The organism is Gillisella vitis (assembly GCF_001541345.2).
GTDB classification, from domain to species: Bacteria; Pseudomonadota; Alphaproteobacteria; order Rhizobiales; family Rhizobiaceae; genus Allorhizobium; species Allorhizobium vitis.
The window spans coordinates 807282-864952 of the sequence record NZ_LMVL02000001.1 but is presented as its reverse complement, the minus strand read 5'-3'; the positions used below and the strand labels follow the sequence as shown (position 1 = coordinate 864952).

Genomic DNA, 57671 nt, shown 5'->3' with positions numbered 1-57671 from the left:
CTGGAATTGCTGCGGCAGGGCGCCTGCACCGAGGCCGAGGCCTGGCGCAGATTGCGCATGGTGGCAATGGACTGGGGCATGACAATCGAGGATGCCGCCGAGGCCATCTGCCGCAATGACCGGCATATCGGCGAGTTTCCCATCCCGAAATCCAACTGAAACCGAATTGCAGTCCATAAGGAGTTTTTGCGTGTCGAGTATTGAAGGTTTCGCCCCTTACGGCGAGTATCAGACCTGGTATCGGATCACCGGCGATATCACCTCCGGCAAGCCGCCGCTGATCGTGGCCCATGGCGGTCCCGGCTGCACCCATGACTATGTCGATAGTTTCAAGGATATTGCAGCAACGGGCCGCGCCGTCATTCATTACGATCAGGTCGGCAATGGCAAATCCACCCACCTGCCCGACAAGGGCGGCGATTTCTGGACGGTGGCGTTCTTCAAGGCGGAACTGCACAACCTGATCGATTATCTGGGCATTCGCGGCGCCTATTGCCTGCTTGGCCAATCCTGGGGTGGCATGCTCGGCGCTGAATTTGCCGTGGACCAGCCCGAAGGGCTGAAAGCCCTGGTGATCGCCAATTCGCCTGCCTCGCTGCGCACCTGGGTCTCAGAAGCAAACCGGTTGCGCGAAGCGCTGCCCGCTGATGTCCAGGCGACATTGCTGGCCCACGAACAGGCGGAAACCACTGATAGCGAAGAGTATATGAAGGCGACGGATGTCTTCAACCAGCGTCACGTTTGCCGTGTCGTGCCGATGCCGCCTGAAGTGCAACGCACCTTTGATGCGATTGCTGCCGATCCCACAGTTTACCACACGATGAACGGTCCCAATGAATTCCACGTCATCGGCACCATGAAGGACTGGACAATCGAGGGCAAGCTCTCGACCATCGCTGTCCCGACCCTGCTGATTTCCGGCCGGTTCGACGAGGCGACCGAAGCCTGCGTGCAGCCCTTTGCCGATGAGATCCCCGATGTGCGCTGGCGGATTTTCGAACAGTCCAGCCACATGCCGCATGTTGAAGAGCGCGACGCCTGCATGGCCGAGGTCAGCGCCTTCCTCGACCAGAAAGCTCCCTGATAACGGCCCCGACAAGAGCCGCCACAATCAACCGATCCAATAAGAACCAGAGGGAATGAACTCCATGACCAGATCGACCAAAACCTTGTCCTGCAAGGCAGGCGCATTTCTCGCAACCTGCCTTCTCGCCCAGACAGCACTTTCCGGTATCTCCTATGCAGAGGACCGGGCGGCGCTGATGGCCCAGCATCGCGGCGGCACCATGGTACTGGCCGCCGTTTCCGCAGCCGGTACCATTGACCCTGCTATCAACTATACCGGTCAATATTGGCAGGTCTTGCAGATGACCAATGACGGCTTGGTCAAGTTCAAGCAAGCCGCCGGTACCGAGGGCTTCAAGATCGTGCCTGACGTGGCCGAAGCCATTCCCGAGCCGCAGGACGATGGCAAGACCTATGTGTTCAAGATCCGCAAGGGCATCATGTTCTCGACCGGCCAGGAATTGAAGCCGTCGGATGTGGCAGCCTCCTTCCAGCGTATCTTCAAGGTCAATGGTCCAACCACCGGCAGCTTTTACAACGGCATTGTCGGAGCCGATAAATGCATTGCCGATGCAGCAAACTGCACGCTTGAAGGCGGCGTGATTGCCGATGACGCGGCGGGTACCGTGACCATTCACCTGACCCAGGCGGATTCGGAATTTTTCGACAAAATGGCCGTGCCGCATGCCAGCATCCTGCCCGCAGACACGCCCGCCAAGGACGCAGGTACGACGGCCCTACCTGCCACCGGCCCCTATATGATTGCCAGCTACAACCCTAATGAAAAAATGGTGCTTAAACGCAATCCGCATTTTAAGGAATGGAGCGTCGATGCGCAGCCCGATGGCTATGCCGATGAAATCGTCTACCAGTTCGGCATGACCGAGGAAGCCACGATCAACGCCATCCAGAACGGTCAGGTCGACTGGATGTTCGACACGCCGCCCGCCGACCGCCTTCCGGAACTGGGCTCGAAATATGCCAAGCAGATGCATATCGATCCGCTGGCTGCCTTCTGGTACCTGCCGATGAACACCAATCTGGCGCCGTTCAACAATATCAAGGTGCGCCAGGCGGTAAACTATGCGCTCGACCGCGATGCGTTGGTGGGCCTATTCGGCGGCGATGCGCTGGCCTCCCCGACCTGCCAGATTCTGCCGCCTGACTTCCCCGGCTATGCTCCCAATTGCCTTTACACCAAGAACCCCGGCGAAAGCTGGAGCGAGCCTGATATGGACAAGGCCAAGGCACTGATCAAGGAAAGCGGCACCGCAGGGCAGAAGGTAACGATCATTGCCGAGGATAATGCGGTCGGTCGCGGCATTGGCACCTATGTGCAGAGCCTGCTGAACGAGTTGGGTTACGACGCCTCGCTGAAGGCAATCTCACCGAATATCGAGTTCACCTATATCCAGAACACCAACAACAACGTCCAGATCAGCGTCACGCAGTGGTACATGGACTATCCGGCAGCGTCGGATTTCATCAACGTGCTGCTGTCCTGCGACAGCATCCATCCGGGCAGCGATTCCTCCATCAACATCGCCGGTTACTGCAACAAGGAACTGGACAAGCAGATGCAGGACACGATGGCACTGTCCATCAAGGACCCGAAAGCGGCTGACGCCAATTGGGCCAAGATCGACAAAGCCTTCATGGAACAGGCACCGCTCGCTCCATTGTTCACGCCAAAGAGCGTCAACTTCACCTCGGCACGGCTCGGCAACTACCTGTTCAACAAGCAGAACCGTTGGGTGATCTCGCAATCCTGGGTCAAGTAAAGGGCAGGCATACTGACGGGCGAAGCGTAAAAAAGCCCTCCCCTTTTGGGGAGGGTTGGGGAGAAGTCTTTTACTTAAAAAGCCTTCTCCCTCCATTTCCTCCATGACCGAGCTTGAAGAGAAGCGCAGATGAACGATGTGTCGGAAGGCATGGCCAGCCATGCCCAATCCAATCGAGAGCCTAACCCGCAGGCCCCCAAAAAAACCGGTGGCGCCAGCCCTTGGCACCGTGCCTGGCGGTTGCTTCGAAGGGATAAATCGGCCATTGCCGCCGCGCTGGTGCTGCTGGTCATCATCGCCTCCAGCCTCGCCGCGCCGCTCTATGCCTCGATGATATCGGGCACCGACCCGTTCCGTTCCAATCTGAGCGGCAGGGTGACGATTGACGGTCAGCGGGTGAAGGTCATGCAGGCGTCTACCGAAGGCCTTGGCCTCGGCGTCACCCCGATCGGGCCAACTCTGAAAGGCCCGTATTTCCTTGGCGCCGATAGCCAGGGCCGCGATATTGCTGCCCGCCTGCTCTATGGTGGACGCAATTCGCTGCTGATATCCGCATCATCAACCTTGATCTGTCTGGTGCTGGCCGCAATCGTCGGGATTTCGGCTGGCTTCTTTGGCGGCGTCACCGATATGGTGCTGTCACGCATTCTCGACATACTCTGGGCCTTCCCGGTCTATCTTCTGGCCATTTCACTGTCCATCGTACTGATTTCGCAAGGCATTACCATCGGCCCCATCGAGATCAATTCCAGCAGCCTGCTGCTGCCCATCGGCATTATCGGCATTATCTACGTGCCTTACGTGGCGCGTCCGGTGCGCGGGCGGGTGCTTTCGCTTAAAAACAGCGAATTCGTGCTGGCCGCCATCGGCCTTGGCATTCCCAAATGGCGTATCCTGTTGAAGGACATCTTGCCGAATGTCTCGACCACGCTGATCGTTTTCATTCCGCTGATGATGGCGCTGAACATCATCACCGAATCCTCGCTGTCCTTCCTCTCCATCGGCGTACAGGCCCCGGATGCCAGCTGGGGCACGATCATCCAGGATGGCCAGGGACTGCTTTACACCCGCCCGCTGGTGGCCCTGGCGCCGGGCATTGCCATTGTGCTCTGCGTGCTGGCGCTCAACGTGCTGGGTGACAGCGTGCGCGATGCGCTCGACCCGCGCACCAAAGTGATTTGAGGAGCCGCCCGATGATTTACGCCCTCATTCAACGTTTCGCCCAGATGATCTTCGTGCTGTTCGGCATTTCGGCGCTGGTGTTTCTGATCTTTTTCGCCACGCCCGGCGCCGATCCTGCCGCCCGCATTGCCGGACGCAATGCCTCGCCGGAAACCGTGCAGGCGATCCGCAAGGAGTTCGGCTTCGACCGGCCGCTGCCGGTGCAATACGGCATCATGATGAAACGGCTGTTCATCACCCAGGATCTCGCCTCCTTCGTCAACCGCGGCATGAAAGTCGTGCCGCAAGTAACGGCGGCCGCCCCCGTGACCCTGTCGCTGGTATTCGGCGCCGCCGTGCTCTGGGTGATCGGCGGTATCGCGGTCGGGGTGATTGCCGCCATGGCCCGCGATACGGCGGTCGACCGCGGGTTGATGGTGCTGGCGCTGATCGGTGTTTCCATGCCGGTCTACTGGCTGGGCGAGGTGATGAACCTCATCTCCCAGAACCGATTCCACGACACGATCTTTTTCTCCTGGGTGCCATCGCTTGGCTACAAGCCGTTATTCACCGATCCCGCCGGATGGTTCAAGACGCTGATTATCCCGTGGTGTACATTGGCCGCACTTTATATCGGCATCTATGGCCGGGTGCTGCGGGCAACGCTGGTCGAATCCTATCAGGAGGATTTCATCCGCACCGCCCGCGCCAAGGGCCTCAGCCCCTCGCGCGTCATGCTGCACCATGCGCTGCGCACCTCGCTTATTCCGTTCGTCACCATGTTCGGGCTGGATTTCGGCGCATTGGTCGGTGGCTCGGCGCTGCTGACGGAAGTGGTGTTCGGGCTGAACGGCGTCGGACGCCTGACCTATCAGGCCCTGCTCAATCTCGATCTGCCGATGATCCTTGGCACTGTGATCTACGCCTCCTTCTTCGTCGTCATCGCCAATGCCCTGGTTGATGTCGTCTATGTGCTGATCGATCCGCGCGTGCGGGGAAGCTGAAAATGAACCAGAACGACCCTATTAAAGACCGGCCCCTGCTGCTAGATGTCAACGGCCTCAGCGTCTCTTTCGCCACCGATCGCGGCTATGTGCGGGCGGTGCGCGATGTGTCCTTCGGCGTGCGCGAAGGCGAAATCCTGTCTGTCGTCGGCGAATCCGGCTCCGGCAAATCAGTGACGCTGTTGTCGCTGCTCGGCCTGCATGACCGCAAGACCACCCGGGTGGACGGCACCGTCACCTTTCGCGGCCAGCGCATTCTGGAAATGTCGGCGAGCCAGATGCGGCGCATTCGCGGCAAGCAGATCGGCCTGATTTCCCAGGACCCGATGACGGCGCTGAACCCGGTGAAAACCGTGGGCTGGCAGATCGCCGAACAGATCCGCGCCCATGAGCCGATCTCGGCACGGGCGGCACGGCTGAGGGCCATTGAGCTGTTGGGCGAAGTCGGCTTGTCCATTCCGGGCGAAGCGGTCGACCGCTATCCGCACCAACTGTCCGGCGGCATGCGCCAGCGCGTCGTCATTGCCATGGCGCTCTCCTGTAGCCCGGCACTGCTGGTGGCCGACGAGCCAACGACGGCGCTGGACGTGACGGTGCAGGCGCAGGTGCTCGACCTGTTGATCCGCTTGCGCAAGGATTTCGGCTCGGCCATCATTCTCATCACCCATGACATGGGCGTGGTCGCTGAAGTCGCAGACCGGGTGGCGGTGATGTATGCGGGCCGCATCGTTGAGCGCGGCACCACCGACCAGATCTTCTCGACACCGATGCATCCCTATAGCTGGGGCCTGATGGCCTCGATCCCGCCTTTGACCGGGCCACGCCTGACGCGGCTGAAATCCATTCCCGGCATGCCACCCACTCCAGACAGCCTGACGGAGGGCTGCGGCTTTGCACCGCGATGTATGTTTGCACGGGAGGAATGCGCAGCACATCCACCATTGCGACGCATGGGAGAGCAATCGGCGCTCTGCGTGCTGGACGGGCCGGAACGTGAGGCCCTTCGCCAAGACATCCTGCCGCTGGAGACCCTGGCATGAGCGAGACATCTCCCACCACGCCCCTGCTCTCGACACAGGATCTCACCAAGAGTTTCACTGTCGGCAAGACCATGCGTCCCGGCTCAGGCAAACTGCTGCGCGCCGTCGAAGGCATCAGCCTCGACGTCTATCCCACCGAAACCCTTGGGCTGGTCGGCGAATCCGGCTCCGGCAAATCGACGCTCGGACGTTGCCTGACCCGCCTTTACGACGTCAGCGGCGGATCGCTGACATTTGACGGACAGGACATTACCAAAGTGGACGGCAAGGCGCTGAAATCGGTGCGGCGCAAGATGCAGATGATCTTTCAGGACCCCTCCGCCTCGCTCAATCCGCGCCGCAAGGTGCGCGATGTGCTGAGCGAAGTGCTGAAGGTTCACAAGATCCGCGAGGGTGCCGCTATCGAGGATCGGCTGGCCGAGTTGATGGATCTTGTCGGGCTGAGGCGCGAATATCTGGACCGCTATCCGCACGAGTTTTCCGGCGGCCAGCGCCAACGGATCGGCATTGCCCGGGCCTTGGCGGTCGAGCCGAAGATGATTGTCGCCGACGAGCCGGTCTCGGCGCTCGATGTGTCGGTCCAGGCGCAGATCGTCAATCTGTTCAGCGATTTACGCGAAAAGCTCGACCTCACCTATGTGTTCATTGCCCATGATCTGGCCGTGGTGCGGCAGGTCTCAACGCGGGTGGCGGTGATGTATCTCGGCTCCATCGTCGAGATCGGCGACACGGATGCGCTCTATGCCAATCCCAGCCATCCCTATACCCAGGCGCTGCTATCAGCCATTCCGCAGCCACATAAGCGCGACAAGCGCGAACGCATTCTGCTGTCGGGCGAAATCCCAAGCCCCCTCAATCCACCCGGCGGCTGCAAGTTTTCCACCCGCTGTCCGTATGCAAAGGATATCTGCCGCGACCTGCGGCCACCGCTGACGCCTGTCTCGGCAGAGCGCAAGGTCGCCTGTCATTTTCCGCTGGATTGAAGAAAAGGGAGCCTGCCATGTGCATCGCCTGCACCCACACCATCCACCGCACCCAGCATCACTTTGGCTGGGACAAGGATTTCAAACCGGCGCTGGTCGCAAAGCCCGGCGAAACGATCCTGTTTGAATGCATGGATGCCTCCGGCGGCCAGCTCGGCGCCGATGCGACGCCTGCGAGCCTTGCGGCCCTGGATTTTGCCGGGATTAACCCGGTGTCCGGCCCGGTTTATATCGAGGGCGCTATGCCCGGCGATGTGGTCAAGGTCTCCATCCGCAAGTTTCATCCCTCCGGTCTTGGCTGGACCGCCAATATTCCGGGCTTTGGCCTGCTGGCTGACCAGTTCAAGGACCCGGCCCTGCATGTCTGGCACTATGATGCGGTGTCGATGACACCTGCCCTGTATGGTCCAGGTGGCAAGGTGCCGCTGAAACCCTTCGCCGGAACCATCGGGCTTGCACCAGCCGACCCCGGTCCGCATTCGGTCGTGCCACCGCGCCGGGTCGGCGGCAATCTCGATATCCGCGATCTCTCAGCGGGGGTGACGCTTTATCTGCCGGTTGAGGTCGAGGGCGGATTGTTTTCGGTCGGTGACACCCATGCCGCGCAAGGCGATGGGGAAGTGTGCGGCACCGCCATCGAAAGCCGGATGGATGTGGAATTGAAACTGGATCTGGTGAAGGGCATGGCCCTGCAAAGCCCGCGCTTTACCGTCACCGAGCCCGTCACCCGGCACCTGGACGGCGCAGGCTATGAGGTGACAACCGGCATCGGCCCTGACCTGATGACCGGCGCCCGCGAAGCCGTGATGCGGATGGTCGATCTTCTCGCCGACGAGCATGGCATGGCCCCGGTCGATGCCTATATGCTTTGCTCGGTCTGCGGCGATCTCAGGATCAGCGAAGTGGTCGATATGCCGAACTGGGTGGTGAGCTTTTATTTCCCCCGGATCGTTTTTGCCTGATGGCATGACGAAGGCCGCATAAGCAGCCTTCATCAATGTCTTCGCGTATCAGCTATTGGTCAGCAACTTTCCACCCTGTTCCATGCTTTCACGGCTTCCCGCATATTCGAAGGGGAAGACCGAGAAGGCCCGGTTGGACTGATAGAGATCACTGATCACCTCGATCAGGCCCGATACCTCTTCCGGCTCCGGCAGGAACTCGGTCGGGTACATCCAGTGCATGATCCGCTTCAGGCAATAGCCAAGCCAGCCCGATCCGTCCGGTAGGGACGCAGGCATGCCACCGGCATTGGCCACGGCAAACTGGATGCAGCAGGCGGCGGCATTCAGGCTGCAATAACGGTCCGTCAATGCATAGAAATTGGCGCTGTTGGAAAATCCGCGACCAAGTCTCGCCTGATCGTCACGCCGGGCCTGATCCAGCTTGACGACCTCATCCATCACGCTCACTGCCAGCGCATATTCGCTCTCCGACACCAACGGCTTCAACTCACGCAGTGCATCGGGAAGGCCAGCCAGACTGATATCATCGCCATTGCCGGAAAGACCAAGCTTGCTCCAGCGCGGCGGCCCCACAGGACGGCGGATATCGTAGATATCATCCAGCAACGCCCGGCGCGCTGTGTCGAACGGCTGTTCACGAGCGGCCAGCGCCTTGCCAAGCGCCAGTTCCATCTGGCTGCCAACGACGCGCATATTTACATAGCTATTGCCATCGACAAAGCCGGTCATGCCGATATCGCGCAGCAGCTTCTGGAAGACGCCGTGACCGAAGCCATCGCGCAGGTAGAAGCGGGCGCCGATCACTGTTGCCAAGCTTTGCAGCGATTGTTCCAGCCGCTTCGGCACCAGATATTTGGAAATCGACGAATAGAGGAAGAGCTGACGGGGCAGGCAATGCACCAACCGGGTGGCGGAAGCGACCATGATTTCCGAAATCATCAGATCGGCATAGGCATCGGCAATCTGACGACGGCTGACTGGCAATTCGATCACTTTCTGGTTGCCATAGAGGCTTCGGTTGGCAGCAAAGCCATAGGCCAGCCGCAAGCCGGTATCAACAGCACCAAGACACATGGCGGCCACGCCAAGCCGCAGGGATTGCTGGCTTTTCAGCGACACTTCGAGCCCAGCACCTTCGCGGCCAAGCACCTGTCCGACAGGCACCTTGGCATCTTCATAGCGCACCCCACCCAGCGGCAGGCCGCGCACGCCGTAAAGACGCTCATTGGGCAGAACCCGGTAGTTCTTGCGCTCGAGATGACTGCGGTCAACGATCAGCATCGTGTGAGAGACCGGCGAAATCGCCTCGTCGGTGCGGGCATGAACGATCATCGCACCGGCCCGGTCGGCAAAACCAATCGGCCATTTCTCGCCATTGACGCGGTAGAACTCACCATCCTTGATCGCCGTGGTCTCGTTGGTCAGAAGGTCGCTGCCATGGCGGCCTTCGCTCAACCCCCAGGAAATCGAGCCACCGGAGGCGACAAAGCGTCCATATTCGCGGATCTGCTCTTCCGTGCCGCAGGTGACAATTGCCAGATAGCCGATGAAGGGCAGGATGGCGATGGTTGCCAGCGTCATATCGCGGCGGGCAATGGCCCGGTACATTTGCAGGGATTCCGGATAGGAAAACATCATGCCGCCAGCACCTTCCGGCACCAGCCATTGGCTGATGCTTTCGCCCACCAGCGCGTCATAGGGCCGAGCGGGAAACCGCTCCGCTTCGTCATCAGCCATGATCTGCGCGAAGGAGGCCGGTGCTGCCGTATCCCACGGATCGCCCATGGCCAGATCCAGCTGCCGCAATGTCGCCAGGACCTCGGCAGACCCTTTTTTCTTCACCTCGGGAAATAGCATCTGAAACTCCTGATCAAAATGTCTTGCATGGCCCTGTCGAGACCACCTGAAAAACGAGAAAAATTATCGACCGCTGCTAAACCGCAGCCTGCCGTCTTTCATCACCATAAACGTCTTCACTAGCCCCCATCGCCTCTGCGAGACTATGCCAAGCCGCTTGATAGAACCGATCTTCTCCGCTGAATGGATAGCGATCACCGGCCAGCAGGCGTTGCAGCATGAAGGGCAGAAGATCGTCCCCACCCTCAGCCAGTGCCGATAACGTGCAGCAGGAAACGGCATAGAGCCTTGCAAATTGCGCCCCGGCATTGACCGCCTCCGGCCTCTCCCCCTGGCGCAGCGCCAGCAGTTCGGCCATGCCCTGTTCCAGGCTGGCAAAACGTGCTTCTGCCTCATGCAGCGCGTCCACCACCGCACGATCCTGCGCGGATACAGCCTTGGCAAAGCGATCTGCAAGGCCAGGCAACAGATCCGTCAATGGCTCGCCAGCCCTGTTCAGCATTGGCACTTTGGCAAGCACCATGGCCGGGCAAGGCGAGGACGGTGACAATTCCGCCTGCAATTGCGAAAACAGCGCATCCGCAAGACCCGGCTCCAGTTTGGCGCGGCGCTTCGTCAGACTGGGCAATTGATTGGCCAGCATGCCGAGATTAACCTGCGGATTGATATCCATATATTGCGCCACTTCACCGTCGCGCCGCAATTTCTGAAGGATCGCCGAGACCGGCTCCTCCGCCAGGACGGACCGAGCACCCAGGGCTGCCATCAGGCTGGTGAAAATCCGGTTGCTGAATTCCTGGGCGATCTGCTTGGCAACCGCCGCCGCCACCGGAAAATGCTGCGGACGGAAAGACGCGAAGCGGGCCGCAGCCTTTACGACACTGTCCATGATCCGGTAATCGGCATAGGCACCGGCCAGCAGGAAATGCTGGTGCGGATGGCCGCCATTGGCCTGTTTGGAGATCTCGCCATAGGTCAGCCGCAAGGCGCTTTCGCAGGGGCCGAGCATGGCGCCAATCGACAGAAGCTTGATGACGGATTCGGCGCGAAACACCAGCTCGATGCCTTCGCCTTCGCCACCCACCCGGTTTGCGACATTGACACAGGCCACATCGATATCGACATCAGCGACATCGATGCCCTTCATGCCGCTCAGTTCTGCACGCGGATGCGGCAGAGTAGATTCCCATTGCGGCTGCCGGTCGATCAGAAACAGCGAGAAAGCCGCCGGTCCGCCTGCCCCCGTCTTGGCCATAACCATCAAGGCCCGCGCCTTCTCGGCCTGACCGACCAACCATTTGCGGCCATTGATCACATACCAGTCACCCTGACGTTCCGCCTTGGTCTGGTTGTTAATCAGATCGCTGCGAATGCCGGGCTCGTTGACGGCAAGGGCAATGCTGTGGCCTGCAAGCAGCCAGTCCGACAGGATCTTGCGCTGCGCCTCGGTGCCAGCCAGATCGAGCACGGTGATGGCCCCGATGGAATACATCAGCCGGGGCATGAGCGATGGATTTCGGCCCGCCAGAAGGCGCGCCATTTCAAGCACCGCTTCCAGATCCACCAATTCCCCGCCCGTCTTCCAATGGGCGGGAATAATCTGCCGGATAAAGCCGGATTCGGTCAGCGCCTTGGCCTGGAGGTCGAGACTATCGCCGTCAAGATCAGCCTTCACGGCAGTGGCGAAGGAAAAGGGGTGGTCGTCTTCAAGCGGATCGCCCAAAAGCGTCCGCAACCGGTTAAGATAGGAGGCGGATGTGGTCATAGCGGCGCAATCTCATAGGACATCGGATGGGGGAAGCGGACACCGGCCATGGCCAGCCAGTGCAACCGCGTCTCAAAGGCCGCGCCCTGCAACAGATGGGTGGCGACATCCACCACACGGCGTCCCTCCGGCTGTTCCAGATAGGTGCCAGCCGTCCATTCGTTGAAGTCACCAATCGCTGGACCACTCCAGATCTGATAGTCGATCTGACGCCCCTCTTCCCCGGCATTGGCCCAATGGGATGCCTTGCCAAGATAGGCCCGAAACACCAGCGCCATCTTGCGCTTCGGATCAGCCTCTGCCTCCGTGACCTGTTTGGGGTCGCGTCCAATGAAATAATCCGCCGTCATCCGCCAGACATCGGCAAGGCTCTGCTTGAAAAGCTTTTGCTCCAACTCCTGCACCACCGGTTCCGGCAGGGCGTCGAGACTGTCATAGCGGCGATAGAGATCGTAGAGCATCTTGGCGCGGCTGGCGAACAGCGTGCCGCGCTTCAACACCTGCAACTCCACCCCCAGCTCGAACATGTCGGCAGCCGGTGCCATTGTCGTATCGGCAAAGCCGCATTTGGCCAGAAGGGCGCGCACCGAAGGCGATGAGCCGGATTCCTGGCAGGCCTGATTGACCGACCCGGTCACCACATAGGCGGCACCCGTTGCAAAGGCAGCGGCAATGGCCTTGGGCGAGCCAAGCCCACCGCCGACACCGATGCGGATCGGCTTGGCATACCCATTCTTCTCAGCCACTTTCTGCGCCTGCCGCAGCAGGATCGGCAGCAGCACAACCAACGGCCTGCGGTCGGTATGCCCACCGGAATCGGCTTCAGCGGTAATGTCGTCGGCAATCGGCACCTGGGCCGCCAATGCGGCCTGTTCATCGCTGATCGCACCCTGGGCCAGCAGCTTTTTCAAGATGTTGTCCGGCGCTGGCTCCATAAAGACCGAGGCCACTTCCGAGCGCGAGACCTTGGCGATCAACCGATGGCCGATATCGATGCCGCCATCATCCCTGCGGCGCAGGCCAAGCGCCCGGTAACGCACCAGCGCAGGTGTCAGCCCCATGAAGGCGGAGGCTTCGACAATGGTGACACCATAGCGCAGAAGAATATCGATCAGGCCGTTTTCCATGGCCGGTTCGCTGGGGCTATGGATGAGATTGACCGAAAACGGCGCGCCCTGAAGCGCCGAGGTAATCTTGGCCAGCGCCTGATCGACCTGCTCCAGTCGAACACCGCCAGCACCGTAGCTTGCCAGAAAGCCCTGCTGCGCCAGCGCAATGACCAGGTCCGGCGAGGCGATGCCATTGGCCATCGCGCCTGCCATATAGGGGAAGCTGAGATCGTAGCGGGCCAGAAAATCCGGGTCCCCCAGCGCACTTGGCGCCAGGGCTGGGTAGCGGCAGACCACTTTGAAACCGGCTTCCAGCGGCTCCAGTTCCGATGTCACCCCAAGCCGGGTGCCATCGCTGACCACCGAGCCCGGCTGATCCAATTTCTGCAATTGCCGACGGATTGACGGGGTGTCCCAGACAATAGCGGGCGTTGCGGAGGCGTCTTCAAATCGTGCATTGATCGTCATGATATCCTCCTTGGCTTAAGCCGGTTTGATGGAAATGCTCATCGACAGCGCTTCATAGATACGCAGCCGGTCATTGAACAAATCGGTATCGGCAATCACCACCAGACCTTCGCCTTCCTGGCGGATTTCCTTGATATGCACTTCGAGACCCATGCGCTTGTCAGTGCGCAGCAGCTGGCCGCGATAGCGCCAGTTGACCGGCACGCCGACCGCGATGCCGAAGCGTGGATTGGCAATCCCCGCGTCCAGACCGGTGCGGATGGCAAAGAGCTGCATGGCTTGCAGAATGGCCTCCAATCCAAGCGAGCCCGGCATGACCGGATCGCGGTGGAAATGGTTGGTGAAATACCATTCGCCCGCATCAATCGTCCGCTCGCCCTTGACGTAGCCGAGGCCAAATTTGCCACCCTCGCGCACCAGGCTGGCCTGATGCAGCAGCCGGAACCGATGGCCGGGCGGCAGCCGCCAATGGGGCTTGTCCGCTGTGCCGGCAAACAGATGGGCGGAGGCCGGGCTCAGAAGGTCGATGTCCTCAGCTTTTGCACTGTTTTCCTCCAACCAGAACTTGCTGAGCTTGCCCTGGTCAAGGCCAAGCTGGTTTTCCAGCGCCCGCTTGGTGAAGTAGCCGAAAGAAGACTGGCCCTGATAGAACGGCTGACCATCAACCTTCAGGTTGAAGTCGAAGTTTTGCAGGATCGAATCCGTCACCATGGCATTGCTGAGCAGTTTCTGACTGTGGCGGATCGTCGTGCCGCGCACATCCGGGTCGGAAAGATAGACCGCCGTGCCATCCAGATTGCGGATCGAATATTCCTTATCGGGATATTTCAGGGTTGGCCCCAGCGCATAGCCATTGAGAATGGCCGCCTGAAGCGCCGATTCCAGCACCACGAAATTCGGGATATGCGGATGGCTGTTTTCCTGGAAATACCAGCTGTCGGCAGCCGCATCATATTCGGTATCCATCACGGCACCGGGGACCAGCTGGCCGCGCGTGCCTGTGGTTTCCAGGCAGCGATCAACAAACTGGAAGCAGCCGTTGGGAATATGCGGGGCGCGCAATTCCTCGCCGTAAATGTTGAATTCCGGGCCAAGACCGATGCGCAATTCGCCCTTGGCGGCGTGGTGCATGCTCATTTCATTGAGCACGACCTTGTCACCGCTCTTGGTTTTGCGTCCGCTGAACCAGGTCGGATCGCCAAAGCGCGGCTCGACCGAGACGCCAGGCTTTTCAATCACCTGCAAGCCCAGATTGGACACGCGCACCAGCGGCTTGCCATGCTCGTCATAGATCAGCACATCGGCAATCACATAGGGGCGCGGCAGCAAGGCGCTTTCCTGAATGAACAGCTTGTAATGGACCTTTTTCACGTCAGGAGTGATCTGGCCACGGACCGTGATCTGCATTTCCCGGTGAGTGACCGGCTCAAACACCCCATCGGCAAAGCATTGATGCATGCCATTGGCAATCAGATAGACCTTGAGAAGCTGGGTTGCGCCTTCGGCGATCAGCGACCCCGGCAGGACCGGATCATCGACGAAATGCGAGGTATAATACCAGCCATCGGCGTCAAAGCTCTTTTCGGCCTCCATGACATAGTGTTCGCCCTGCCAGGAGCCGATATCTGTGACGCGGTCAATCATCAACAACATTTCGGGCGGCAGGCGAATGGAGCTGCCGCTTTCCGGATGCTGTGAACCGGGGCCGAAAATCTCGCCGATCCGGCCCTCGGACAGCGCTACCAGATCGGATTTTTCCAGCGTGTCGCGCACCCGTGGCAGAAGGGGCTTCACCAGAGTGAGCGGGGCTGCGGGCGGCTGCTTGATGACCACGCCGCCACCGGCATTCAGTTCGTCCTCGGTGAAGAAACCGGCGCAACCACTGTGCAATTGCAGCGCCAGCTCACCATCGACATAGCCGTCATAGCGGAAGAAGAACAGCAGGCCATCGCCCTGCCAGACGAACCGATCAATGGTGATGTCGAAGCGCAGCGTGCTGCCTGCCTGCGGCAGACGACCGTAAAAGCTCAACCGCCCATCCAGAAGCCGGTATTTGCGGACACCCTTGTTCTTGAAATCAATGCCCAGCAACGCGACCAGCAGCAAATCCGACTGGCCGGATTCCACCGCGATGCCTGGAGGCATCTGGCCGTCGATCAGATACCAGGCGTCGGCTGGAACATCATATTCTGTTGTCAGCGAGCAAGGCCTGTATTCCCCGAACTTGGCATCGACCTTGGTGACGCGCGACACGAAGAAATAGGGCGGCGCTGGCAGACGAACCCGGACCGGATAATCATCGATGGGCGCAAATTGCGCGCCCAAGGCATCGGCAACCTTGCCGCTGGCAAAGGTCAACAGATCCTGTTCGTCCAGAAACCAGCCCTTCTCCTGCTTTTCACGGGCGCTGGTGGGCAGCACGGAGGCCACGGCAACAGGTGCAGGTGCTGGTGCTGCTACAGGCGCTACGGCTGCGGGCTGAGGCCGCTCGATCTCCAGCACGGCTGGTTCGGCATCGATGGTTGCCGGTTGGGGCAGACTACGCTGACCCGGCCTTACCCCATGTGATGCATTTCCCTGTGACCCATTTCCGGCATGCTCGCGCCAAAGCTGCACGAGGTCGGACTGGGTTTGCAGGAACGTTTGATGGCCGAGGCGCTGGCGCTGCAAAAAGGCTTCGACAGCCTGGGCGATCCGCTGAGACTTATCCTGGCTGATGGTAATATTCTTGGCCATGACTGGTTGATCCGCTTCGACATGTTTCGGGGAAAGAGATGGAAGACCGGGACTTGGTCTTGCTGGCTGATAGTCCGGCTGGATTTCGTCCTGGGTGTCGTCGTCCAGTAATTCGTGGACAAAGCTGGTGCCTTCGAGGATGAAGGCTGCCGTCGGTCCCCAAGCAACAGACCTTGCGACAGTGCTGGGCGTGAATGGCAGCGCCACAGCGGGTTTCGGTTCCAGCGGCCTGATCGTTTCACTAGCAGTTGCGCGCAGAGCGGCACCGCCCGGTTGCAGGCTGATGACGGTTTTAGAGCGTTCGGCCTTCGCCACGGGTACCAGGCTGGACAGATCGACGTTGACGCCGTGAGAAACCAGCCGGGCAAGAGCCGCAAGCAGGCTGCGCCCATCGTCAGCGCCACGCTGGTTAAGATTGATCGACAGATAATCCCGGCCTGTGAGGCACGAATTCACCCAGCGACTGCATGTGGCGGAAGGACCACATTCGATGAAGATCCGGTAGCCGTCATCATAGGCCGTATCGACCAGCCGCACGAAATCCACCTCGGAACACATGACATCGGTAATGGTCCGCGACAGGCCTTCACGGCTGAAATCCGTCATCCGCCCATAGGTCGAGGTGGTATAAAGATGCAGATTGTCCGGTGGTGCGGTGGTTGGATGATCGTGCAGGGCGGAAATCTGATGCGCCACCCTTTGCAGCAAAGGCACATGCAGGACATGCGAGACCGGGCTGCGATAGGCGGAATAGCCATCCAATTGCTTGACCACCGCCGTCACGGCTGCGGGCAGACCGGCAATCACCACTTCCTTGGGGCCATTCACATGGGTGATGAACACATCGGAACGAGTGGCGATCGCGTCGCGGACCGTCTCCACCGGAGCAAGCAGCACATAGCTCGACCAGACCTGATTGTCGCGGACCTCAGGCCCAATATCGAATGTGTCGCGCACCGCCTGACGGGGGCCGCCAATCGAGGTCTCGAACAGTGGCAGGTCGTTGCGCAAGCCATGCTGGTCTATCGGCCAGATGCCATTGGCAAACAACATGCTGACTTCGCCCATGGAATAGCCGATCGCACCATGGGCCTGCACACCGAACTGGTCCCGCAGCAAGGCGGTATACATCAGGGCGAAACCGACGCCGGTTTTCATCATCGCCGCGATGTCCTGCTGCATCCCGGCTTCGGTCTGCATCAACCGCACAGTCGCGTCCTGCCCGGGCTTGTTGCGCGGATAGAGCTGGTCATGGCAGAGGGTTGCCGCCGGATCATCAACGAATTGCTCGAAAGCGCGCAGGCTGTCCGGGTAACGGCGCAACAATGTGCGTCCCAAATGCGGATAGCTGTTGAAGCCGCCGGGATACATGAAGGCGATCTTGCCCTCTGCGCCCTGGGGCCGGTCGGTAAAATAGCTGCCCGCTGGTGTCTGGAACTCCACCCCTTGGCCTTCACCCAGGAATTTCTGCGCCTGACGGGCCTCCGTCAGCAATTGCACCGGATCTCGACCAGACAGGACCAACACCCGTGCACTGGGCCTTTCACGAAGATTGGCCAAGGCTTCGGTTTGCAATGCCTGCCAGGCTGTTCCCTGTTCAAGCGCCGCGATGACAGTCCCCAGAACACCCACAAGGGCTTCTCGGCTCTCGGCTGCGACCGGTAGGAAGGGCGGATAATCCGCCTCCGGCTGGCGCAGGGTTTCCACCACCGCTTCGCTGAGACGGAAGGCAGCATAACTGCCGAACGGTCCAGCAGCCCCCACGCCCGCCGCAAGCGGACGGCTCCGCTCCTGGCGCACCCACGGCACGCTTTCGGCCAGAAGCCCAAGCCCGGCCTGTTCGATGGCGACCGCCAAAGGCTGGTTCACCTCCGCATTCAGCCAGGCCGGTGGCGTGGCCGGAAGATAGCGGCCCGACAGGCATAGCGCTCCCCGGATCAAGGCGGCCATCGGTTGGGCAACCTTGCAATGACCGCTCAAATGTTCAACGCCGCAGACAACGGCGCCGGGAGCATGGGCGGCAACCGCCGCCAGTTCCGAACCATTGCCGCCGACCTGTCCGGCCATATCCATCAGATCAAGGCTGTATCCATCGGCAATGGTCGCTAGCGCAACTGCAATGGCACTGTCCTCACCTTTGCCCATATGACGGATAGAGATGTGATCAAGAACCGCATAGGGCGCAGCACTCGCCCCCAGACCGGCGGGCGCCAGCAGGATCGCGCCTGCACCATCACCCAAAGATTTAGAAGCTTGGGATTTTGCGGCTTGCGCGTTCGCGCCAGGGATACCCGCCTGTTCCAGCGCATAGGCTTCGAGCCCGGCATTGAGATCAACAGCGACGATCAGCGCCGCTTCCGCCTTGTCATCGGCAATCATCAACCCGGCCTGTTCCATGGCATAGGCAACGCCCAGCATTCCAGCCGAAAGCGTGAAGACCGGTCCTGTGAAATTCCACTGCGAGGCAATGCGGCTAGCACAGATATTGCCGATATAACTGGTGATTTCCGTGGAGCGCAGTGGCCCCAGAACAGCGCGTTTGCACGCCTCGATCAGGCCTTGGCGCTCCTCCTCACTGAGGTGAAGACCTTGGCCCGCCAGCGCTTGGTCGATCCAATCCGGCACCAGCGTGCGGCCCCGCCGCAAGTGAGCGCTCAAATCCAGTTCCAGCACCACCAGTACAGCCACAGGGCGGGCGGAGCGCTTTTCGCCGATATGGCCGTAGCCAGCATCGGACAGCGCCTCATTGGCTACCTTCAGCACCAGTCCTTGCTGAGCGTTGAAGGCTTCGGTTTCCGCAGGCGGGATACGATTGCGCAGGAAGTCGATATCATAGGCGTTGATCGCAGCTTGAGGCGGCGTATCGGCATTAACCGTAGCGCCGCGCCAGCGGCGGCTGGACGGTTCCGCCCAGACAGGTTCGCCGCCAAAGGACGCCGCTTCAAAGGCCTGGAGACTGGCGGCATTGCCGTAATGGGCGGCCATGCCTCGGATTTCCAGCGGCGGTGGTTGGAGCGTCTTTGCCGCGCGACTATCTCCTTGCGTCCGTTCCCCTGAAATCGTGCGGTCATCGGAGACTATCATATGCGCATTGGTACCGCCAAAGCCGAAGGCGGAAATGGCCGCGTGACGTTTTCCGGCAGGCGTCGGCCAGCTCTGATTTTCGACAACCAGCCGCTGCTCCATGCCCGGCGCGTCCATGCTCTTTTGCAATTTTCCAATGCCGGGCGTGGCCGGAATGGTGCCTTCCTGCATGGCAAGAATAACCTTGGCCAAACTGCTCATGCCCGCCACAGTCAGAAGGTGGCCGACATTGGCCTTGACCGAACCGATCAGCGGGAAATGCTGTTTATCCGCACCGAAAAAGCGTTGCAGCGATGTCAGTTCTGTACGGTCGCCAAGCGGCGTGCCGGTGGCATGGCATTCGACGTAATCGATCTCTTCAGGCTGCACGCCGGTGCGGGCATAGGCGCGCTGATAGGCCAACCGCTGACCATCGGCATTGGGAACCAGCATATGCTGGCCAGTGCCGTCATTGGAGAGGCCGACGCTTTCAATGACCGCCAGGATCACGTCATTGTCGCGCAACGCATCTTCAAGCCGCCGCAGCACAACAACGCTGGCACCCTGACCCGTTACGATGCCATCCGACGTACTGTCGAAGGGTTGGCTGACGCCATTGTTGGGAAAAGCACCGAGATCGCCGAAGGAGACATGGATCAGCCAGGGATCCGGCAGGCAAACACCGCCCGCCAGCATGGCATCCGCATGTCCGCTTCGCAGATAACTAGACGCAAGTTCGATAGCGTAGAGGGAAGAAGAACAGGCGGCGTCAAGGCTGAAGCTTGGGCCACCGAGGCTCAAGCCTCGTGTTACGGCATAGATGCCGTCGGCGCTGAGCACACCATGTTCGGCGGGCGGTGCCGTCAAGGACGTGTCCAACAACATCCCGGGCGAAAGCCCGAGACCGTCTTCCAGCCCTGCGGCTATTTCCCGCTCCCAAACCGGGACAACGGCATTGTTCGAGGCAAAGGTCGGGAAGGTATAATTACCAAGCACCATACCAACCCGGCCAAGATCCACCCGCTCACCAAGCCTGCTGGTCTGCAAAGCCTCTTCGGCGACGCGTCGGGCCAATTGCCAGGGCAGATCGAGGCCGTTGCCAGCCTCCTCCGCAAGCTCCTTGGTCACCTCGTCAAGATCGACGAAGCCACCGCGGAGCCAGCGAACCTGATCGACATCCTCCTGACTATCCCTGAGATAGAAAGGGTCGATCCGGAAGTCCTTGACCCCGCCCGTCGAGCGGGAGTCGTTTTTTGCAAGGAGATTGCGCCAGTAACTATCCAGGTCGTTGGCACCCGGAAAGCAGAGCGACAGGGCGGTGATCGCGATGCGGCTCATTTAACGGCCTCGACGGATTTTGATCCCTGCGCGCCAGACTGTCCCTCGTCACGCTTGACCGTGGTGGCCACCAATTGCATCTGCAAGCGGCCATCAAGGTCATAGCCGGTCAGTTCCCAATCCAGTTCCTGGGCGCGGCTGGCCTTGAGGCGAGCGGCAATCAGCCAATCTGATCCTGGTTCAGGGCGGCTCGTCAGCGTCGCCGATCCAAGCCGCATCGGCAGGCTTGGGCTATCGGCTTCCAGCCGCGTCGCGGCCAGCGCTGCTTGCAGGACGGCATCGACAAAGACGGCATCCAGCAATGTGCTGTCAGCAAATCCGTTCAACGCCGCACTGTGGATGGCCGCTGGCTGGGCGATGCGGAACAGGTAGCTCGCAGCCTCCAGTTTCCGATAGGTCTTGAGCATTTGCAGGCTCTCGCCATGGAACAGCGTGCCGTCCGTATAAAAGCCATTGGCAGGCGTCGAGGGTTCCAGCGAAGGCAGAGCTTTGCCCGGCTGTGGCGGCGTGAAGGCGGCCTTGCGCAGCAGGATATTATCCGCCTTGTAGCGTGGGCGACCAGACCCATCGGCCAGCATCACATCCAGACGGATGGTTTCTTCCGTCTCGGCGCGCAGAGCACTGAGCGACAGTTCGAAATCACCGCGCCAATCCTTGTTGATGACAAGGCCGTTCAACACGTTGAACTGATCGAAGCCCGAGAAGGTCCAGCCTGGAAGCAGGCTTTCCAATCCATCCGCAACCAGACCAAGCACGAAGGCGGCGGGTACGACAGGACGTCCCTTGATCTGATGATCGGCCAAGAGCAAGGACTTCGTCCAGTCGTGGCCGCTGAGCGCCAGACGCCTTGGTGCCTGTGGCAACTCGGCAAAGGGGACGAAGCGGGCATTGATCGGCTTCAACCCACCCACCAGCACTGCACCGGTTGCCGGCAGAGGCATGGCGGTTTCCCGGGCAAAGAACTGGCCACCGATATCGCGTGGGATGATCGGAACGCCGCGTTTCATGAAGATATCGCGGATTTCCGGCGTCACCATGCCGCCAAGCCACGGACCCCAATTGATCGCCCTGACATCCACACCCTTCACCGACTGGCTGGCGGCGAAACGGTTGAGCATTTCATTGGCCATGGCGTAATCGGCCTGACCCGGATTGCCAAACAGACCGGCAACCGAGGAAAACAGCAGGACGCGGTGGAAGGGCTTGCCCGTCAGCGCCTTGATCAGACCGGCCAGACCGAAAATTTTCGGTGTGAAGACACGGTCCATTTCGCTGATTTTCTTCTGGGCAATTGCCGCATCGGCAAGCGCGCCAGCCCCATGCACAAGGCTGATTTTCGCGGCCTTCTGAATTTCGGGGTGATCGCCAAGGCTGGAGATCGCCGGAGAGGAAATATCAAGCGACAGATAGCTGGCATGGCTGCCAAGCTTTTCTAGTGCGGCCAGCAATTGGCGGATTTCACGGCCCGCCAGAACGCCACGCACTGTCTGATCGATCAGCTTCGGTGTCACCGGCGCTTTGCCTTCGCGCAGCGCTGCAAGAGCGCCACCCTTCAATTGCGCGTCGGTTTCGAGACCCGCAGCCCAGGCCGGTTCGGCTTCAAGGGCGGAGCGACCGAGCAGGAGGAAGCGACGAGGAGCAGCAGAGGCAAGGGCCAGCACGCAATCGGCTGTCACACCCCGTGCACCACCGGTGACGATGAACAGTTCATCGGGATCGGCAACGGTCACGGCATCACTGGAGGAAATCGCCTCAATGGAAGGCTTCCAGCGCCCCTGCCCATCAAGACCGATTTCGGTAATGCTGTGGCGGGCATCGAACACTTCCTGCACCAGCAGATCGGCAGCAGCAGCATCTTCGATCTGCGGCGCAATATCGACGGCGCGGGCAAAGATATGCGGTGCTTCGGCGGCATAGGTCTTGACCAGGCCGGACAAGGCGCCGGATGCCACCGTTGCAAGGCTGCCATCCCGGTAACCGAGGGCTCCATCCATCCGCGACAGCGTCATGAAGACCGTGCGACCCTGGGCCGCCCGTGCCGTCAGTGGCGTGATCGACAGCTTGGCGAGCAGCAAGACCCGTTTCAGCCAGAGGACCGATGCGTCACTTTCAGCGCCGGGAAGCGCGTTGTCGATTGTCTTGGGGTGAACATAGATCACCCCATCCCAAGGCCCCTGAGCGTCGAATTGCTGTTTCAGCTCGGCTTCGTCCTTGCCAGCCGCCAATTGCGGACCAGCCTTCGATGAAACCTTGCCTTCAAACCGCAGCCAGACAGCGTCGATACCCTTGCTTTTCAATCCCTTCTGGAGGGCAAGGATCAAGGCATCATCGGTACCGGTCAGTAGAAATTTTGCCCCCTTCTGAAAAGCCTGTTGCGTCACCAGATCGAGCGGAGCTGGCAAAAGGGTGACGACACCGCGCCCGATCAGATCGTCACCATCCTTAAAAGAAGCGAGAGCTGCCTCTTTCTGCTGGGGTTCCCCAGCGTTTGAAGCCTCACCTTCGGCCAGGGTCAGAATTTGCGCCAGGGTGCGCAATTCACCCATACGATCCGGGGAAAGCTCCGCCATTTGCGGCAAGCGCTCCTTCAAGGCGCCGAGAATTTCCACGCGCTTGATTGAGTCAATGCCGAGATCAGCCTCAAGGTCCATATCGAGGTCGATGACATCGGTTGGGTAGCCGGTCTTTTCACTGACGACGGCGAGAAGTGCTTCACGGACAGCGCCAGCGGGCAACCCGGCAGGTTCAGGAACAAGTGCTTGTGTCGGAGCGAGCGCCGGGACTGCTACGGATGCCGGGACTGGTGCAGCCGCAGGGGCAGCAGGCACATCAGCTACAGCACCCTCGGTGGCCAGTGCCAGAATTTGAGCCAGCGTGCGCAATTCACCCATGCGGTCAGGCGAAAGTTCGGCCATTTGCGGCAGACGCTCTTTCAGGGAGCCGAGGATTTCCACGCGCTTGATCGAGTCGATACCAAGATCGGCCTCGAGGTCCATGTCCAGATCGATCACATCCGAGGGATAGCCGGTCTTTTCACTGACGACAGACAGCAGGGCTTCGCGCACGGCTCCGGCCGCAACAGCAGGAGAGGTCGCCGCCGATACGGGAGTAGCGATAGATATGGCGGCGGGCTGTGCGACCGGAGCAGGAGCGACGGAACCGGCGAGTTCCAGGATTTGGGCCAGCGTGCGCAGCTCACCCATGCGATCAGGAGAAAGTTCGGCCATTTGCGGCAGACGCTCTTTCAGCGAGCCGAGGATTTCCACGCGCTTGATCGAGTCGATACCAAGATCGGCCTCAAGATCCATCTCAAGATCAATGACATCGGCGGGATAACCGGTCTTTTCACTGACGACCGCCAGCAAGGTTTCCCGGATGGCTCCGGCCGCGACAGCCGGGGCGAATGCCGCTGGTGTCGGGGCGACGATGGACGCAGCGGCGTGCTGCGCGGCCGGAGTGGCAGAGGCTTGAAGCGCCGGGGACGCAGAGCCTGCCAGTTCGAGAATTTGGGCCAGTGTACGCAGCTCACCCATGCGATCAGGGGAAAGCTCCGCCATTTGCGGCAGGCGCTCTTTCAGCGAGCCGAGGATTTCCACGCGCTTGATCGAGTCGATGCCGAGATCAGCTTCGAGATCCATGTCGAGGTCGATAACTTCTGCGGGATAGCCGGTCTTTTCGCTGACGACAGCCAGCAAGGTTTCGCGGACAACCGCTGCTGGCGCAGCGGATGCGGCAGCAGGAGCCGAGACCTGCGCAACCGGCGCGGCAACAGGCTTTGCAGGGACAGGAGCCGGCGGAGCGGCGGAAACTGGCTTTGCGGCTGGGGCCTGAACCGGGGCGACGACAGGTTCAAATGCCTTGGCTGTGACCGCAGGTCTGGCGGCGGCAACAGGTGCAGCATGGGCAACGGCGGTTTCGATCATCCGCTTGACTGGTTCATGCCTTGCAGGCTCATGCTCGACCGTCCTGACGCGGGCGGCGGGCAGTTCGCCCTGACCAAGAAACAGGCTTGGTAGGCTGCGCATGAATTCACGGTGGGTAAGGTTGGTTTCCTCGTGGATCTCGCAGAGCATATCGACATGTGCGGCGCTCAACTCCCCGGCATTATGCACCAGGGCTTGCAAGGCGCTTTGCTCAAACTTGAGATATTCGCGATGCAGTTCGCCATTGGACCGCGCCAATTCAGCGACGATATCACCGCCACCGAGAGCCATTGCTGGCTCGGACGACGTTTCATTCTTCAGGATGGACATGGGTTTCTCCGCAAATGAAGATCTGGAGGCAGGTGCCGTCAGGGCAACGGCTTGCTTTTGTGCCAAAGGCTCGGCTGGCTTTTCCACGGATGCCGCTTTCAAAGAGGGTGCCGGGGATGGCGCCGGGACGCCGAACGCGACATTTGCAGCGACTGGCTTTGCTGGTTCCGACCGGACAGGTGCAGGGGCCGCAGCCAGCGGCTTTGCGGCGACAGGCTGTGGCGGCGTGGGAACCGATTTAGGAGCAACCACAACTGGATTGGCCAGCGCCTTGGCAAAGGCCTCTTTGCGGGACGGTGACACGTAATTCATGCCGTTGAGATTGATCTCGCCCTTTTTGGCCGGAGCCTCGATAAGGCCTGCGGTCCCGACCGGGCTTTCAAGTGCAATACCGGCAACTGCCAGATCCACCACCGCTTCGATCAGACCGGCATCCGCCTTGTCAGGCTGACCATGGTCAAGGGCAATTGCCAGATGGGGCCGGTCGCCGAGAATATCAGCGGTCATTTTCGACAGCGTCGAGCGCGGGCCGAACTCGATGAACACCCTGATGCCATCGGCATACATCTGCTCAATAATCTTGATGAATTCGACCGGCTCGCGCAATTGACCCTTGAGCTGGGCCGCGACATCGGCAGCCGATGCAGCATAGGGCTTGCCATTGCGATTGGCATAAACCGGGATCTGCGGCACGGCAAAGGCAGTCTGGTCGATCCGCTCGGCAAATGCCGTGACGGCACCTTCGACCTGCGGCGTGTGAAACGCCCCGGCAACATTCAACCGGACAAAGCCGATGGAGGCGGCCTTGAGGTCGGCCTCGAATTTCTCGATGGCCTCGACTGCACCGCCAACCACGGTCTGCTTCGGTGTGTTCAGATTGCAGAAATGAACGCTGCCCTTGGTGGCGGCGATCAGGCTTTCCAACTGCTCACGACCGGCCTTCACCGCCGTCATCGTGCCAGCGCCATCGCCGGTCACGGCAGCCATGGCATCGCCACGCGCCTTGGCCAGGCTTGAGAAATCAGCATCGCTCAACGCCCCGGAGGCCCAGAGCGCCGTCAATTCGCCGAAGCTATGGCCAGCCACCGCTTCCAGCTTGAGGCCGAGATTTTGCAGCCAGCGATAATGACCTGCCGACAGTGCGCCAATTGCCGTCTGGGCATATTGCGTGCGGCGCAAGGCCTGTTCCTGTGCCTTGCGATCCGCATCGTCAAAGGCCGGGATCGGGTACATCACCTGGCTAAGGGGCTGAGCGCCATCCTTTGCAAACAAGGTATCGGCAGCACCGACGAAATCACCGAGCGCCGGAATGGCCACGGCCGCCATGCGGCCCATGTTGGGATGCTGCGATCCCTGCCCGGCAAACAGGCCGGCCAGCTTGGCATTTGCAAATGCGCTGGGACGGAAAGTGATGCCCTTTGGATGACGCCATTCGGCTGTAGCCGGGCGGCTGTCAAGCAGCGAAATCGCTTCACTCAACAAAGCGCGGCGGCTGGTCTCGTCTGCTGCCACCAGGCCCAGACGCGGATGGTTTTCCGGGATCGAAACGTCGAAAGGCCAGGCCGTTTCGCCTGTGGCGGTGAGAAGCTCTTCACAACGTTTGCGCAAAGCAGCGACAGTGGGGGCTGCAACGACGATGGGGCGCGGCAGGACGCTACGCAGCTTCGGTGCCTTTGCGGTCTGTGGTGCTTCCTCAAGGACCAGATGGAAATTCGTGCCACCAAAGCCGAAGGCGCTGACGCCAACCCGGCGCTTGGCGGTCTTGGGATCGCGGAACCACGGACGAGCTGTGGAATTCAAATAGAGTGCTGTCTCGTCCAGACCCAGCTTCGGATCGGGCCGGTTAACATTGATGGTCGGGGGCAGGACGCCGTGCTGCAAGGCAAGCGCCGCCTTGATGGCGGAAGCGGCACCCGCCGCTGCTTTGGTATGGCCAATCTGCGATTTGACCGAGCCGAGCGCGATGGGCGAAGAAGACCCATCATTGTCCCAGCTCTTTAGGAAGGTCTTGAGACCATCCACTTCGGTTGCATCGCCCACCGCCGTGCCGGTGCCATGGGCCTCCCACAGGTCAACATCATGGGGAGAGATGCCCGCCTGCTGATAGGCGCGTTGCAACGCCTTGACCTGTCCAGCGGCGCGCGGTGCGTAAATGCTCTTGAACTTGCCATCGCTGGCCGAACCGAGACCCTTGATGACGGCATAAACCTGGTCGCCATCGCGTTCGGCATCTTCCAGCCGCTTCAGCAGCATCATGCCGATGCCTTCGCCGATCAACGTGCCGTCGGAATTCTCATCAAACGGCGAAATCACCCCCTTCTTGCTGAAGGCGGGTGTCTTGGAAAAGCACATATACATCAGGATGGTGTTTTCCGCATCGCAGCCGCCGGTCAGCATCATGTCGGCGCGACCGCTGTGCAGCTCATCGATGGCCATGCGCATGGCCGCCAGCGAACTGGCGCAGGCCGCATCCACCGTGCAATTGATACCGCCAAGGTCGAAGCGGTTGGCGATACGCCCGGCCACGACATTGCCCAGCATGCCGGGGAAGGAGTTTTCCTCCCAAGGGGCGTAGGCAAGCTTCAGCGTCTCGACGATATCATCAACCTGGGCCTTGGGAAGACCCCGGCTCTCCAAAACCTTTTGCCACAGCGGATATTGCAGGCGCGAGGTCAGCGGTGTCACCAGCGAATTGGCACCGGTAATGCCGAGCACGACGCCGGTCTTTTCACGGTTCAGCTTGGCATGTTCGTAACCTGCATCCAGAAATGTCTGCTTGGCGACGCTGAGGCTGAGGATCTGCAGAATATCAGTGACATCAAGCTGAGACGGCGGCAGACCGAACTCGACAGGATTGAAGGCCGTTTCAGGAATGAAGCCGCCGCGGCGCGCATAGGTCTTATCAGGCGTCGATGGATTTGGATCGTAATAATCGGAGATCTTCCAATGAGTCTCCGGCACATCCTTCAGGCAATCCTTGCCTTTGACAATATTGCTCCAGTATTCATCAGCATTTTTGGCTTCAGGAAACAAAGCTCCCACGCCAACAATTGCGATAGGAGAAAAGACATCGTATACGCGCTGCGAGAACCCGTCCATTATTCGGCCCCTTCCAAAAGGTTTTCGTCAATATATTTCAAATCAAACGGTGCGATATATTTTCAATATGTGTTGAAATGTGATCCAGGGCCTGTTGCTCCAGCAACATTTCATAATGGCCCAGCGGCAGGTTCGAGACAGTGAGATTGGGTGCCAACTGCCCCCACCCCATGTCTTCATGCAGATGAAATATCTCGTATAATGGGTAATCCGACCGAACCAGATGCACGGGAAACCCGTAGGATTGCGGCTTGTGCGCAAGGATGACCGCGATATTGCGGTTCATTCCTCGCGAAAACTCCCGGTAGACTTTGGAAAACCCGACAAAGCTGGTGGTTTCCGGCAGGCCGCCATTGGCAATTAACTGTAGACGCATCAGCTCGATCAGATCGTCTTCCGACAGGCGATGGGCATCGCTACCTGCCACGTCCCAGGCGACCCGCTTCAGCGCCCGCATATAGTCCGTGAACCAACGAACCCTGACCACTTGTGAACGGCTGAGCTTTATCAACCGCTCTGTTTGCGTCCCATCCATCACGCCATTGAACAAGCGTGGTGCGATGCTGTCGAGCAGGACGGCGCCGCAAGCGCCGTCCGTCCGCCGGCTTGCCATCTCGCAAGCCAGCACGCCTCCAAAAGACCAGCCCAGCAGACAGAGCCGCTCAGTGTTCCAGACCTCTCCCAAATCCGCGATTGCTTCATCGGCAATCTCCCCCAGAATGCCTTCGGGAAGATCGGTCTTGCCCAACGCCGAGGTGTAGCGCTTGTTGAGAGAAAGCTCGACCAGATGCCAGGAATAGCCTGTCATTCGCTCCGCAAGCTGTATGTAACTGCGGATGGGCATTCCGCCGGGATGAACGCAAACCACGGTCATCCCGGCATTCTCTCGGTGGGCAAGTTCACTTGCAGATTTCGGCATCTCCATTCGCCATACCTCGCTGGCCATACCTCGCTGGCCATACCTCGCTAGATTGTGGCTTCTGGAATTCAGAGTTCGCCTTTTTCGAAGAGATCCTTGGCCTCGACAAGATAATTGGCCAGCTTCTCGATCGTCGGGTGGTACCACATGGCCGTCGGCGGCAATTCGAAGCCGAGCCACTGTTCCATTTCCCCTGCAAGAACCAGTGTCTCGGTGGAATCCAGACCGAAATCGGTGAAGATCTTATTCACATCGATTTCCGATGCTGGAACCGAAAGCTTGTAGGCGAATTTTTCGACCAGCCAGGTCTTGGCTTCGGCGTAGCTGAATTTGGTTTGAACGTCAGACATTATTCGTCACCCTTTGTTGCGTTGAAATGCATTTTAAAAATCGGCCACGTCACCGCGTGACCATGAAAAACAAGGCGCAGATCGCGAAAAGATTGGCGAGGGTTCCCCAGAGATACCAACGCCTGGCCAAGGCGCGGAACGGCTTGGCAATCGCATCGAAATCCGATGCCTCGTTGAGAAGCCTTCGCTGGCGGATCTGATTGGGAATGAGCCCCAACATCCAGGACAGGCCTGACAAAAGAAAACAGCCCACTCCATACAGCAACCACGGCGTGTCGATGAAATTCATACCGTAGCTGCGAGCCATATACCCGCCCGTCACAGATAAAAGTACAGCTCCACCGAATGTAAATACATAATCGGTCAAAAAAACCAATTTTATCGCATATCTTAGTATATCAAGATTATTGCTTCGATCTGCAATCAGTTTCCACACGGCTGTTACAACAATATTACCAAGGAACATTGCTGCAGCAAAAACATGAACGAACAGGAGCACTTCCGACATGGTCCATCCTGCGATACCATCTCCAGACGCAAATTAGCACCTGGAACCCGAAATAATTGCAACATCCGGCCGTATGCCGGCTTTCGACTGTCGCAACGTGACTATTGCTTTGGCCCTTCGGCGAGCGACCTTAACGGCACAATTCTCCATTCCTGAAAACAGGCTCAGGGTGATCGATGCAGCTATGGCTTTATTGCGAAGGGAAGAAATATCTTATAATACCAATAGCTTATGACATGGAAATGATTTGCCGCCTACCATTCGACGATACATGACTTCTAGCAAGGCGCACCCGATGATGATGCGCCTTATGCTGCAAATCCTTGTCTCGATTAAAAAAGGCGAAGGCCTCACGTCGATAGGTTACGCCGTCTTCCCGATTGGAGCTGAGGCATGCCGCTTCACAAGGCGCGCCGCTTGTGTACCGGAATAGACGCCGCTTTCGTGGAAACCGACGAAATCCGGCCCAAGATCCCTGACAGAGAAGTAAGAACCTGAAAAATACAGCGGACCATCGTCATTGATCGAAGGCAAGCGCGCCTGCATTTTGCTGCTCTCGATGGTAATGACCGGATGCTCGTAATCGAAGGTCTTGATCACCTTGGCAGGATCGATAGGCAGCGGACTATCCAACGACACGAAATAGTCCTGCTCCGCCTTAAACCCTTGAATTGAATTCATATGATAGACGAGATAGGGCCGCCTTTTGCCATCCACCGTCATACAGCCGTAATTCCAACTCTTCCATCTGTGCGGCGGCACAGGCATCACGGATGAATCGGTATGGAGAACTGTGTTGCAACGATTGTACTGAAACGTCCCAAGAATTTCGCGTTGCTTGACACTCGGATTGTCGAGCAATTTCAAAGCCTGATCGGCATGGGTCGCGACAATGGCATAGTCGAATTTTTCCCAGCGTCCACCAGTCTGAACCTCCACGCCATCCGCAAGAGCACGCACGGACGTTACCGCCGCATTCAACCTTGGTGGACGCTTTAGGCCGCCAATCAGGATATCAAGATAGCCCTTGGCACCGCCCTTGACCGCAAGCCACTTCACACCCTTCCCACCAAGGCCGTCCTTGCCATGATTGAGGAACATGCCAATGACCATGACTGCAGGAGAGTTCAATGTCACTTCAACGGGAACAGACCAGTATGAGCAGGAAATCTGGATCATGTAACCGTTGATAAAGTCGTCAGTATAACCATAGGTTCGGAGATATTCCTCCAATGGAATCTGACACTTGCCTTCCATGATATGGCGAGGCGCTTCCCTTAGCAGGCGATCCGCCTGCTCCCAGACGGAAATGAATTCCGGCCCATAATTCGCCCGAACATAAGCCTCGTCCTTTTCAAATTCCTCTGTGCCGTAATAGGTACCGGCATCGACATCGAAGAAGTTGAAACCACCGGAATGCTCGGTCAGCGGCACGTTCAGCTCAGCAAAAAACTTGGTAAGCTTCGGATAATTGGGCGGATTAAACACCATAAAGCCCGTATCCACACCGACATCACCCAATGGATCGGAAACGACCACTGTGCTTGCATGTCCACCAGGCCGGTCGTCCTGCTCGAAAACATGAACGTCAAAGTCTTTATCAAGCGAATAGGCTGCACTCAGTCCGGAAATACCGGAACCAATGATAGCGACAGATGCCACACTTACCTCCAATAAGAATTAAATAATTTGCTTATTTTAAATATTCGAATGGAACGAGCGATTCTCAAAATTTCATAAACCAGTTTATATTTTACGTTACTAATTTTTTTTGACTTGTTTTCTCAAAAAACTATCTTTGTTATTCAGTCGAAGGATAGCAATATTTAACCGACTGTCAACGATCAATGCAATCAGAGGTAATTGTTTTTTTTCGCAGCAGCGTCCATCATTGTTCGCGACTGCAAAACACACATGCATATCAAAGGTTTCAGCCCTAAGGCATCACTCGCTTTCACGATGTAGCCGCAACAGCCCGCTTGAGCATCCTGCAAAAGATGCGAGGAACAACTCTGCGACGAAGCCCCTCGCTCAGCCCTTCACATTCATCAAATCGGGGCACGCCCTACTCCGTCGAAAGGGCCCCAGACTATTTGAATTTTTAGCCATGCGTATTTGGGAGATTACGTCTGCCGGCAAACTGAAATCAGCAGGCATGGATCTCTTTTGAGAAAATCGCTTTATAATGAGCCCCCCTTGGTGCGGCAAAAATTCGCGTGCACGCTGCAATGTGGAGCCACATCAAACACATAATATATCTAATCCAGAATCATAGTATGAAAGGATTGATTGTCGTCTATTGCACCACCCCCACGCCACCATCTTCATCAATAGTGCGTTCTAATAGCTTCTATAACGCCGACAAATCGCCACAAGCCAGCGTACCAAAAAGCCTGAAAATATCTCGACACTCCATAGAATTCATATTATGTCATGATAAATGGCACTGGCATAAGGAGGAGCGTCATGTATTTAGGAACGCAGGTTGGCGCGCGAGACGATGACGATTATCGGGTGTTTGCGCAATTGGGCCTGAAACATATCTGCGCCGATCCACCGGGCGATCCGCGCAGCTGGACACTTTCCGATATCGAGCGACATCGCGACAAGGTCGAGAGCTTTGGCCTTATTCTGGACATGCTGCAATTGCCTTTGCCCTCCAGCCCAATCGAAAGAGCATCCTATCCGGATATCCTGTTGGCTGGCCCAGACCGTGACCGCCAGATCGATGCGGTTTGCCAGATGATCGAGAATCTGGCCGCAGCTGGAATTCCGGCAGCAAAATACAATCTCAACCTGATCGGCATTCCCCGCACGCCGATGGAAAAAGGCCGCGGCGGCTCGATGAATGAAAGCTTCCGCTGGGACAAGGCCGATCAGGCCGCAGAACCGGGTCTGGCTGGCGTTCTTTCGGAAGATGAAAATTGGGAGCGGATCGATTATTTCCTCGAACGGGTCGTGCCGGTTGCCGAAAGCAACAAGGTGCGCCTGGCCTGCCATCCGCACGATCCCTATACGCCGCCTGGCTATAAGGGTGTAACCCGCGTTCTTGGCACCGTTGAAGGGCTGAAGAAATTCGTGCAGATGCGCGAAAGCCCTTATCACGGCCTGAATTTCTGCCAGGGATCAATTGGTGAAATGCTGGACAATCCGCGCGAGGAAATCGACGATATCATTCGCTGGTTCGGAACGCGCGGCAAGATCTTCAACGTCCATTTCCGCAATATCAGCGGCGGCAAACTATCCTTCATGGAAACCTTTCCCGATGAAGGCGATATGGACATGGTGCGGTCGGTCAAGATTTATCACGAAGTCGGCTACCAATATATGCTGATGCCGGATCATGTTCCCACCATCAGCGGCCGCGATCCAACCGGCGTCGCCTTCGCCTTCTGCTACGGCTATATCGCTGCATTGCTTGAAAGCCTGAACTCGGCAAATACGTAAGCCAATACGAACGTTATCCGTTCAACACTCCGCCAGCCGCCAAAATGGCGTCTGGTGTGTCGACATCGACAAGGGCAGCCGGACCGATATCAACATTGATGACCGGCAACGTGCTGGCAGCGATGATCGCCTTGGCGCCCTTATCGCCTGTCAATGCCAGCAATGCCGGGCGAAGCGCCCTTGGTAAAATAACCGGATTACCCGGCACGTCACCTGACGCTGCACGGATGATCGCCCCGCCATCCGCGCTTTCGAATGCTAAGAGCAGCGCATCGAGATGCAACGCTGTCAGCCCCGGCATATCGCCGAGCACCACCATGACGCCATCCGTGTCAGCCACATCATGAGAATTTAGTCCGGTAATCAACGAGGACGCCATCCCCTCGGCAAATCCGGCATTGAAACTCATCTCGGCTGGCAAGTCCAAAAGACAAGCCTCGACCTCCTCCCGACGATGTCCGGTGACAACCGTAACGGATGCCGCCCGGCTCTCAAGGCTGATCGTTACCACGCGACGGATCAGTGGGACGCCATCAAAAAGCGCAAGAAGCTTATGCACGCTGCCACCCATCCGGCGGGCCTGCCCAGCGGCGAGAACGACAACGGCGGTGCTGACTGCTTTCGGTTCTGACATCGGCACACTCTTTACGCTTTGTCTCGACAACGACTGATGATTGGAAACCTCCCCTGTTTGCAATCAGCTAATTTTGCAAGAATCAATTCACAAGGGCCCTGCTGGGACAAAGGAGCTAAAAGGCAGCAAGAGACAATCTACCCTTTGTTCGAAAAGACACAAAACCATCATTCAACTTTCATGTCACTGTCACGGTCCAGCGGTAACGCTGCCCTAAAATTTAGGGGGTGTATATCACCCCGTTTCGGAGACCGATGATGAACAGACGCGACTTTCTGCTAGCTTCTTGTGCAAGCGCTGGCCTGGCTGCCATGCCGAATTTTGCCTTTGCTGCGGGCAAGGAAATCAATGTCTACAGTGGCTCCGACGCCAATATCATCGATTTCTGGAACAACATCATCCGTCCAAGCTTCGAAAAAGCCAATAGCGACCTGACGATCAAGGTGATCGATGCCGGTGACAATAACGGTCTGCGGGCGATTGGCGACCGCGCCCTCGCCGCACTAAAATCCAACAGCGATCCGCAGGCCGACCTGTTTGAAGCCTTCAATCCGCGCCTGCCAACCGGCGCCATCGATGCCGGTCTATGGGTGGCATTCTCGGAAAAGAATGTCCCGAATTTTGGCCGCGTCAACCCGATGGCGATCGATCTGTCGCAGTCGCTGCCCTATCGCGGCTCGCAGGTTCTTCTGGCCTATGACAGCACCAAGCTCGCTCCGAAAGATGCACCGAAGACCTGGGACCAACTGATTGGCTGGATCAAGGCTAATCCCGGCCAGTTCATCTACAACCGCCCCGACAAGGGCGGCTCCGGTGGAAATTTCGTCCGCCGTGCTATCCACGAAGCCAATGGCCGCGACCCTTCGAAATTTACCGTTGGCAATTACACCGCAGAAGCGGCGGAAAAAGCCTTGCCGCCGAGCTGGAAGATCCTCAACGATCTGGCCCCATCGCTCTATGAAAAGGGTGCCTATACCTCCGGTAATTCACAGTCGATCCAGCTGCTTGCTCAAGGCGTCGTCACCATGGTGCCGGTCTGGTCCGATCAGGCCCTTCAGTCGATTGCCCAAGGCGTCCTGCCAGACACGACACGGCTGGTGCAATTGACCGATCTGGCGCTTTGCGGCGATTTCGCCCGGCTGACCGTATTTTCCAACGGTGCCAACAAGGATGCCGCCCTGAAGCTCGCCAATGTCCTGCTGTCTGAAGAAATTCAGTCGGCAATCATCACCGAACTTGGCGGCTTTCCGGGTGTGTCCTGGGATTATATTTCCAAGGACCTGCGTGAAAAATATGCCGACGTCATTCCCGCGTCGATCCCGACATTCCCAAGCGGCGATTGGGAAATGGCGGTCAATGACGGCTGGTTCCGCAATGTCGCACCAGGCCTGGCGCGGGGTTGATGACCAGCACGACAAGTTCGCTGCCGCTCGATAAAGGGCGCACGGCAAAGGCTGGACACGGGCTGACTGGCCTGCTTCTGGTCGCCCTTCCTATCCTGCTCTTGGGCTGGCTGATCATTTATCCGATCATCTCGGCGGTGATCGGCACGCTTGTCGTGACCACGCCGGAGGGCGGGTGGCACGTTTCCACGGCGTCCTACCGGTTCTTCTTCAGTGACACCTACAGCCTGCGCAATCTCGGCATCACCCTCTGGACCACTGCCGTCTGTGGCGTTGTGCTGCTGTTGATCGGCGTGCCGATTGCGCTCTATCTGCGCTTTTCCTCTGGCAGACTTGCCGCTTACGTGCAGGCGCTGGCGATCTTCCCGATGTTCGTGCCGTCGATCATTCTTTCTTATGCGCTGATCCGCACCTTAGGCCCGAATGGCACAGTCGATATCCTGCTTCACGCCGTGGGCCTGCCGAAACTGCCAACCCCCTATCTGACGCCCTGGGGGCCGGTGATCGGTCTGGTCTGGGACAATCTGCCACTGACCGTGCTGATGCTGACGGCGGGTCTCAGCGCCATTTCCAACAATGCGGTCGAGGCGGCGCGCGATGCCGGTGCACGGCCTGTGCAGGTGTTTGTGCATATCATCCTGCCGCGCATGGCCAATTCCTTCCTGGTCGCCAGTTCCTTTGCCATTCTCGGAATATTTTCGGCCTTTACCCTGCCCTATCTGCTCGGCCCGGCCTCGCCGGAAATGATGGGGCCTTTCATGCAGCGAACGTTTGCCGATCTGAACGATCCGCTGAACGCCACAACGCAAGCCGTGATCAGCTTCGGCTTTTGCCTGTTTTTCGGGGCGTTCTATGTCTATTCGATTGCCAGAAATCAGGAACGAACACGATGAGGCCCCTGCGATGAGAACAGGCAGGATCGACTGGACGGGCCTGGCTTTTGCAGGCCTCCTCACGCTGTTTATCGCCCTGCCGCTGCTCGTGGTCGGCACCTGGGCCTTTACAGAGGTCTGGCGCTATCCATCAGTCATCCCGCAGCAATTCGGCCTGCGCTTCTGGTTCCTGACGCTTGGACGTGCCGATGTCTGGGAAGCGCTGTTTCTCAGCCTGCGCCTCACCGCCACGGTAACGCTGCTGTCGGCGGTGATCTGTCTTCCCGCGGCCTATGCCTTTGCCCGGATGAAATTTCCAGGCCGCAATCTGCTGTTCCTGTCTTTTCTCGCCTCGCATGCCTTCCCCAAATTCGGCCTGCTGGTGGCAATTGCAGCGATTTTCCTGAAGCTGCATCTGATCAGCACCTTCTGGGGCGTCGCGCTGATCCAGTTGGTCGGCACGCTGATGCTGATGATCTGGATACCGGTTGCCGCCTTTCAGAATGTCGATCGGCGGATGGAGGAAGCGGCCCGTGACGCGGGCGCCCGGCCCTTGTGCGTGTTCTGGTCGATCACGCTGCCGCAGGCAGCGCCGACCATCTTTGCCGCCCTGCTCCTGACCTTTGTTAGCACGTTTTACGAAACCGAAGGCGCCTGGCTGATCGGCGCGCCGCAGGTGCGAACCATGCCTGTCTTGATGGTGTCCTTCATCAACAATCAGATGGTGGTGCAATATGGCGCGGTGCTCTCGGTCATGCTGTGGGTGCCCTCCTTCCTCGCGCTGATCTTTGCTCGCCGCGCCATCGGCACAGGCGCATTCGCCAAGGGCTTTGGCGCCTGAATACACTCTCATTGCCTGTAACCGGAATAGAAACGAACACCCATGGCCCAACTGACCCTTGACCGCATTTCAAAACAGTTTCCCGGCTCCACCGCCGTCGATGCGTTCTCATTGCATGTGGAGGATGGCGAGCTGGTCTGCCTGCTCGGTCCTTCCGGTTCGGGCAAATCGACGCTGCTGCGGATGATTGGCGGATTTGAAGCGCCAACCAGCGGCATAATTCGGATCGACGGCCAGGATGTCACCCATCTGCCGCCGGAACGGCGACCGACGGGCATGGTCTTTCAAAGCCATGCACTCTGGACCCATATGAATGTGTTCAAGAACATCGCGTTCGGCCTGAAGCTGCGCGGCATGGCGAGAAGCGAAATCGCTGATCGGGTCGAGGCAGCGCTGGCCATGGTCGGGTTGAAGGATTACGGCCAGCGCCAGACCTATCAACTCTCAGGCGGCCAGCAGCAGAGAGTGGCACTTGCCCGCTCGCTGGTACTGGAGCCGAAAATTCTGCTGCTTGATGAACCCTTTGCCAGCCTCGATCAGCATTTGCGCGAACGGCTGCGTGAGGAAGTGCGCGATATCCAGCAGCGGCTTGGCATTACCACCCTGTTCGTCACCCATGGACAGGACGAAGCTTTGGCATTGGCCGACCGCATCGTCGTGATGCGGACTGGGCGCGCCGAGCAGATCGCCCCGCCAGACCGGGTTTACCGCGAGCCGGAAACAGAATTCGTTGCTGGCTTTATCGGCCAGATGAATTTCATTCCAGGCATGATGCGCCGGGGCGCATTCACTCATATTGACCTTTCCCTGGCGGTCGATGCTGATAGCAATCCAGAGGATGGCGATGCGGTGCTGGCCGTTCGTCCGGAAGCCCTGCATTTGTCGCCCACCGACCGGGCGGATGCGGCCTTTGTCTGCCGGGCCATCGATTTTGGCAGCCATCTCATGGTCGATCTTCAACTCGGCGATGGTACACGGGTAAAGGCCATGACCGATCCGGGAACCGGTTGGCAAAAAGGCGACCGTGCCGAATTGCAGGTCAGGGCTTTCCGGGTGTTCCGCGACAATAAGGTGGTCTGCGTGTCCCGGACCGCCGATAGATTAAGGAGTCTGGCCAATGTCTGATGGTTTGTTTATCGAGCGTGACGGTTTCAGGACCATGCTGAAATGGCATCGCGGCCATAAGCAGGCGGGCGATATTTCCTTCACGCCGGACCGGATTACCGAGGGCATGGCGCTTGGCGCCAGCGTCGAAATCGATCTTGTCTGTCATGCCGGTGGCGGCCTGGCCGTGTTGCATGACGAAATTTTGGACAAAGCCACCACCGGCCAAGGCCCGGTGCGCGCCGCCTCAGCGGAGCAGTTGCGCGGCCTGTTCCTGCGCGACCATGACGGACAGCCAAGTGCCCATAGGGTTATGCTGATCGATGATCTCGGGCGCGTTCTGGCCAGCAATTCCCATCGTGCAGGTGCCGTATTGCAACTGGACCTGAAGGAAAAGGCCAGCGACTTGACGCAGCAGGACATCGCCGCGTTCGTTTCCGCCATCGGGCCGGTGCGCGACCGGGTTATCCTGTCGGCGGGCGATGCACAGGCCGTCACCCGTCTGGCAGAGGCCCTGCCCGGCCTGCCGCTCGGTTACGATCCCTGCCATGGCGGTGCCATTGAACGGGCAATGGAAAGTGGTGACTTCGTTGCCTTCATAGGCGATGCAGTTGCGGCCATTCCCGGTGCCGAGATGATCTATCTCGACCATGAGGCCGTGCTGTTTGCCGAAGATCGCGGTTTCAACATGGTCGCCGCCTTCCATGCTGCTGGAAAACGGATCGATGCCTATACGATCAACAGGGCGGACGAGGCATCGCTACCACGCGTCCTGCGGCTGCTGGCGTTGAAATGCGACCAGATCACCACGGATGATCCGGTCGGGCTTCAAGCGATGATCGCACTCTATGACAATCAACGGTCCATGGCAGGCTGAAAGCCGGCAAGCAACCAGGGATGCAAAGCGGGCGTGGCAGCGAGAATGCCGCCTCCCGCATCAACCGGCATTCCGCCAAAGCCTGTGAGCAAGCCCCCGGCCTCAGTCAGGATCAGGGCTGCGGCACCATAGTCGTGAACCTGCAAGCCATCCTCGAAAAAACCATCCAGCCGACCGCAAGCGACATAGGCAACCGATAGCGCAGCCGAACCGAGACGGCGCACGCCAGCGGTATTGTCCATCAACCGGCGTAGTGCGCGGTGATAGAGCTCCTCGTCCACGCTTTTCACTTGTCCGGGGACCGGCAGGCCCGCTCCGACCAGCACATTCTGGACATCGGCCACATCAGCACACTGTAGTTTTTCGCCATTCAGACAGGCGCCCTTGCCAATTTCAGCGCTGAACAGCTCATCGAGCATGCTGTCATAGACCACCCCGCAGGTGATTTTACCCTGTTCGGCAATGGCGATGGTCATGCCGAAATGCGGCAGGCCCCAGGCAAAATTGGTGGTGCCGTCAATGGGATCGATATAGATAACCGGTGCATCTGGGCCACCTGTACGGTTGCCGGTCTCTTCCTCACCCTGGATGGCATGGTCCGGAAAGGCCTCGCAGACACCGGCAACGATCAGGCGCTCGACGGCGACATCAATGTCCGTCTGATAATCACGCGGTCCCTTGGAAACCATCTGGTCGACATGACGGCGACGCAAGGACTGGCGCGCCAGCGCTCCGGCTTCAAGAGCAATGCTGGCAAGAGCCAACAAGCGTGGAGAACTGTCAGGCGCGAGACGGTCGCGGGCGCTAAGATCGGTCATGGCACATTCCGGGATGTTTGGGGCAATGCCTCGATTCAGGATAGAACGAGGTCGAATAGATGCCGAAACTTCGCGGAAATGGGCAGAAAAGCAAGTAAAGGATATATGACAGCCCGGCTATCCGATATGCCGAGTGCTGAGACGACCGCTCTCGGTATCAGTTCAGCAATTGTTGCTCGCGGCTGCGAGCTGCGGACAGTTCGGATGTGGTGTGATTGAGACGATCCGCCAGAACACGGGTGATTTCCGAGGAGATTTCGGGAAAATCGCTCATCAGTTTCAGGAAATTTTCCTTGCTGATTTTCAAGACTTCAAGCCGGGAAGCCGCCCGCACGGTTGCCGTTCGCGACACGTCGCAGAGAATAGCGATTTCCCCGACAATAGAATTGCTCTGGACTTCCGCGACCTTGATTTCTCCGGCATCCGAATTGACCAGGACATCGGCTGTCCCTGACAGCACGACATAGGCTGCGTCACCGACATCGCCCTGGCGAAACAGGTTCTGTCCTTCACGACAGGTCATCCGATCGGACGCAAAAGCCAGCAGCTTCAGCTTGGCTGGAGCAATCTGGGAAAACAGCGGCACACGCCGCAACATTTCAACTTCGTCCTTCAGTAGCATTTGCGTCTTACCCCCTATCGCGCCTGATCACGATATTACGAGAGAAACTGTTTGAACATCCCGTCTTTGGCGGAAAGCTCTTCGAAACTCCCGGTTTCGACAAGATTTCCTTTGTCGAAGACGAGTATCCTGTCAAAAAGACCACTTATATCCGCATTTGGCAAAACCCAGATGATCGCGGGCCGATGACCGTCGCAATGTAGATCCTGCATGATGTGGCTGACGATCTTATCCTGCGCCCGCTGATCGAGCGCCGACAAGGGCCTGTTGAAGATGAAATAATCCGATCGCTTTAGCAGCGCCCGTGCCAGATTGAGCTTCTGGCGCTGAACAGCGGTCAATCGCCGCCCCTGCGAGCCGACATCAAAATCCAGCCCGATAGACAGCACGCTTTCGGCAAGGCCGAGGTCTGCAAAAATGTCGCGGATGATCGCCCGAATCCGGTCAGACGCATCGGCTTCGCGCACAGCCAGCCGGCCGAACAGGACATTGTCCATCAACGATGCCGACAAGGTGAACCGTTCTACGTCGTGACGCTCGATTTTTTCCGCCAGATCCGCGGGAATTCCGGCATGAAACTCGCGACGCGCATCGACGATCTTGTCCATCAATTCTTGCGTCAAAAGGCCGAAACGATGGCGCGGCTCGATATAGGCAAAGCTGAGGCGGATAATGCTGCTGCGCTCGATGGCCGAGGCCTGCGTTGCGGACATGCCCTGGAGCTTTTGCAGCAAAGCCTCGTAGTCGGGCAGATCCTCCGCGCTCATAAAGGTCAATTGCTGGAAAAACGGATGGTCGGGCGGAAGGTCTCGAAACAGTTCCACCGCATTCGCCGCGATTTCAAGCCCCATTGCGTAGAACGCGTCGCCAATGCCGGTGTCACGCATCACCTTGCGGAAATAGGGATGCGCCGCCAGCCGTTGACCGTCGATCATCGAGGGTTTCATTTTGCCGAAAAGCAGGTTTTCACCCACGGTTGCCTGGCTGTTATAGGCATCAGCCTCGAAGGGTACGACAATGTCGTCCAGGTCCTCCTCATTCAACCGACGGCGCAGGGCATGGCGGATCTCGACGATTCGCTCGGTCAACTCCTGATGGGCAAGCGTATCCACTTGCGAACGCAGGGCGAGATCGAAAATATCCTCTGAAATCGCCACCGCGTCCAGAACCGGACGGATCACCGTCAAGAGACCATCCGGCCCTTCGGCTCCAGCCGATCGATAGTCCACCCAATCGCTGTTGAGATCGAGAAGCGGATTACCGGATCGCTGCGCCTCCAGAAGGTCGCGTTTGTATTTGCGCGCCGCCGGTCCGTCATAGGTGACATCCGTCAAAGGCGCATGTTTCAACCCGTAGAGGAGATTGTCCCGCAGAGTGCCATGGAAGAAATAGGCATCCGAGGACACAAAGGAAAGTCGACGCCCGGTGACCGATTCCGGCATGGTGAGAATATCCTGCCCACCAATGCTGATATGGCCGGATTCCGGCCACAGGATACGTCCCAGAGCTTCCGCCAGCGCCTCGCCGCCACCACCGTTCTGACCGACAATTGCAACCGTCTCATTGGGGGCAATATCCAATGAAACGCTATTGAGCAGGCGCGCGCCACTATCGTCGCACAGTACCAGGTTCGAAGCCACCAGTGCCTCGGAAAGCGGGTCGACCGGGGTGGCCGCAATCGTATGAACCCGAGCATCGACCAGCCGATCGACATCGAATTGCTCGACCACCTGGGCATATTTGACCTGCACGTCCTGGCGGGCCTGATCCCAGTCTATCAATTCCTTCAGCGGACCCGGCAGGTCCTTATAGGCGCCAATAACAGCGATCAACTGGCCGATGTCGAGTCGGCCCTCCAAAGCCATATACCCGCCGATGGCATAGAACAGAAACGGCGTCAGTTGGGCCAGGAAGTTATTGATGAATTTCACCATGAACTTCCACTGATAGAGATCGTAGCGGATCGAAAAAATCAGGCCGAGACGGGCAGCGATATCGGCACGCTCGAAATTGGATGTGTCATGGGCATGAATGGTATGAATGCCATCGACGATTTCGCCAACCCGACCTGATAACTGACGCGCCGTCAACTGGCGCTGGCGACCCAGCTCCAGAAGCCGTCTGCGCATACGTGGAATGATAATGGCCTGAACGCAGACCATGCCAGCCGCGATCATTCCCAGCCAGACATTCTGAAGGATGATGAAGATCAGCGCTGTCAGCGCCTGCCCACCCAAAAGCGCGGGCTGGACGAAGGCATCGCCGGTAAAACCGCCCAGCGGCTCGACCTCGTCCTTGATCATCGTGGCAATCTCAGCGGATTTGACCCGCTTGAAATGCACGGGCGGAAACCGCAGAACCCGATCGATCAACTCGAAGCGAATCCGGCGCAGCATGCGCTCACCAAGCCGCCCCTTATAGGTGTTGATGTAGAATTTGAACAAACCGTTCAGCACGACAAGACACAGGAAGACGAGGCTGAGCGCCATCAGCATTTGTAAGCGGTTAAGCTCGAAACCGCTGAAGATTTCCAGATGTCCGATCCATGGCAGGTCGAAGGCAACATGCAAGAACGGCTTTGTCGCCCCGGCCTCTTCAAAGCCCTGGCCCTGAATAGGGCCATTGACGATCTGCTTTGGCAGATCGAAGGACAGGAAATAGGGGATCATCGATAGACCGACAATGCACAGGATCCACACCTGTTGCAGATAGGTATTCGACCAGATGTAGCGCCCCAGGCTTTTTTCCATCGTCACTCGTGAAATGCAGCGCCTGTCGTCCCACGCCCCATGCCGCACGACAACGCCTTTGATCATATATGGCGCACTTCTCTTCGCTGTAAAGCGGTCATGCAAAGATCCCGTTCCACAAGCTTTTCGAGGCGCGTTCTGTTCCTCTATCGAGACTGTTTCCCGGCATCCATCCCTGATTTATTGTAGAAATCGATCCATCATCGCTTGGGACCTTTTCTGCCCGTCGAGTTGGACGGCATCGCGATGCAGGAGAATCAAACGCTCGGCTTCAGAAAGACCCGTGCGATGCAGATCGGCTTCAACGTCGTCCCTCTGCATTTTAGCCATGAGCGGGCCGGGTTGCAGAATCGTTACCCGCTGGCGAACACCCCGCAGTTTTTCCTCACCCAGTGTTATCCAGTCACCGGCGCAGTAGTCGGCAAAGGCATGGCTCGCCACCACATCGCTTGCATATTTCTTGGTGAGCAACTGAAGCCTGACCACTTCATTGACCGCCGAACCGAAGGCTGAAAACGTCAACCGGTCGCGCAGCCCGACATTGCCGAACATCACATTGCCAACATGCAGACCGAGGCCATAGCCGATAACGGCGACCCCTCTTTTCCGGCGTTCCTCGTTCATATCCGCCAACCGCGCCTGGGCCACACGCACAGCCGACAGTGCCGCCTGGCAAGCCTGCCGGGATGGGTCCTTGTGGCGGTCGCAAGGATAGACAGCCAAAAACCCATCACCCAGGAAACTTAGGATCTGCCCGCCATTGCGGTTGAAGGGTGCGGCGATCGCGTCGAAAAAATCATTCAACGTATCGATATAGGCCTGTCGTCCCTCTTTTTCGGCCAGCATGGTCGATTGGCGCATGTCACCGACAACAAGTGCTGCCCGGATGGTTTCACCGTCACCTCGGCGGATCTGGCCATTCAACACCCGCTTGCCGGCATCGCCGCCCAGATAAGTAGTGAGCATATTGTTGGAAAGCTTGCTGAGTACAGCCATTTTGGCAGCAACCGCCAGATGGTTTTGAATGCGCAGCAACGCGGCAATCATCTCTTCGCTAAAGCCGTCCTTGGCATCCGTAGACCAGGAACCCAACATGCCCTGCACGGATTGATCGCCGAAGGGCTGCATGAAGGCAAGATAATCGGTGACATTTTCCTTGCGCAAATCCTCGAAGATCTCAAATTCAACGGGACCCTCGGCGGGAATGCGCCGGCGCAAATAATCGAGATCCCGGCTTAGCAATTGATAATAGGGGCTCTGCAAAAACATATCCGTATTGTCGGCATCGTGACGATAGCCTTCAATCATCAGCCCGCTTTGTGGCCGCCAGGTAAAGCCAACGGCCTCGTAAAGCGGATGCAGCATGGCAAAGGACAGATGCACCCGAACGATCGGCAGACCGGGGGCGGCGATCCTGTCGCAAAAACCCCGAACGATATCCTCGAGAGTGCTGCCGGAAAGGGCAGCCTGTGTCAGCCAATCGGCGACCTTTTCCATGAAGATTGCCGAAACCGGTGCGGATGCAGTCGCCATGAAAGGTCCTATGAAAAAGACGCGTCGTTGAAAAACAGGCCATGGCCGGGTTCATGATAGGAAATAGGGATCTCCGCCACTCCAGACAATGGCAGCCGAGATCCCCGTTGATTTATATAGCATACTTTAGCAAAGTGAAATCGGAACGATGCTGTCGTTTTGTTTTGGCATCGGATTTTCCGTCCTGCAGGTTATATTTTGCCGACCTCGGAAAGGTTGAGGGCACTGCGTGTCGCCTCATTCAGGATGAAGACTTTTAACGGCTCCGCACGACCGCGAATGGAAATCTCCCGTCCGGCACTTTCAGGCACTGCCAGACCTGCCAGAGTGGCGACAGGTTCGGAAATCACCAGTTGCGTTTCAAATTCCTTGGCCACCGATTCCAACCGGCTGGCCACATTGACGGTATCGCCAATGGCTGTGAGATTACGAACGCTGCCGTAACCCAGCGTTCCCACCACGGCCGGGCCGGTATGAATACCAATGGCGATCCTGAGCGGTACCGTCAGTTCGTTGGCCAATTGCCGGTTCAACTCCTCCAGACCGGCAATAATACCGTTTGCCGCCTTCAAGGCCTGGCGACAGGCGACCTCGGTCGAGCCTGTGACGCCGAAAAGCGCCATGGCGCCGTCGCCGATGAATTTATCCAGCCGCCCTCCTGCCTCTTCCACGGCATGACCGACCACAGCGAAATAGCGGTTCAGCAGAAAGACGATGTCGAAAGGCAGCCGGCTTTCCGTCAGCATCGTGAAATGTCGCAGATCGCAGAACAGCACGGCGATATCGCGTTCGCGGCCGGGGATTACTTCATGACTGCTATCGACCGTGGCGCTTTGCGGCATTGCCACCATAAGCGGCATGACTGTGAGGTTCGCTCTGGGCCGAAGCTGGCAGGCAAGCCGCACACCGGGACCAGCCTTGATCCTGTTCAACGTACCCTGCTCCAGCGTTTCGGCAGGCGGCAGCAGTTGCTCTCCATCGATAACCTGGACACGGCAGGTCGAACATTGGCCCTTGCCGCCGCAAACGGCATAATGCGGTTGACCAGCCAGTCGACTGGCCTCCAGCAGGGTGAAGCCACGCGGCACCCTGACCGTTTCGCCGTTCGGATAACGGACGGTGATCAGATGCGCCCGCTCGGTCAGCCTGCGGGCAATGCGCAAGGCGAGGACCATGCCGATAGACAGGAAAAACAATCCGTAAAGTGTCAGACGGATCATCCGGATCCATCCCGCTTCGCTGGATGTCAAGGCGGCCGGCTCGTAATAGCCGCCCGGATAACCGCTCAACCAGAAGGTTGGGCTGGCAATCGTCCGGCCCATCTCGACAAAGCCGAGCAGTGACAGGATCGGCAGTAGAATGGCCACCGTCAGGAAGCCCGTTTTCAACCTTTCATACCATGGCCGGAAGCGCAGCCAAAAATGGACTCCAATGCATCCATGCAGCCATAAAATGACAATGGCGAGCGATTGCCGCCACCCATCGACAGGCGACGTGCTCCACATGGAATGGACGACGGACTGATAATTGTCTCGCAGATGAAAGAGCGAAGAGGCAATCCTGGTCGCAACAATATGGTCGATGATCAGCAGCGGCACCACCAGACCGAGCACGATCTGCAACGCTTCGGATTTTGGCATGGTAAAGCTGCGGCGGATATAGACGGCGCGCAAAACCAGAACCATATGGGTGAGCAAAGAACCGTATAGCAACACGGTGCCAGGTGGAGTACGCCAGACCCCCAGAAACCATAAACGAGCGCGATCGGCCACATCCACCGAAATCAACCCCGTGGCATGATTGGCCATATGCATGGCGAGGAACAGGAAAATCACCAGCCCCGAACCGAGCCGGGCCTTGCGTATCCGGCGTTCCGACCAGAGGCTTTTTTTGACGTCCACGGCCATAGGTTTCAGTTCTTCAAAGCCACTTTCCGAAGATCCAGCAATGGCAGTTTTGACAGGACCTGTAAATCACCGCCGGGTTTCCTGATCGATTTTATCGATTGTATGACCAACACGGAAATCAAGTTTCCGAATTTTGCCCGTACTGTTAGATATCGAGTGCTGTCAGATATCGAGAACCATTCCGTCACGAGCCATCAGCGTCGCTGGAAACGCCTCCTGCGCCAACCGTTCCAGCAGTGTCATTTCGCTGTCGGTGCGCCATGGGGCATGATGGAACAGCAACAACCGGTCTACATTTGCCTGCTCGGCCAATTTCACGCCCTGTTCCCAGCTTGAATGGCCAAACCCTCGATAGCGCTGCATTTCCGCTTCGGTAAAGGCCGCGTCGTAGACCGCAATATCGGCATTGGCCATCAGCGCCAGCGCTGTCGGGTCGAGTTCGCCGGGCTGATGTTCTATGTCAAACACCAATGCCAGCACCTTACCGGCCCATTCCACCCGGTAGCCAATGCATCCGCCCGGATGATTAAGCGCAAATGTGCCGATGGAAATACCAGGCCGAGGCGTCAGAATATCGCCAGCACGAAAATCATGAAACAGCAGAGAGGCCTTGCAGATATCCATCTTCACGGGAAAATAGGGCGGGCTGACGAATTGATGAATCATCTGATCGGTCGTCATGCTACCGGCAAGGTGGCCGGACCAGATATTGACGGTGATCTCGGGATTGTAGATCGGCTTGAAAAAAGGCAAGCCGATAATGTGATCGTAGTGACAGTGGGAAAAGAACAGGTCGACATTGCTGGTCTTGTCTCCCATCATATCCAGACCGGCCTGACGAATGCCGGAGCCGGCATCGAAAATCAGCCTGTGTTCGCCGCAGCGCACCTCGATACAGGGCGTGTTCCCGCCATAAACATCGAATTCCGCGCCACAGACCGGGATACTGCCGCGAACACCCCAGAATTTCACCTGAAACACGCTACTGTTCACTTTTATCCAAAGAGTTTCGGTCGCGGGATTAAGACGATTGGTTTTGGACCGGTTGCCAATGCATCATTCCTGAAATTGCCAGGGATGCAAAGGAAAATGTCAGTGCCTGTCCCAGCCCTGTCTCTTTCCGAGCATCCTCTGTACCAACATAGGGAATTGTACCAATTACCATGACTGGTCGAAGGTTAATTCCTTGTCGTCATCCTCCTGACGAAGGTGGGTGAGAAAGCTCGCCGGTTGTGGCCTGCCGATCAGGTATCCCTGCACCTGATCGCAACCCAGTCTTTTCACGCATTCGAATTGTTCTTCCGTTTCCACACCTTCAGCCGTCGTGGTCATGCCAAGGCTGGCGCCAATCCCTGTCACCAGTTCTGCAATTGCCAGAGCATCCGCCCTTGTCGTCACATCGCGGATAAAAGACCGATCGATCTTCAACTTGTCAAACGGAAAGCCCCGCAAGCTGCCGAGCGAGGAATACCCCGTCCCGAAATCATCCATGGCAATCTGAATCCCGATCGCCTTCAACTCTCTCAAGGTTGTCAGGGTCAGTTCGTTTTTGTCAAGCAAGACGGATTCGGTGATCTCAAGCTCTAGACGATCCGCAGAAAGCCCGCTGATTTCCAGGGCATCCAAAACCTTTTGCACGAGCGTCGTGCTGCGAAACTGCACCGACGACAGATTGACCGCAATTTTGAAATGGCCGCGCCAGCTTGCCGCTTCCACGCAGGCGGTCCGCAGAACCCAACCCCCAAGACCATCGATGACCCCGATTTTTTCGGCGACAGGGATGAAGTCAACCGGCGAAACAGAACCGCGGCTTGGATGTGTCCAGCGCAGCAATGCTTCGTAACCGCAAATCTCGCGCGTCGCGGTGGTTGCCAATGGTTGATAGTAGACTTCCATTTCCCCGTTTTGCAACGCCGTTTGCAAATCCGCCTCGAACGACTTTCTGTCCTTCAACCGTGTCTGCATCTGGTTTTCAAACACACAGGCATGGCTCGGCCCCAAAGCCTTGGCTTCATAGAGAGCAAGGTCAGCACGTTTGAAAAGTTCGTCGGTATCCGGCTCGTCATTGAAGATCGCCACGCCGACACAGGTGCCAATCTTGATTTCCTGGTCTCCGACAAGGTACACAAGACCAAGTTCATTCATCAGACGCCTAGCAAAATCCATCGCCTGGTTCTCGGTCAGACCGGTGGACAAGATCGCGAATTCGTCTCCTCCCAAACGACAGACGAGATCGCCGTGGTCCTTGATATCGACCAGCCGGCTCGCGACCATCCGCAGCAAGGCATCACCGATGTCATGACCAAGCGTATCGTTCACATCCTTGAACCCATCGAGATCCAGCAGCAGGATGATGGCCACTGGTCCGCCAGCTTTGGCCGATAACAGCCTTGCTTCCAGATCCTGACGAAAGAGGATGCGGTTGGGCAAACCTGTCAGGGAATCATGGTGAGCGACATATTCGAGGCGATTGTTTTGTGATTTCAGTTCCCAGGACGCCGCGCGCAGATCGTCTGTCAATCGTTGCATACGCCGATGTGCTTTATCCAGAAGACTGTTGTGACGCAGAAGCAAGCCTACAAGTACAATACCGCACAGGATAAGCCCCCCAGCAAGGGCGGTATAGATGAGATGAAGGTGCCGCAACTCAGCCTGGGCGGCACCAATCTTGCTGACATCCGCTTCAAGAGCAGTCGATGCCAGCCTTGTCATCGGACCATCCAGAAGTTCCATTTTCTGCAACAGCGCTTTGATGGCTTCGAGGTCCAGCGTTCCGAACCGCCTGTTGAGAGTTTCAAGAACGTCACTGAGCTTGGCGATCAGATCCACACGCTGCGGATCTGCATCAATGAAGCTCTTTAAATTGCCTTGCTCGAATAATTCCAGCCGGCTCAGCATGATATCCAGACGCAGACGCAAATCATCCCGGTCAAACTCACCCATGTCGAAGGCGGATGTCGCCAGCCGGTGCTCAAGCCTCATATATTCGGATAGGGTTTGACTGACGGCCCAGGAATCATTGTAACGGGCGAATTTCTCAAGCGTCGTTTGACGTTCGGCTATCACATAGGCGATGTACCCGGTTGCCATGACGAAACAACATATGATCGTCCCAAGAATACGCCTCACGCCGCGCCTCTATTCCACAATGAGCTTTGAAACCTGCCATGCCGAGCGCATGTAATATACCTGACTTTGAAGCTGTTGGTCACTATCATAGGGATAGACAATGAAGAGCGGCCCTTTATCCCTCACTGGCATATAATTCTCGTCCCGCTTGAAAGCGAGCAAAACATTGAACCGATTGAAATCATCAAGCGGAATTGTTGTCACATAATCGTTCAGAGCAACGGCTGTCACCTTCGTTCCCTTTGCCCCCACGAAATCCATCAGCTTTTTAAGCGGAACGCCTTCAAAAACCGTACGCCCTTCATACCACGGATTGGTGGTTTTAATCACTGTAGAACCAATGGCCTCCAACATGCCAAGATCAAAAGCAGCCCCATCTGCCGTATTGCGGTTTTCAATATTGCCGGAAATCACCAGGACAGGCTTGCCTTCCGGTTCAGCGAATGTCCCCGCCATCGCCATCGAAATAGGAGCGACCGACAGCACGATATAGGCCCAAAGACGGACGAATCTCATTATAACTCTCCTGACGATCAATCGATAACGCAAGGACGCCAACGCTCTTCGAATTCGAATTCGAAGAGCGTTTTGCCACAGTCGTGACCGTCCGGCATGTTGGTTCGGTAACTTTTCACTTATCTCATACAAGAGTTTACAAGTGCAATAAAGCATCCGAGGGTGTCTAACGATGACAGACCGCAACGCAGCGTATTGTAGATTGAAGCGCATCTTTACGAGAAAAATCAGTTTCCCGTTATCAAAGTCAAAACCGGCGAGACTCGATGTCAATTCACCGATAATTACTTGGACCGAATATTATATGAGAATTTTCGCAAGTACCAGAGGGATCGTTGATTTTCCAACTCCACCGGTTGGCGATGGCAATTTTTCAGAGCCGTCAACAGCCGGTTTGCTGAGCTTTCCGTAGGATGCGAAGCACCCAAAGCAATGTCCGATGTGACAAGAGTTATGACCTGGGCGCAGAATAACCGATGAACCCGGGCGTTAAAATGGCAGGCGATCCGCTGAAACGGCCTGGCCGCCTGTGAATTCCTTGAACCAGTTATAATTTAAAGAAGCCGACATCAAACTTAAAGCACGACCGCCTTCTTTTGGGCGCCGGATAAAACACCCAAAAAAAGACTGTCGTGCTGTATTCGCCAGGATTACTTCCGAGGCCCGGCAATTGGAAATTTCCCCTGGAAAACTCCAGGTTATAGAAACGTCGAAGATGGTTGAGCCATCCTCGACGTCTGCCAACTACCAGAGCTTTTTGATAAAGCTCAGTTGCAAATAATCACCCTTGAATGAATTCCTGTTGTAGACATCCGTCAGGTATTTAAGTGTCACAGTCGCACGTTGTGATGGAAAATCGACCGCTACGATAGGACCGAGGCGTATGGATTTATGCCGCCGTCCATCCAAGGCTAGATTGGCCGGAGACCCGTCATCATCCTGAACCTGCCATTTGACATTGCCCGCGAGACCGAACTGGTAGCGATTATACCGTTCCGTAACGGCGAAATCGGCAGAAAGATAATCTCCGTCGCGATAGGTGAAACCGCCCGTCGAGTCATCGCGGTCGAAATTGTGATTGTAGAAGATACGGGTCGAAAACTCCGTCCCTTCCAAAAGAATAGGACGGGTTCGATAGGTCATGGCGACGTTTGGAGACAGAACCCAGTTGTTGAAGCCCGGATTGCCAACCTTTTCATTGTCGAACAGGCCCATTGGTATGGTGACGCCAACACCCAGTCCCAGGGTAAAGCCAACCGGCATCGGCGGAATGAAATCGGCCGCGGGCTTGGGTTGGCCGGGAGCGCCAGGAGGCGGACCCTCATACCAGCTCTTCGACCAGAAGAAGATATCGGAATAGGCGTCGAACCAACCGGTATTTTTGGAAGACAGATTGGCAGGCGTTGTTTTTGTAATCGTCAGATCGTGCTCTCCGTAAACGAAGACCAGAGAGGACGCCATTCGCCCGCCAAGGAACTCCCCGTCATAGACATAAAGCCCACCCAACTGCCCCTGAAAAAGCCTTTCGCTTGTATCGGGAAACATCGAATTTCCGCTATTGTCACGCAGAGAGTTCCGCCAATTGCCCCAAACGCCACCGACCGCATAGAAGCCTGCCTCAGGCGGCAATTCGGCAGCCCTTATATCCGTTGAGGCGCCCGGCGTGACCGTCTGATAAAACTCGGCAGCAAAGGCCTGCCCACCTTGAGAAGCCAATAGGCAAGAACCCATTAGCAGAACCGCAAAATCTAACCGTTTATTTCTCATCAACTTGTCCCACTTTCCCAGCCAAAATAATAGGCCACCCCAAATCCGGCACCGTCGGATCACCCTGGGATTCGCTCCATAGTAAATCACAGACCACTCTAATCGCTTCTTCTTGCTCCAGGCTTGCAACGCCCCCCAAGGTAGAAATCGACTTAAGAGGTTACGCATAGAGACGTGCGTTAAGGCGAAGCTGAGTGCGTCACACAGGGTACACTCAGCCTGCGCCTGGTTCTCTCCGTCTCAATGAAGCCCGACCAATTCCCGCTTGATGGTGACAGGCTCCTTCAAAGCCATTCCGAATATCGACCAGATGGCGAAGACGCCGGCTCCCAGCAGCGTAAAAGCTGCAAAACCCGCCATTGCACCGATCATTCCGCCAGAGGCAGCGGAGACAGCACCAACCACGAGGGGGCAAATAAACTGGCCGATGAAAAACATCGACGTCCAAATACCGGAGGCCCTGCCCCGATACGCATCCGGCAGCCGCGCCATGGTGAAGGCCAAAACCAGAGGCAGCGAAATACCGCAGCCAATATTGTTGATGAACATGCCGACGATTCCACCCATCAATGACGTCTGGGTATAGAGCAGGATGAAACCGATACCCTGCAACATCATAGCCGCCGACAAGAGCACACCGATGGAGCGCCGCGCCTGAGACCGGAACAACAGGGTTCCGGCGACGACGCCGAAAGAACCGGCAGCGCTGGCAAGACCAAGCACGCTTGGCTCGACAATACCCCGCTCGGCAAGGAGCAGGGACACATGGACCGGCATCACGTAGAAGAGCATGCCGCAGATCATCGTCAAGACGAGGCAAACGATAAACCGCGTATTGAAAAGCCTGCCTTCAGCCTCCTGCGTATCCGCAGGCATGTCAGCCGGACGGTTCGATGTGGTCGTGCGTGACGGCTCGAACAATACCATCAGGATAAGCGGAATAAATAGCGCCGTGGCACCATAGACAAGAAACGGCACGCGCCAGCCGTAACCACCCAGAAATCCTGCCAGTACGAAACAAACGGTTGCGACAAACGAGGCCGACCCGAATTGCAGAGATAGCCAGTGGGCCCGACGTTCGCCTGCGAAATAATCGCAGATCAGGGCCGTCCCTGCCGTCATCACACCCGCTTCGGCGATACCAACCACAACTCTCGATGCGATAATTGTATAAAGGCTATCCAGCCAGGCTGGCATGACGCCGGCAATGGCGTAAAACAGCATCGAATAAAACAACAATGTCTTGCGACCGATTCTGTCGGCAAGGATCCCGGCAAGCGGGGCAAGCAGCGCCACGAAAAGGGCTGGCGTGACGAGTGCGATCGGAGCAAGCAGCGGCGCATTCGCCACCGAGGAAAAATGCTGGATGATCTGCGGTAAGACCGGCGCAAACAACGTCGATCCGATCGGCGCCAGCCAGGCCATTGAGATGAGTAGTACGCCTTGAGGTATACCGGCGGCTCTTTGCATGTCTCTCCTCCTCCATAAATAACCAGATCTTGAAGACCGGTCCGCACTCCGCACACAGAAACTCGATGCGGGGCAGCCTGCCCTACAATCTGTATTGTTTCGAAATGAGGTTCCGCGAATTCAGGCAATCCATTTCAGCTCACGCAATCGCCTCCCAAGCTGATTGGTCGATCAGACCAGATCCACCTCTCCTGCAAAAGCCACAGCGACGAACGTATTCCCAATCACGCCCAAGACGCCGCAACATCCTCAATCTGCTACACACTCTCTCATGAAACCGAGGCCGGCTTCATGAGTTATGAACGTGGGCATCAGGTTGAATGCGATGCTGAACGGTACTGCGACGTGATTTCCTTCCCCTCCCAACGCAATTGCGTCAGGACCTCCTCATTTCTTTGCATATTGAGGAATATCAAATCGCTAGTCAACAAAAATTATTATATTTTGATAATATCGAAAGAAATTCTAACTATGCGTGCATTGTTTCGAATATAAGGGGCAATCAATACCGGTATAAAACTCTCAGAACCACCGGGAATTTAGCTTGTCAGCAAGGATTGAAGATGCTGGCAACAAAAGCATCGCCAGCCGCCGTTCAGTGGAGTCATCAAAATCGCTGGCACGGACGATCAGGCTGAAGCTGGCATTGATTGCGCCTTGCGCGCAGGTGACGGGTACGGAAATGCCGACAAGACCCGGATCCACTTCCCCACGCGTCACGGTAAAGCCGCGCTTACGGATGGCGGCCAATTCAGACGCAATATCGTCAAATGCCCGGTCCACTCCCTCGGCACCTTTAATGATCTTGCTCAGCTTTGCCCGAGGCAATTGCGCCAGAATGGTTTTTGACGTGGCACCCCGCAGCAATGGCATGGGCCTGCCTCGCTCATAGCTGGTGGCGATATCGGTGGCGGGGCTACGGTCATCGGCAACGCAAATCACCTGGTCTCGATACAGCCGTGCGATAACCGCGACACAAGGAAACTGAACGGCCGATACAACGTCGCGCAGTAAAGGTACGCCCTCGCGGATCAGCGGATCGGACAGGCGAAGACGTCGATCAAATTCGATAAAGACCGCGCCAAGGCGATAATGCCCTTCCCGGGAAGGATCGAGAAAGCCTTGTCCGACCAACTCGCGGACCGTGCGGTAGACAGTGCTTCCAGGCACATCCAGCCGCTCTGCGATATCCTGTATGGTCCACTCCGACGTCTTCTCGTCGAATAACCTCAAAATATCGACAAAGCGTCCCAGTCCGGCCATGCTTTTCCTCAGAAAGCTGAAAGAATCCCACTATCGGGCAGTTTCTGACTCGCATTTCAGGCCTGGCAAGTCAATCGCCAGCCTGAAATGGCCTCTGAATTCATGTAAACAGTAACATCAATGCCGGATACCGGCCCTCGAGCGTTGCCGGTAAATTGAGTTTTCCTGACAAATTGGCGGGCGCTTGAAAAATACCAGATCAGTCAGGCTATGCTGAAGCGCTCTGACAATGCTTTTCGGGCTCGGTTGACCCGGCTTTTTACAGTTCCCACCTCGCAGCCGCAGGCAAGGGCGGTTTCATCGTAACTTGCGCCGCTCGCCACCATCAGTAGGGACTGCCGCGATGCTTCCGGCAAATGTTGCATAGCCAGACCGAGATCTGCGTATAGAACCACCCATTCCTGTGGTGGCTCCATCACCATGCGCAAGTTAAACTCGTCATCCATTCCGACATGCTCGCGCTTGCGCCTGTTATAGGCCGTATAGAAAGCGTTGCGCATGATTGTGAACAGCCAGGATTTCAACGCCGTACCGGCTCGAAATTGTGAGGAAGAGTTCAAGGCTCTGAGAATGGTATCCTGAACCAGATCCTCGATATCGCCATTCGGTCCGACAAGCCGCTTGGCGAAACGTTGCAATGCAGGTAGATGCGCCTCTATTTCCGAGTGAACCGCCGTTGTAAATGTCATTGCGCCGCCATTGCCAGCGCTGCCCTCGAAAGTTGCCATGAAACAGATCTCCTTCTGCCACGTCAACGAGCACAGGGCCAGGTTGTTTCTGTACGCTACCGCACGAAAGAAATGTAATGCGAAGAGTCATTGAATATGACTCATCGTATTCCGTTTGCGAATATCTCAAGCCACTGATGCATTTGAGATATTCGCAATCCCTTCAAGGCGAGGATGCGTCAGCATCTTCGAGCCTTGGTATAACGTCTGCCACCAGAGCTTTTTATAAAAACAAAAAAGGCCGCACACCGGCGGCCTTTGATGGGAACAAACCTTTCACAACGTCGAAAGGCCGGTCCAGAGTTCACGCGGCCTTGCGTGCGCTTTTCTTGTTGGCGCTGCCTTCGCCAAGCGCCGTCAGTTTTTCGTCCGTAGCGATTTCTTCCTTCAGGGTCGCATCGAACAAGGCGGCGGCCTCCTTCATACCGAGCTGCAGTGCCCAGGCCTTCAACGTGCCATAGCGGGCAATTTCATAATGCTCGACGGCCTGCGCCGACGAAATCAAGCCGGCGTCAAGAGCGGGAGATCCCTTGAAATCCTCCATGATTTCTTCGCCTTCGGCGATGATGCCCTGGATTGCCTCACAGGTTTTGCCCCGAGCATTCTTGCCCAGAAGCTCAAAAACCTGCTCCAGCCGCTCGATCTGGCCCTGGGTTTCTTCACGATGATGAAGAAATGCGTTCCGGCCCTCTTCCGATTGCGCCGCGCGTGCCATTTTCGGCAAGGCCTTCAAGATTTGCTTCTCAGCAAAGTAGATGTCCTTAAGCGTATCCAGGAACAGGTCGTTCAATGTTTTCTCAGCCATTTTTTCCTCCGGGGAATGGTGCAATTCCTTGGCGTCTTTCCTGTGGCTTTCGTCTGGAACTGCGTGAAAAGTCGGGACGCTTTTTGAAGGCTCCCATGTAAGCCACCCCTCCCAAACCAGAGTTGCAACCTAAAAGTTCCCCGAAATATCCAGCAGGAAGCCCGGCGGGTGAAATGGCGCTGCAAATATCAGGTCTACGCAATAGCAGCGAAAGACCCAACACCATCGTCTTTGACAGGACTTGTTTGACCGGATTTGGGAACTCGAGCGGGTTTTCGAAGTTCAGTGTGAAATGAGGCACACCACGACACGCGCCCATGCACCAAGGCCGCGCCTCAAAGACGAGGGCGCCAAAGGCCTTGGTAAAAGTCGCAAGCTCGGGCAAATGACGGGAAGGAACCGGATGGACAGGATTTCCGCAATCTATAGCGCAAAACCGGATACCGATGAGATGAAGGCAGCGATTTTCACCGGGCCGGAACAGATCACCATCGTATCCAATACTCTGCCGCGACCCGGACGGAGCCAAGTGCGAATAAGGCTGGAGGGCTGTGGTATCCTCGCTTGCGACCCTATCTCTCGCGGTGGACAAGACAAAGCGCTGACCTCTGCCGAACCGATGGGCTTAAATGGCGAAGGATGGGGGGTCGTTGACGCGATCGGTCCCAATGTCAGAAGCCTGTCGATAGGGGATCGTGTAGCTTCACTGGCCCGGTCCGCTTATGCCAGCCACCATCTGGCCGATGCAGACAGCGTCATTCCCCTCCCCCCATTGCTGGATGGCATGCCTTTTCCCGGCAATTCCTTGAGCAGGGTGATGAACATCTTTCGCCGGAGCGACATCAAGGCGGGACAAAGGGTGGCCATTATCGGCATAGACTTTGTCGGCGCTCTTCTCATCCAGCTCGCCTCAACAGCCAAGGCGCATGTGATTGCCATTTCGCGCCGTCCGGCATCCTTGGCGGTGGCCAAGCGTATGGGAGCGGCAGAGGCGTTTATCATAAGCGAGCATGGTGCGGCGGATGATCCCGTGCGGATCATCGAAACCGTGCATGAACTCACGGGCGGACATCTGTGCGACCGAGTAATCGACACGACTGGCGAGGCCGGGGTGATTGATCTGGCGGCTCAATTGAACAACGCGCAAGGTCGCTTGATCATGGCTGGCTGCCAACAGGCAAACTCGCAAGAAGGCGTTATGCAGCCGTTGAAAGAGCGCGGAGCCAGAATAATCCAGACGAATGAACGCAATCCAGAAATGGGTCCAGGAATCGGCTCAGAAATCTGCGTCGATGGCATGCTTGAAGCGGTGGCGGCAATCATGGACGGACGGCTCGATCCCACACCCCTTTATACCCATCGCTACAGATTGGAGGAGTTGGGCCAGGCGTTGATCGCCGCCCGCGACCAGCCGGATGGATTTATGAAAGCACTGGTGATCTATTGATGAGTGACAGAATTTTGAAAAATGGCCGCGCGGCTAAGGATCGCGCCGTTTCAGTGTCGACGATCCCAGCCCAGAACCATGGCGGCCGAACTGATGCGGAGACAGCCATGCCCATACGTAATCGTCTTCTCAACATGCTGGCGCCTGATGATCTCGCCGCCATCACACCCGCTCTCGAACCTGTCGATTTACCGCAAGGGCTGGTCTTGTCGCAGCCTCACGACATCGACCACTACTGTTACTTCCCTCTTTCGGGTGTCGGATCAACGGTGAT

At 57.5% G+C, this 57671-nt stretch carries 39 protein-coding genes (2 of these 39 cut by a window edge); 16 read left to right on the top strand and 23 right to left on the bottom strand.

Annotation, left to right across the window (positions count from 1 at the left end; all coding sequences use genetic code 11):
• The 8 genes from ASB66_RS03600 to ASB66_RS03565 all read left to right on the top strand — a co-directional run.
• On the top strand, positions 1–159 hold the 3' end of the coding sequence (locus ASB66_RS03600; protein ID WP_012653969.1) for an ANTAR domain-containing response regulator. It extends 447 nt beyond the left edge of the window; the window shows 159 of its 606 coding nt (coding positions 448–606); its start codon lies beyond the left edge, outside the window; its stop codon occupies positions 157–159.
• Positions 160–190: 31 nt separating this feature from the next.
• A complete protein-coding gene (locus ASB66_RS03595) occupies positions 191–1084 on the top strand; it encodes a proline iminopeptidase-family hydrolase (RefSeq protein WP_060717446.1) in 894 nt (297 codons plus the stop codon).
• Positions 1085–1148: 64 nt separating this feature from the next.
• A complete protein-coding gene (locus ASB66_RS03590) occupies positions 1149–2846 on the top strand; it encodes an ABC transporter substrate-binding protein (RefSeq protein WP_060717445.1) in 1698 nt (565 codons plus the stop codon).
• A 150-nt stretch (positions 2847–2996) separates the two neighbouring features.
• Positions 2997–4028: an ABC transporter permease gene (locus tag ASB66_RS03585; protein WP_171431123.1), complete on the top strand. Its 1032-nt coding sequence runs from the start codon at positions 2997–2999 to the stop codon at positions 4026–4028.
• Between the two features lie 11 nt (positions 4029–4039).
• Positions 4040–5011 (top strand): ABC transporter permease, encoded by a 972-nt coding sequence (locus ASB66_RS03580; protein WP_060717443.1) that lies wholly within the window; start codon positions 4040–4042, stop codon positions 5009–5011.
• A gap of 2 nt (positions 5012–5013) precedes the next feature.
• The gene (locus tag ASB66_RS03575; RefSeq protein WP_060717442.1) at positions 5014–6051 is read left to right on the top strand and encodes an ABC transporter ATP-binding protein; all 1038 of its coding nucleotides are present in this window, start codon (positions 5014–5016) and stop codon (positions 6049–6051) included.
• Positions 6048–7034: an ABC transporter ATP-binding protein gene (locus ASB66_RS03570; RefSeq protein WP_060717441.1), complete on the top strand. Its 987-nt coding sequence runs from the start codon at positions 6048–6050 to the stop codon at positions 7032–7034. The genes ASB66_RS03575 and ASB66_RS03570 overlap by 4 nt, the downstream gene beginning before the upstream one ends.
• 17 nt (positions 7035–7051) lie before the next feature.
• Positions 7052–7996, top strand: coding sequence for an acetamidase/formamidase family protein (locus tag ASB66_RS03565; RefSeq protein ID WP_060717440.1), 945 nt, complete (start codon positions 7052–7054; stop codon positions 7994–7996).
• 48 nt (positions 7997–8044) lie between these two features.
• Here the strand turns inward: ASB66_RS03565 and ASB66_RS03560 are convergent, their stop codons facing one another.
• The 9 genes from ASB66_RS03560 to ASB66_RS03520 form a co-directional block, all read right to left on the bottom strand.
• Positions 8045–9856 carry an acyl-CoA dehydrogenase family protein gene (locus ASB66_RS03560; RefSeq protein WP_060717439.1) on the bottom strand — a complete coding sequence of 604 codons (1812 nt, stop codon included), beginning with the start codon at positions 9854–9856 and terminating at the stop codon, positions 8045–8047.
• A 76-nt stretch (positions 9857–9932) separates the two neighbouring features.
• The gene (locus ASB66_RS03555) at positions 9933–11621 is read right to left on the bottom strand and encodes an acyl-CoA dehydrogenase family protein (RefSeq protein WP_060717438.1); all 1689 of its coding nucleotides are present in this window, start codon (positions 11619–11621) and stop codon (positions 9933–9935) included.
• A complete protein-coding gene (locus tag ASB66_RS03550; RefSeq protein WP_060717437.1) occupies positions 11618–13198 on the bottom strand; it encodes a PfaD family polyunsaturated fatty acid/polyketide biosynthesis protein in 1581 nt (526 codons plus the stop codon). Before ASB66_RS03550 ends, ASB66_RS03555 begins: the two co-directional genes overlap by 4 nt.
• Before the next feature lie 15 nt (positions 13199–13213).
• On the bottom strand, positions 13214–20335 hold the full coding sequence (locus ASB66_RS03545; RefSeq protein WP_114386227.1) for a beta-ketoacyl synthase N-terminal-like domain-containing protein: 7122 nt from the start codon (positions 20333–20335) through the stop codon (positions 13214–13216).
• Entirely contained in the window at positions 20332–27687 is a 7356-nt protein-coding gene (locus ASB66_RS03540) for a type I polyketide synthase (RefSeq protein WP_114386225.1), read from the bottom strand. The genes ASB66_RS03545 and ASB66_RS03540 overlap by 4 nt, the downstream gene beginning before the upstream one ends.
• A 37-nt stretch (positions 27688–27724) precedes the next feature.
• Positions 27725–28606, bottom strand: a complete 882-nt coding sequence (locus tag ASB66_RS03535) for a thioesterase domain-containing protein (RefSeq protein WP_158544202.1) — start codon at positions 28604–28606, stop codon at positions 27725–27727.
• A 68-nt stretch (positions 28607–28674) separates the two neighbouring features.
• Complete coding sequence (locus ASB66_RS03530; protein ID WP_012653955.1) at positions 28675–28956, bottom strand: acyl carrier protein; 282 nt, start codon at positions 28954–28956, stop codon at positions 28675–28677.
• Positions 28957–29005: 49 nt separating this feature from the next.
• The gene (locus ASB66_RS03525; RefSeq protein WP_060717434.1) at positions 29006–29464 is read right to left on the bottom strand and encodes a DUF2269 family protein; all 459 of its coding nucleotides are present in this window, start codon (positions 29462–29464) and stop codon (positions 29006–29008) included.
• A 363-nt stretch (positions 29465–29827) separates the two neighbouring features.
• On the bottom strand, positions 29828–31126 hold the full coding sequence (locus ASB66_RS03520) for an NAD(P)/FAD-dependent oxidoreductase (protein WP_060717433.1): 1299 nt from the start codon (positions 31124–31126) through the stop codon (positions 29828–29830).
• Positions 31127–31930: 804 nt separating this feature from the next.
• On the opposite strand from ASB66_RS03520, the gene ASB66_RS03515 reads away from it, so the two are divergent.
• On the top strand, positions 31931–32911 hold the full coding sequence (locus ASB66_RS03515; RefSeq protein ID WP_060717432.1) for a mannonate dehydratase: 981 nt from the start codon (positions 31931–31933) through the stop codon (positions 32909–32911).
• 13 nt (positions 32912–32924) lie between these two features.
• Here the strand turns inward: ASB66_RS03515 and ASB66_RS03510 are convergent, their stop codons facing one another.
• Entirely contained in the window at positions 32925–33545 is a 621-nt protein-coding gene (locus ASB66_RS03510) for a nucleotidyltransferase family protein (protein ID WP_060717431.1), read from the bottom strand.
• 257 nt (positions 33546–33802) lie between these two features.
• Between ASB66_RS03510 and ASB66_RS03505 the strand changes: the two genes are divergently transcribed.
• Genes ASB66_RS03505 through ASB66_RS03485 form a run of 5 tightly spaced genes read left to right on the top strand, consistent with a single transcriptional unit; the run spans position 33803 to position 38642 of the window.
• Complete coding sequence (locus tag ASB66_RS03505; protein ID WP_060717430.1) at positions 33803–34948, top strand: extracellular solute-binding protein; 1146 nt, start codon at positions 33803–33805, stop codon at positions 34946–34948.
• Positions 34948–35841: an ABC transporter permease gene (locus ASB66_RS03500; RefSeq protein WP_060717429.1), complete on the top strand. Its 894-nt coding sequence runs from the start codon at positions 34948–34950 to the stop codon at positions 35839–35841. Before ASB66_RS03505 ends, ASB66_RS03500 begins: the two co-directional genes overlap by 1 nt.
• A gap of 10 nt (positions 35842–35851) precedes the next feature.
• Complete coding sequence (locus ASB66_RS03495; RefSeq protein ID WP_060717428.1) at positions 35852–36661, top strand: ABC transporter permease; 810 nt, start codon at positions 35852–35854, stop codon at positions 36659–36661.
• Positions 36662–36703: 42 nt separating this feature from the next.
• Positions 36704–37786, top strand: a complete 1083-nt coding sequence (locus ASB66_RS03490; RefSeq protein ID WP_060717427.1) for an ABC transporter ATP-binding protein — start codon at positions 36704–36706, stop codon at positions 37784–37786.
• A complete protein-coding gene (locus ASB66_RS03485) occupies positions 37779–38642 on the top strand; it encodes a glycerophosphodiester phosphodiesterase (RefSeq protein WP_060717426.1) in 864 nt (287 codons plus the stop codon). Before ASB66_RS03490 ends, ASB66_RS03485 begins: the two co-directional genes overlap by 8 nt.
• Here ASB66_RS03485 and ASB66_RS03480 read toward each other — a convergent pair.
• The 13 genes from ASB66_RS03480 to ASB66_RS03420 all read right to left on the bottom strand — a co-directional run bounded on the left by ASB66_RS03480 (position 38621) and on the right by ASB66_RS03420 (position 55950).
• Entirely contained in the window at positions 38621–39460 is an 840-nt protein-coding gene (locus ASB66_RS03480) for an inositol monophosphatase family protein (RefSeq protein ID WP_060717425.1), read from the bottom strand. The two genes, ASB66_RS03485 and ASB66_RS03480, sit on opposite strands and share 22 nt — an antisense overlap.
• Before the next feature lie 157 nt (positions 39461–39617).
• The gene (locus ASB66_RS03475; RefSeq protein ID WP_012653944.1) at positions 39618–40082 is read right to left on the bottom strand and encodes a cyclic nucleotide-binding domain-containing protein; all 465 of its coding nucleotides are present in this window, start codon (positions 40080–40082) and stop codon (positions 39618–39620) included.
• Between the two features lie 35 nt (positions 40083–40117).
• Positions 40118–42832, bottom strand: a complete 2715-nt coding sequence (locus ASB66_RS03470) for an ABC transporter transmembrane domain-containing protein (protein ID WP_060717599.1) — start codon at positions 42830–42832, stop codon at positions 40118–40120.
• A 180-nt stretch (positions 42833–43012) separates the two neighbouring features.
• The gene (locus ASB66_RS03465; protein ID WP_060717424.1) at positions 43013–44365 is read right to left on the bottom strand and encodes an adenylate/guanylate cyclase domain-containing protein; all 1353 of its coding nucleotides are present in this window, start codon (positions 44363–44365) and stop codon (positions 43013–43015) included.
• A gap of 191 nt (positions 44366–44556) precedes the next feature.
• Positions 44557–46272, bottom strand: coding sequence for an adenylate/guanylate cyclase domain-containing protein (locus ASB66_RS03460; RefSeq protein WP_060717423.1), 1716 nt, complete (start codon positions 46270–46272; stop codon positions 44557–44559).
• 162 nt (positions 46273–46434) lie between these two features.
• Positions 46435–47265 (bottom strand): MBL fold metallo-hydrolase, encoded by an 831-nt coding sequence (locus ASB66_RS03455; protein WP_060717422.1) that lies wholly within the window; start codon positions 47263–47265, stop codon positions 46435–46437.
• Positions 47266–47430: 165 nt separating this feature from the next.
• The gene (locus ASB66_RS03450; protein ID WP_156545065.1) at positions 47431–49362 is read right to left on the bottom strand and encodes a putative bifunctional diguanylate cyclase/phosphodiesterase; all 1932 of its coding nucleotides are present in this window, start codon (positions 49360–49362) and stop codon (positions 47431–47433) included.
• 48 nt (positions 49363–49410) lie between these two features.
• Positions 49411–49917, bottom strand: a complete 507-nt coding sequence (locus tag ASB66_RS03445) for a putative pterin-binding protein (RefSeq protein WP_060717420.1) — start codon at positions 49915–49917, stop codon at positions 49411–49413.
• A gap of 744 nt (positions 49918–50661) precedes the next feature.
• Positions 50662–51633, bottom strand: a complete 972-nt coding sequence (locus ASB66_RS03440) for a SphA family protein (RefSeq protein ID WP_158544201.1) — start codon at positions 51631–51633, stop codon at positions 50662–50664.
• A 291-nt stretch (positions 51634–51924) separates the two neighbouring features.
• The gene (locus ASB66_RS03435) at positions 51925–53154 is read right to left on the bottom strand and encodes an MFS transporter (RefSeq protein WP_081088977.1); all 1230 of its coding nucleotides are present in this window, start codon (positions 53152–53154) and stop codon (positions 51925–51927) included.
• A gap of 522 nt (positions 53155–53676) precedes the next feature.
• The gene (locus tag ASB66_RS03430) at positions 53677–54417 is read right to left on the bottom strand and encodes an IclR family transcriptional regulator (protein ID WP_060717417.1); all 741 of its coding nucleotides are present in this window, start codon (positions 54415–54417) and stop codon (positions 53677–53679) included.
• 203 nt (positions 54418–54620) lie between these two features.
• Positions 54621–55145, bottom strand: coding sequence for a sigma-70 family RNA polymerase sigma factor (locus tag ASB66_RS03425; RefSeq protein WP_070147634.1), 525 nt, complete (start codon positions 55143–55145; stop codon positions 54621–54623).
• 304 nt (positions 55146–55449) lie between these two features.
• On the bottom strand, positions 55450–55950 hold the full coding sequence (locus tag ASB66_RS03420) for a YciE/YciF ferroxidase family protein (protein ID WP_060717416.1): 501 nt from the start codon (positions 55948–55950) through the stop codon (positions 55450–55452).
• Between the two features lie 403 nt (positions 55951–56353).
• Here ASB66_RS03420 and ASB66_RS03415 point away from each other — a divergent pair, with 403 nt between their 5' ends.
• Together ASB66_RS03415 and ASB66_RS03410 are read left to right on the top strand one after the other, a co-directional pair.
• Entirely contained in the window at positions 56354–57397 is a 1044-nt protein-coding gene (locus ASB66_RS03415; RefSeq protein ID WP_070147635.1) for an MDR/zinc-dependent alcohol dehydrogenase-like family protein, read from the top strand.
• Positions 57398–57504: 107 nt separating this feature from the next.
• Positions 57505–57671, top strand: partial view of a Crp/Fnr family transcriptional regulator gene (locus ASB66_RS03410; protein ID WP_060717596.1) — the 5' end (the start) only. Its footprint extends 550 nt past the window's final position; only the first 167 of its 717 coding nucleotides appear in the window; it begins with the start codon at positions 57505–57507; the stop codon falls past the right edge of the window.

What these genes read in the sequence shown, in the direction of transcription:
- ASB66_RS03590 (WP_060717445.1), top strand. Translation starts at nt 1,149, where the DNA reads ATGACCAGATCGACCAAAACCTTGTCCTGCAAGGCAGGCGCATTTCTC.
- ASB66_RS03585 (WP_171431123.1), top strand. Translation starts at nt 2,997, where the DNA reads ATGGCCAGCCATGCCCAATCCAATCGAGAGCCTAACCCGCAGGCCCCC.
- ASB66_RS03580 (WP_060717443.1), top strand. Translation starts at nt 4,040, where the DNA reads ATGATTTACGCCCTCATTCAACGTTTCGCCCAGATGATCTTCGTGCTG.
- ASB66_RS03575 (WP_060717442.1), top strand. Translation starts at nt 5,014, where the DNA reads ATGAACCAGAACGACCCTATTAAAGACCGGCCCCTGCTGCTAGATGTC.
- ASB66_RS03570 (WP_060717441.1), top strand. Translation starts at nt 6,048, where the DNA reads ATGAGCGAGACATCTCCCACCACGCCCCTGCTCTCGACACAGGATCTC.
- ASB66_RS03565 (WP_060717440.1), top strand. Translation starts at nt 7,052, where the DNA reads ATGTGCATCGCCTGCACCCACACCATCCACCGCACCCAGCATCACTTT.
- ASB66_RS03560 (WP_060717439.1), bottom strand. Translation starts at nt 9,856, where the DNA reads ATGCTATTTCCCGAGGTGAAGAAAAAAGGGTCTGCCGAGGTCCTGGCG.
- ASB66_RS03555 (WP_060717438.1), bottom strand. Translation starts at nt 11,621, where the DNA reads ATGACCACATCCGCCTCCTATCTTAACCGGTTGCGGACGCTTTTGGGC.
- ASB66_RS03550 (WP_060717437.1), bottom strand. Translation starts at nt 13,198, where the DNA reads ATGACGATCAATGCACGATTTGAAGACGCCTCCGCAACGCCCGCTATT.
- ASB66_RS03545 (WP_114386227.1), bottom strand. Translation starts at nt 20,335, where the DNA reads ATGAGCCGCATCGCGATCACCGCCCTGTCGCTCTGCTTTCCGGGTGCC.
- ASB66_RS03540 (WP_114386225.1), bottom strand. Translation starts at nt 27,687, where the DNA reads ATGGACGGGTTCTCGCAGCGCGTATACGATGTCTTTTCTCCTATCGCA.
- ASB66_RS03535 (WP_158544202.1), bottom strand. Translation starts at nt 28,606, where the DNA reads ATGCCGAAATCTGCAAGTGAACTTGCCCACCGAGAGAATGCCGGGATG.
- ASB66_RS03530 (WP_012653955.1), bottom strand. Translation starts at nt 28,956, where the DNA reads ATGTCTGACGTTCAAACCAAATTCAGCTACGCCGAAGCCAAGACCTGG.
- ASB66_RS03525 (WP_060717434.1), bottom strand. Translation starts at nt 29,464, where the DNA reads ATGTCGGAAGTGCTCCTGTTCGTTCATGTTTTTGCTGCAGCAATGTTC.
- ASB66_RS03515 (WP_060717432.1), top strand. Translation starts at nt 31,931, where the DNA reads ATGTATTTAGGAACGCAGGTTGGCGCGCGAGACGATGACGATTATCGG.
- ASB66_RS03510 (WP_060717431.1), bottom strand. Translation starts at nt 33,545, where the DNA reads ATGTCAGAACCGAAAGCAGTCAGCACCGCCGTTGTCGTTCTCGCCGCT.
- ASB66_RS03505 (WP_060717430.1), top strand. Translation starts at nt 33,803, where the DNA reads ATGAACAGACGCGACTTTCTGCTAGCTTCTTGTGCAAGCGCTGGCCTG.
- ASB66_RS03500 (WP_060717429.1), top strand. Translation starts at nt 34,948, where the DNA reads ATGACCAGCACGACAAGTTCGCTGCCGCTCGATAAAGGGCGCACGGCA.
- ASB66_RS03495 (WP_060717428.1), top strand. Translation starts at nt 35,852, where the DNA reads ATGAGAACAGGCAGGATCGACTGGACGGGCCTGGCTTTTGCAGGCCTC.
- ASB66_RS03490 (WP_060717427.1), top strand. Translation starts at nt 36,704, where the DNA reads ATGGCCCAACTGACCCTTGACCGCATTTCAAAACAGTTTCCCGGCTCC.
- ASB66_RS03485 (WP_060717426.1), top strand. Translation starts at nt 37,779, where the DNA reads ATGTCTGATGGTTTGTTTATCGAGCGTGACGGTTTCAGGACCATGCTG.
- ASB66_RS03480 (WP_060717425.1), bottom strand. Translation starts at nt 39,460, where the DNA reads ATGACCGATCTTAGCGCCCGCGACCGTCTCGCGCCTGACAGTTCTCCA.
- ASB66_RS03475 (WP_012653944.1), bottom strand. Translation starts at nt 40,082, where the DNA reads ATGCTACTGAAGGACGAAGTTGAAATGTTGCGGCGTGTGCCGCTGTTT.
- ASB66_RS03470 (WP_060717599.1), bottom strand. Translation starts at nt 42,832, where the DNA reads ATGGAAAAAAGCCTGGGGCGCTACATCTGGTCGAATACCTATCTGCAA.
- ASB66_RS03465 (WP_060717424.1), bottom strand. Translation starts at nt 44,365, where the DNA reads ATGGCGACTGCATCCGCACCGGTTTCGGCAATCTTCATGGAAAAGGTC.
- ASB66_RS03460 (WP_060717423.1), bottom strand. Translation starts at nt 46,272, where the DNA reads ATGGCCGTGGACGTCAAAAAAAGCCTCTGGTCGGAACGCCGGATACGC.
- ASB66_RS03450 (WP_156545065.1), bottom strand. Translation starts at nt 49,362, where the DNA reads ATGGCAACCGGGTACATCGCCTATGTGATAGCCGAACGTCAAACGACG.
- ASB66_RS03445 (WP_060717420.1), bottom strand. Translation starts at nt 49,917, where the DNA reads ATGAGATTCGTCCGTCTTTGGGCCTATATCGTGCTGTCGGTCGCTCCT.
- ASB66_RS03435 (WP_081088977.1), bottom strand. Translation starts at nt 53,154, where the DNA reads ATGCAAAGAGCCGCCGGTATACCTCAAGGCGTACTACTCATCTCAATG.
- ASB66_RS03430 (WP_060717417.1), bottom strand. Translation starts at nt 54,417, where the DNA reads ATGGCCGGACTGGGACGCTTTGTCGATATTTTGAGGTTATTCGACGAG.
- ASB66_RS03425 (WP_070147634.1), bottom strand. Translation starts at nt 55,145, where the DNA reads ATGGCAACTTTCGAGGGCAGCGCTGGCAATGGCGGCGCAATGACATTT.
- ASB66_RS03420 (WP_060717416.1), bottom strand. Translation starts at nt 55,950, where the DNA reads ATGGCTGAGAAAACATTGAACGACCTGTTCCTGGATACGCTTAAGGAC.
- ASB66_RS03415 (WP_070147635.1), top strand. Translation starts at nt 56,354, where the DNA reads ATGGACAGGATTTCCGCAATCTATAGCGCAAAACCGGATACCGATGAG.